Consider the following 57,486-nt stretch of genomic DNA (forward strand, 5'->3'; position numbering starts at 1 on the left):
TACCCAGTTCTTCTACGTGGCGGCACAGGTCGGGGTCGGTGCGTTCTTTATTAACTACGCCACCGAACACTGGAGCGATGTTTCCAACCAAAGCGCGTCCTATTTGCTCTCCATCGCCATGATTTGCTTTATGGTGGGGCGCTTCTTCAGCACCTGGCTGATGGGCAGGGTCAAGCCGGCCACGCTGCTGATGATTTACTCGCTGGTTAACATTGTGCTGTGCGGTGTGGTCATGCTCAGTATGGATGGGATCTCGGTGGTGGCGCTGATCGCCGTATTCTTCTTTATGTCGATCATGTTCCCGACCATTTTCGCCCTCGGGGTGAAAAACATGGGTAAACACACCAAGCGCGCCAGTTCCTTTATGATCATGGCGATCGTTGGCGGTGCCATCATGCCTTACTTTATGGGGGCACTGGCGGATCGCTACAGCACCGCGTTGTCGTATTTCCTGCCGCTACTGTGCTTCGCCGTGGTGTTTGTTTACGGTCTGCAGCAGCGCCGTCGCTAAGCTCACCGCCCGCCGGCTTAGAGAGCGGCGGGCTGAATGGTGGGTGCCAGCTGAATATTATTGCGCCCGTTGTTTTTCGCCTGATATAACGCGGCGTCGGCCGCCCGGATCGCCGAGGCGACATCCAGCTTGTTCAGCGCGGAAATCCCTGCACTGAGCGTCACCGTGGTGGTTTCAAACTGATTAAAGCGATGGGGGATTTTTAATTCCTGCACCCGCTGCCGCACCCTTTCAGCCACCTGGGTGGCGTAATCCTCACTCACATTGGTCAGCAGCACCAGAAACTCTTCCCCGCCGTAGCGCACCACGATATCGCGCGAACGCACCGAATCGCGGATAGCGATGGCCACCTGCACCAGCGCCTGGTCACCCATGGTGTGACCATAGTTATCGTTATAAGCCTTGAAGTGATCGATATCGAGCAACACCACGAAATGGCAGTCCGACGGAGGCGTCGGCAACATATTGATTTTATTCTCCAGACCCCGGCGGTTATAAAGCCCGGTTAAGGGATCGATCATGCTTAAATTGCTGAATCTGTCCCGTTCGTTATACAGATTCGCCACCAGCGTTTGAGTAAAGAGTTCGCTGCGTTTGAGCATCAGGTGATGGATGGAGAATGCGATAATCGGTAATACCGTAGTGAATACGATGCGCATGGTATTGTGCATACCGTCCAGTAATAGAATGACTAATGCTGATGGAACGGCATGCAGGCAAAAGGCGATAAAGTTATCGGTCAGGGCAATGGCACTGATAAAGAACATACTGAACAGACTAATTAATAGAAAACTTTGATTATTCGGCGCACAGTGCTGACTTTTAAGGTAAATATGCGCCGCCCACAGCAGGCCGAGCACGCAGGAAAATAGATTCAGTTTTTTGACGTATAACCGCGGAGACCGCAGGGTAAATAACAGTGCCGCCAGACAAAATAGCGGTATACCTATTAAAGGTAGGGTAAAAGCGGGTTTGTTTTGAAATGGGACTAATAAAGTAAATACGGAAGAGGCAGCGTTCATCAATAAAAATAAAAATAATGATAAGCGGTGTTTGCTGTTCAGCAGTTCCTGATAAGAACGCGCGTTCATACGGGGTTCACTCTTTACAATATCGATCTGTCGAAAAATTAAGGTTGCGAAAAATTCTGTCGGTGTGAATTAAACACCCGCATTGTATGGTTGTAGATTGTGATTATTAACATGCGAATAAGACTAAGAATTTTCTTATGGCAAACTATCATTTTTCAACCGCTGTGTCATCCGGGTTTGGTTGTTGCGGCGAAAATGATGCGCAGTGAAAAAAAGTGGTATATGATATTGGTTCTCATTATCACTTGAAGGGTAGGGTTATCATGATTGCAGCCATGATTACCGCGTGTGGGCTGTGGGGTGTCAGTTGGTGCCTCGGCAACCGTTTGGCCAGCGCCTGGGGCGTTTTACTGCCATGCGCCTTGATGCCGTTACTGGCATTGATCAACCTGGATATGATGCAACTGCGCACGCTGATTGTGATCGCTATGCTGGCCACATTGGTGATGCTGTTCAACAGTCGTTGGCGTCACTACCTGTTGTTGCCTTCCTGCATGGCACTGGCTGGCGGATTGGCGGCGATCGGTCTGAACTTCAATCTGGGCTGAAAACGCAAAACCACGCTTTCGCGTGTTCTTCATCGTTTCGATTGGGGATTTCTTTGGGGGATATTACCGGAGAGAGTTATCGATTGGTGCGAAGAGAGGGACTTGAACCCTCACGTCCGTAAGAACACTAACACCTGAAGCTAGCGCGTCTACCAATTCCGCCACCTTCGCACAGCCGATATCTTTACTTTGCTTTCGATTTATATCACCAGCTTGGTGCGAAGAGAGGGACTTGAACCCTCACGTCCGTAAGAACACTAACACCTGAAGCTAGCGCGTCTACCAATTCCGCCACCTTCGCATTGATGCTGTGCAATATAAATCATGTGGTTATTTGGTGCGAAGAGAGGGACTTGAACCCTCACGTCCGTAAGGACACTAACACCTGAAGCTAGCGCGTCTACCAATTCCGCCACCTTCGCATTCCAAGAAACATTACCGGAGTAACGTTACCACGGAGGCGAATTCTAGAGATTTTGGCGGGGACGTCAATAGTTATTTCCCCTGTTTGCGGGCGTTTGCTGGAAAAACGTCCGTTTTAGGTGATTGGTACTGCTCAAACAGCCAAATCAGCCAGTCAATCAATACCCTGACCCGGGGCGCAAGGAACCGACCGGGGGGATACATGATGTAAATGGGCATTGGCGGCGGCGGGGTGTCTGCCAGCACTTCGACTAATTCCCCTTTCTGCAGCCAGGGCGCCAGCGAGTAGTGCGCCGCCTGTATCAGCCCCATGCTGGCACGACAGCCGCTGGTATAGGCGTCGGCACCGCTGACGCTCAATCTGGCGGGTAAATCGCGCAACTCCACTTTGCCGTTGCGGCAAAACTCCAGCGGGTAATTGCGATTACTGGTGAGGGAAAAATAGCCCACCGCCTGATGCTGCTGCAATTGGTCAATCGACTGGGGGACGCCAAACGTGGCCAGATAGCCGGGAGAAGCGCAGGTCAACTGTGGCAGCATGGCGATGCGCCGCGCCACCAAGCTGTCATCTTCGGTTTCCCAGGCGCGCAGCACGCAATCCACTCCCTCACGCAGCAAATCCACGTGGGTATCGTTGGCGCCCAATGCCAGAGTCAGATCCGGATAGCGCTGGTAAAAGTCATCCAGGGCGGGGATCACGATTTCACGCGCCAGCGAATGGGGCATATCAATGCGCACCTTGCCGGAGGGCTGCAGTTTATGGTGGCTGAACAGCGTGTCCGCCTCTTCCAGCGCACCCAGCAACTGCACGCAGCGCTGATAATACAGCGTACCTTCGCTGGTCACCTGGACCTGGCGGGTGGTGCGGATCAGCAGGCGGACGCCGAGACGCTGCTCGAGCCGCTTGAGCGCATTGCTGACTGTGGCACGTGGCAGTTGCAAGCGTTCGGCTGCCCGGCTGAAGCTGCCCAGTTCGACAATGCGGGTGAAAATGCGCATGGCCTGGATCTGATCCATCTTGCCGCTCCCTATTGTTAGCGATTTATGAACAGTGATGAGCAATCTGCATTATTTATCTTTTCAGGGTAAACAACCAGACTCTGTTGCACCAGCACTCCGCTGAGACCAACCGCATGAGGGCAACACAATGCAACAACGTCAATTAGGTCCCAATGGCCCGATCGTTTCCGCCCTGGGTCTGGGCTGCATGGGGATGAGTGATTTTTATTCGACGGCGCAGGATGAACAAGAGGCCATCGCCACCCTGCATCGGGCGCTGGAACTGGGGGTGACCCTGCTGGACACCGCCGACATGTACGGGCCGCACACCAATGAACAGTTGATTGGCAAAGCGATCAAGGGCAAACGGCAGCAGGTCTTCCTGGCCACCAAATTTGGCATCCTGCGCGATCCGACCGATCCCAGCGCCCGGGGCGTCAGCAGTCGGCCGGAGTATATCCGTCGTTCGGTGGAGGGCAGCCTGCAGCGGCTCGGGGTCGAGGTGATCGATCTTTATTACCAGCATCGGGTGGATCCTGAGGTGCCGATCGAAGAGGTGGTTGGCACCATGGCGGATCTAATCAGCGAAGGTAAAATCCGCTACATCGGGTTGAGTGAGGCTTCGGTCGCTACGCTGGAGCGTGCGCATAAGGTACATCCGATAACCGCTTTGCAGACCGAGTATTCATTGTGGACGCGTGATGCCGAGCAAGGGGTATTGGCGGCCTGTGAGCGGCTGGGCATTGGCTTTGTTCCTTACAGTCCACTGGGCAGAGGTTTCCTGACCGGGGCGATCCAGCGGCCGGAAGATTTGGACGCCGACGACTTCCGCCGCAGCAATCCGCGCTTCCAAGGGGAAAACTTTGCCCGCAATCTGGCGCTGGTGGAGAAAGTGACCGAACTGGCCAAACAGAAAGGTGTGGCGCCGTCACAGCTGGCGTTGGCCTGGGTATTGGCGCAGGGCGAGCATATCGTGCCGATCCCGGGTACCAAGCGCCGTCGTTATCTGGAAGAGAACATTGCGGCGGCCGAATTGACGCTGAACAAGGCGGAGCTGGCGGCGATTGAGGCGGTGTTCCCGTTGCAGGCGGCGGCAGGCGCACGCTACGGCGCAGAGTCGATGACCTATATCAACGGTTAAAAAAAAGGCGCGGCGTGTGAACGCTGCGCCCGGATACCCGATACTCGCGTGTCGGGGGGAACTTATTTCTTCTTTTTGCCATCGCGTGGCGCACGGGCAACGGTTGACTGGTACACCTTGAAGCGGCCGTTTTGTGCCAGCACTTCATGGCTGCCGAAGGTGGCATCCAGAATGTCCGGGTACGGCAGGAAGGCGTTAGCCACGATGCGCAGACGACCGCCGATAGGCAGGTGTTTTAACGCACCGCGGATCAGGGTTTCCGCTGCGGTCAGGCTGGTTTGCAGCCCATCATGGAACGGTGGGTTGGAGATGATCAGATCGAAACGGCCGGTAATGTCGGAATAGACGTTACTGACGATCACTTCACCTTCAATGCCGTTGGCGGCCAGCGTCGCGCGGCTGGATTCAATGGCTGCGGCGTTGACGTCGCTGAGGGTCAGCTTCATTTTTGGTGACATTTTGGACAGCACCGAGGCCATTACGCCGGCACCACAACCCACGTCCAGCACTTTGCCTTTCATGTGTTTATCCAGGGTCGACAGCAGCAGTGAGCTGCCAACATCCAGCCCGTCGCGGCTGAACACGCCCGGCAGGGTTTTCACTTCCAGATCGTGCAACTGATAGCTTTCCCACCAGTCTTCCAGGTTGAATCCAGTCTGGGTATCCAGACGACCGTGATACAGGCCACAGCGGCGGGCGCTGTCGATTTTAACCAGTGTGGCGTAGTCTTCCACCATCTGATCTGCGCTGCGCACACCGCTGCGGTTCTCACCGACCACGAACACGTCAGTGCCTACCGGCAGCAATGCCAGAATGTTGCACAGCTGGAATTGCGCTTCCTGTTTGCTCTTCGGCCAGTAGTAGATCAGCGTATCGCACTCGGCGACGAACGCGGCATCTACGGTCAGGCCGTACTGCACGTTGTCACCCATCGCCCGGTTCAGTAACTGCCAGTGATGGTATTGCTGGGTATGGACACGCACATCCGCGGCCTCAAATTGGGCCGGCAGGGCGTCCTGCAGGTCACCGGCGAACAGAACGCGGCGTTCGATAAACTCATCACTGTGGCGCAGCATGACTTCACTGGCGGGGGTTAATGCAGACATCAGGTTTTGGCTCCTAGAAATTAGACCGGGGATTATAGAGCTTTGTGGCGATATGTTCGACGGGTTTGTTGGCGCAGGCCGCGCGGGTTTGTTAGCATAGCGCGGCGCATGGCAGGCATGGCGCACCACAACGGGTAGATCCTGACAGGAATCGGCATGGCATCAAAACGCGACTGGCTGTTACAACAACTGGGTATTACGCAGTGGACATTGCGCCGCCCGGGCGTGTTGCAGGGCGAAGTGGCGGTCAGTCTGCCACCCGAGGTGCGTTTGCTGATCGTGGCGCAGGCGTTGCCTGAACCTAACGATCCACTGTTTTGCGACGTGCTGCGCAGCCTGGGGCTGACCCCGGCACAAACCTATGCCCTGACGCCGGACCAGGTGGCGATGTTGCCTGAGGATACCGAATGCAACAGTTGGCGGTTGGGCGTTGCGGAGCCGCTTGCGGTGGCCGGCGCGCAGCTACACAGCCCGGCACTGGCCGAGCTTTCTCTCGATGCGAGTGCCAAACGCGCACTCTGGCAGCAGATTTGTCATCATGAACACTATTTCTACCCTGACCGCGGCCGACCTGGCCACAGCCTTCAAGATTGAGCAAGCCAGCCACGCCTTTCCCTGGACGCAAGCCACCCTTACCAGTAATCAGGGCGAGCGCTACCTTAACCTGAAACTGGAAGCCGACGGGCAGATGGCGGGTTTTGCCATCACCCAAATCGTGCTGGATGAAGCCACGCTGTTCAACATCGCCATTCATCCCGACTGGCAACGCCGGGGATTCGGCCGTCAATTGCTGGAAGCGCTGATTGCACAACTGGAACCCCGTGGCGTATTTACGCTGTGGCTAGAAGTACGAGCCTCTAACCGTGCCGCCATCGCGCTGTACGAAGATCTCGGCTTTAATGAAGTGACCATCCGCCGTAACTACTACCCTGCTGCCCATGGGCGTGAAGACGCGATAGTCATGGCGCTGCCGCTGGCTTGAACCCAAGAAAAACAACTCTTTTATTGTTTCTACGTTGATTTACAACAAAAGGGTTGTTTTTATATGTAGATACAACAAATTGATTGTTTTTATGCTGATTAACAACTAATTTATTGTTTATCGATGTGATGACAATCAATAGGTTGTTTTGAGGTGACTGATGCGTAAATCATCAGAAATATCAAAGTTTTTGAAAGAAAAACGCGCCGAACTGGGCTGGAATCAAAAAGACTTTTTGATGAAGATTGGCATGACCCAGCAGCAATATCAGCGTATCGAATCCGGTAGTGATATGAGGATGAGTACGCTGCTACGCATACTGGTGGCGATGGATTTGGAATACCTTATCGTGCCGAAAAAAAATGTGCGTGACGTGGAGTTGTTACTACAAAAGGATGTGGACAAAGTTTCAGAAGCGGTTGGATTGCAGAGTTTCGACAAAAAACTGAAAGACCTCGAGGACTAGCTGATGGATGGACAACGGCAGGTTGAATCGGTACAGGCATTAGCATTGGTATTACACAATGTGCGTATTGGTGTGCTGGCGCATTATAGCGGTGGCAAGAATTTCCTGACGTTTGATCCGCAATATCTTGCTATGCCAGAGTCCACTCGCCCGGTGTTCACCCTAAGGCAGCGGGCGCACCCGGGGTATCTGGATCAGGTTTTGATGTCATCAAAGCGCCTTCCCCCCGTGTTATCCAATTTGCTGCCTGAAGGGGCGTTGCGTAGCTGGTTAGCTCAAGCTTTGAAAGCGCATGCTTCTGAAGAGTTTCCTTTGATGGCATGGACAGGGGCCAACCTGCCGGGTGCACTTGAGGCACGGGCGCTTGCGGCGAGTGAGATCCCTGCTTGGGCGTTAACGTCGCGTGGTAAACTGGAGGCCGTGCAAATCGAGGTGGGGCTGGATGCTCAAAAATTTTCTCTGGCAGGCGTACAGATGAAGTTTTCCTCTTTACGTCAGGACGGCCGTTTCAATATTTCCTCTCAGGTGGGTTCTGATAGTTGGATTATCAAAACGCCTTCAACAGTTCATCGCAGCGTGCCTGAAAATGAGTATACGGCTATGCGATTAGCGCAGGCCATCGGTGTGGAAATCCCTGATATTGAGTTAGTTGCGTTGGATCAGTTAGATAATTTACCTGATATGCGCCTGGCAGATGAGCCTTTTGCTTATGCCATCCGGCGTTTTGATCGTAGCGAACGCGGGCGAGTACACACGGAAGATTTTGCCCAAGTGTTTGAACTCTATGCGCATGATAAATATCGTGGCAAAAACTATGAGCAAATAGCGGCTTATCTTTATGACTGGGGCAGTGAACCCCTGGTTGATGTGCAACAGATGGCTCGCCGCTTATTGGCCAATATTCTGCTGGCCAATGGCGATGCCCATGTCAAAAACTGGTCAATGATTTATCCGAACCAAACCGATGTTCGGCTTTCTCCCGCTTATGACATTGTAACCACCTTGGCTTATATTTCGCATGAATCAGAAGTAGCGCTTAATATGGCGCGGGAAAAGCGTTGGTCGATGATTTCAATGCAAACCTTCGAACATTGGGCAGAGCGCGTCGGCATTCCTTGGCCGGCTATACGGGTGCATTTACTGGATGCCATCGACAAGGCACGCACCTTATGGCCGCAGTTATTGGAAAACTTACCGATGGTGGAAGAGCATAAAACGGTATTGCGTCAGCATTGGGCGGTGTTGTCCCCAGATTTCCGACTGCATTGACGGTTTAATCTTGCTTCGCAAGATCCATTGATTGTCACCGGTGGGTAAATCAGCGAAAATGCCCGGCTATTATCTTTTATTTACCGCTTTGCCTGGCGCCGTGCGCGGCGCGTTCTGATACTTTCGCAGGGCGGACTAACTGTAGAATCTGAAAAACATGTCTCCTAGTGAATTTGCCCGCGAAGTCTCGAAAAGAAGAACTTTCGCCATCATCTCGCACCCCGATGCCGGTAAAACGACCATTACCGAAAAGGTGCTGTTATTCGGACAGGCTATCCAGACCGCCGGTACGGTAAAGGGCCGTGGCTCAAACCAGCATGCCAAATCCGACTGGATGGAGATGGAAAAGCAGCGTGGGATCTCGATCACCACCTCGGTGATGCAGTTCCCGTATCGCGAATGTCTGGTTAACCTGCTGGACACCCCGGGACACGAAGACTTCTCCGAAGATACTTACCGTACCCTGACCGCGGTTGACTGCTGTTTGATGGTGATCGACGCCGCGAAAGGGGTTGAGGATCGTACCCGCAAGCTGATGGAAGTAACCCGTCTGCGCGATACGCCGATCCTGACCTTTATGAACAAACTGGACCGCGATATTCGCGATCCGATGGAAGTGATGGATGAAGTTGAGCGTGAGCTGAAAATCGCCTGCTCACCGATCACCTGGCCTATCGGCTGCGGCAAGCTGTTTAAAGGGGTTTATCATCTGTACAAGGATGAAACCTACCTTTATCAGACCGGTAAAGGCCACACCATTCAGGAAGTGCGTATTGTCAAAGGGTTGGACAACCCGGAGCTGGACGTCGCCGTGGGTGAAGATCTGGCTGCGCAGCTGCGTGAAGAGCTGGAGCTGGTGCAGGGTGCCTCTCATGAGTTCGATCATGAAGCTTTCCTGAGCGGTGATTTGACGCCGGTATTCTTCGGTACCGCTTTGGGTAACTTCGGTGTGGACCATATGCTCGACGGCCTGGTGGCCTGGGCACCGGCACCGATGCCGCGTAAAAGCAGCACCCGTGAAGTGGTGGCGGCGGAAGAGAAATTCACCGGCTTTGTGTTCAAGATCCAGGCCAACATGGATCCTAAACACCGTGACCGCGTGGCCTTTATGCGCGTGGTCTCCGGCCGCTATGAGAAAGGCATGAAGCTGCGCCAGGTGCGCACCGGCAAAGACGTGGTGATCTCCGATGCCCTGACCTTTATGGCGGGTGACCGTTCGCACGTGGAAGAAGCTTACCCGGGCGATATTATTGGTCTGCACAACCACGGCACCATTCAGATCGGCGATACCTTCACCCAGGGTGAAGACATGAAGTTCACCGGTATTCCGAACTTCGCGCCGGAGCTGTTCCGTCGTATTCGCCTGCGCGATCCGCTGAAGCAAAAACAGCTGCTGAAAGGCCTGGTGCAACTGTCCGAAGAAGGCGCGGTGCAGGTATTCCGTCCGATCGCCAGCAACGATTTGATCGTCGGCGCGGTCGGTGTGCTGCAGTTCGAAGTGGTGGTTGCGCGTCTGAAAAGCGAATACAACGTGGAAGCCTTGTACGAGTCGGTCAACGTTTCGACTGCCCGTTGGGTTGAATGCAGCGACGTGAAGAAGTTTGAAGAGTTCAAGCGCAAGTGTGAGCTTAACCTGGCGTTGGACGGCGGTGACAACCTGTCTTACATCGCGCCAACCATGGTTAACCTGAACATCACCCAGGAACGCTACCCTGAAGTGGTGTTCCGCAAAACACGCGAGCACTAACAGAACAGCAGGGCGCCTTAGGGTGCCCTGCGGTCATATTGTTTCCCCCATTCTGCTAATTAATAAGTCTCCTTCATCTTTTCAGCCCCTCTGCATCCGCCAGGATTTGCTCAGCTATACCTGCGTTTTCTGCCACATGGTCTATATTTAACAGGGCATAACCGATCCGGTAAGCGTAATTCACTGCATTTTGTCATAACGGTAGCGAGTTATTCGGCACTGTTGCCAATCAGAGACAGTGTGATGCCATGTAAATCAATAACATAGCAATAACATTGATTTTACTGATTGGTATTGTCGTCAATAGGCGACAGTTTTTAGCCTGAAAAGTAAGCTGTTTTTGTTTTGTTGTTGATTTTAAAGGGTGTTTTAAAATTGGCACAGCCGTTGCAATACTCCTGCTGTGACAACAATCGTTTAACGTGACTGTTTGAACGTATAGAAATCGTGAAGTATTACTGAGTGGGTCGCGTTATGGCGGCTGAAGGATCCGCAGTCATTTTGGATCCACAACCAAAGGAAGAGATCGATGAAAAATACTAAATTTGCACAATCACTGATGGCTGTTGTTTTGGGTTCCGTTCTGGTTAGTGGCAGCGCGCTGGCTGAAGAGACTATGCTCAATAAAGCGTCAAGTGCCGCTGATAGCGCGGGTGCCAAAATCGATAGCTCCATGAAAAAAGTTGACGGCTACATGGATGACAGCGCAACAACGGCTAAAGTTAAAAGTGCGCTGGTCGATGACAAAACCATCTCCAGCACCGATATCTCGGTGAAAACCGAAAAAGGCACCGTTACCCTGAGTGGTTTTGTCGGTAGCCAGGCGCAGGCCGAGCACGCGGTTGAAGTGGCCGGCAAAGTAGAAGGCGTCAAATCCGTCAGCGACAAGCTGCATGTGAAAGACGAAAGCAAACAGTCAGTGAAGGCTTATGCCGGTGATACCGCAACCACCAGCGAGCTGAAAGCCAAACTGCTGGCCGATGACATCGTGCCTTCACGCAACGTGAAAGTAGAAACCACCGACGGTGTGGTACAGCTTTCCGGTGAAGTGAAAACTCAGGCACAGGCAGAGCGTGCAGAGAGCATCGCCAAGGCTATCGATGGCGTGAAAAGCGTCAAGAACGACCTGGTCGTTAAGCCATAAATTTTTTAGTACGCGTGACAACAAGCACCAAATCCCGGGTTAGCAGAAAGGTTAACCCGGGATGCACCATCAAAAAAAGAAACTGACCTGCAATCTTGCAGCGCCCGAGAAGGGCACGGATTGCGATGCGTTTTTTCACTATGGTAAGGAGAAGCTTATGTTTCGTTGGGGCATTATCTTTTTAGTCATCGCATTGATTGCTGCGGCGTTAGGTTTTGGGACGCTGGCGGGTACCGCCGCCTGGGCAGCAAAAATCGTCTTCGTCGTGGGTATCATTCTGTTCCTGGTCAGCCTGTTTACCGGCCGCCGACGCCCTTAGCTTTTCTCTCAAAGTGTAACAAAGCTTAATTCCTTTTCTCTTAGCAGGGAGGTCAGTCATGAATAGCGACATCATCTTCGGACGCTGGAAACAGCTGAAGGGCCGGGTGTGTCAGGCATTGGCGGAGTGGTCCGACAGCGACTGCATCTGGCTGATGGGAAGTAATGACTGCCTCTCTGGTGTACTGCAAGAGGATTACGGAAGAGAGCAAGACAAGGTATCCTCGGGTAAAACGTCTCACTGAGGATGCAGGGTTGGGATACAGAATACCCATCACGCTCGGCAATATCGAACCGCTGGCGTATAAACCTTATCGGCCCGGTAAAATGGCGCTGGTATGTGAAGGGGGCGGGCAGCGCGGCATTTTTACCGCCGGCGTGCTGGACGAGTTTCAGCGTGCCCGCTTTAACCCTTTTGATCTGATGATCGGCACTTCTGCCGGCGCACAGAACCTCTCGGCTTTTATTTGTGGCCAGATGGGCTACGCGCGGCGGGTGATCACCCGTTACACCACCTCCGCTGAATTCTTTAACCCGTTGCGCTTTGTGCGCGGTGGGCATCTGATTGATCTCGACTGGCTGCTTGATACCACTTCGCAACAGGTTCCGTTGGCGATGGATGTGGCGGAAAAACAGCTGATTGATGGGCGTGAATTCCTGATGTGTGCCTGCCGCAGTGATGACTTCGAACCAACCTACCTGCCGGCGCAACGTGCAAGCTGGTTGCCGGCTCTCAAGGCTTCCAGTGCCATCCCCGGTTTTTACCGTATGGGCGTAGAACTGGACGGTGTCAGTTATCAGGATGGCGGCATCAGCGATGCGATCCCGGTTGAAGAGGCCTATCGCCGTGGCGCGGACACCATAGTGGTGATCCGTACCGTGCCGTCGCAGATGTACTACACGCCGCAGTGGATGAAGCGTATGGAGCACTGGCTGAGTGAAAGCAGCCTGCAGCAGATGGTACGCATCCTGCAACACCATGAGCAAAGCTATCACCGCATTCAGCAGTTTATTGAGAAACCGCCCGGCAAACTGCGCATCTTCGAGATTTTCCCACCGAAGCCGTTAGCCAGTAATGCTTTGGGGAGTCGCGTCACGTCGCTCAATCAGGACTATCACCTGGGCCGTAAGTGTGGGCGTTACTTCCTGGCGACCGTCGGCCACTGGCTGGTAGAGCAGGACAAACTGGACGGCATGAAGGTGAAGAAGGCGCTATCACGGCGTTTGATCCAGCCGGAAAACGTCATCATGCCTTCACCGATCATTACCGATATCAGTCACCCGCGCGATCTTGCCACCCAGACGGAAGCCAAACTGGCTGCGATGGAGATTATCTTGCCGGGTGATATACCTCCGGGTGAGGGTGGCCTGCTGTGATGCACGACTTCACCGACACCCACTGCCATTTTGATTTCCCACCGTTTAGCGGACATGAGAGCGAAAGTCTGGCGTTGGCCGAACAGGCGGGTGTGCGACGGATTATCGTGCCGACGGTGACCGCCGATCGCTTTGTGCGGGTGTTGAAGCTGGCGCGCGAATATCCGCCACTGTTTGCCGCTCTGGGGCTGCACCCGCTGTATATTGCCGGGCACCATGAACCTGAGCTGGAGCAGTTGGCGGCGTTTCTTGCCAGCCGACCGCCGAAGCTGGTAGCGGTCGGGGAGATCGGCCTCGATCTGTATATGGAAAACCCGCAGTTTGAGCGGCAGCAGCGGGTGTTAAACGCCCAGTTGAAGCTGGCCAAGCAATACGACCTGCCGGTGATTTTGCATTCCCGCCGCAGCCACGATCAGTTGGCGGCGATGCTGCGCCGTGCCGAGGTGCCGCGCCGTGGCGTGGTGCACGGCTTTGCCGGTAGCCTTTCCCAGGCGCAGGCGTTTATTCGCCTGGGGTATTACATCGGCGTCGGTGGCACCATCAGCTATGAGCGGGCGCAGAAAACCCGTAATGTGATGGCCCAGTTACCACTGACTTCGTTGCTGCTGGAAACCGATGCGCCTGACATGCCGCTGGCAGGTTATCAGGGGCAAGCCAACCGCCCCGAGCGTGCCGTTGAAGTGTTCCATACGCTGTGCCAACTGCGTTCAGAATCCCCGGATGATATTGCCGCCCATCTGCAACACAACACTCACGCCTTGTTTACCCTCGAAGGTTAAATGTCGCAATAAGTGTGACTTGCGTCACGTTATAAGATTTTCATTTGCTTCCTGTTGTATATATTTGTGACATAAATCGGTGCGGGTGCTGCCCCGCTCCGTATAATCGCACTCCGAAATCACTCATAAGCAACCCTCGCGGCACAACCGGATAGGGCTGCATTTCTTTTTCGCAACAGGGATACTTTGCATGCAACTCATCATGAGCCTGGTCGGCATGGCGGCGCTGATCGCCATTGCCGTGCTGCTTTCCAGCAACCGCCGTGCGATCAGGTTTCGCACCGTTGGCTGGGCATTCGTTCTTCAGGTAGCCATCGGCGCGCTGGTGCTGTATGTCCCGGTTGGCCGCAGCATTCTCGGTGGCATGTCGGCCGGTGTGGCGAACGTGATCGCCTACGGTAATCAGGGGATTTCATTTATCTTCGGCGGTCTGGTATCCGACAAGATGTTTGAAGTTTTCGGCGGCGGCGGCTTCGTTTTTGCGCTGCGCGTCCTGCCGGTGATCGTGTTCTTCTCCTCATTGATTGCCGTGCTTTATTACCTCGGCATCATGCAACTGGTGATCCGCGTGCTGGGCGGCGGTGTGCAAAAGCTGTTGGGCACCTCGCGTACTGAATCCCTGTCGGCTACCGCCAATATCTTCGTGGGCCAGACCGAAGCCCCACTGGTGGTGCGTCCGTATATCGCTACCATGACCCAGTCTGAACTGTTCACCGTTATGTGTGGCGGCCTGGCCTCGGTGGCCGGTTCGGTGCTGGCGGGCTATGCCCAGATGGGCGTACCGCTGGAATACCTGATTGCCGCTTCATTCATGGCTGCGCCGGGTGGCTTGCTGTTTGCCAAGCTGATGGTGCCGGAAACTGAAAAAACCCACGATAAAGACGATGCGACGAAGCTGATCGCGGAAGAAGATCGCCCGGCTAACGTGATCGATGCGGCGGCTTCAGGCGCGGCTTCCGGCATGCAGTTGGCGTTGAACGTGGGCGCGATGTTGCTGGCGTTTATCGCATTGATCGCCCTGTTGAACGGTATCCTCGGGGGTATCGGCGGCTGGTTCGACTTCCCGCAACTGTCACTGGAATTGATACTCGGCTGGGTATTCTCACCGATAGCCTTCCTGATCGGGGTGCCTTGGCATGAAGCGATGACCGCCGGTTCGTTTATCGGCCAGAAAATTATCGTGAATGAATTTGTTGCCTACATGAACTTCGGTGCCTATCTGCGTCCGGATGACGTGGTTGCGGCAGACGGGTTGCAGGTGTTGTCGGCGCATACCAAGGCGATCATCTCCTTTGCCCTGTGCGGCTTTGCCAACCTGTCATCGGTGGCGATCCTGCTCGGCGGCCTGGGCAGCATGGCGCCGAACCGTCGTCACGACATCGCACGTTTCGGTCTGAAAGCCGTAGCGGCGGGCACGCTCTCCAACCTGATGAGCGCGACCATCGCCGGGTTCTTCCTGGCGCTGTAAGCCCGGGGCTGTCCTGCAGAGGGCAACAGGCTCTATTGCAGGACACCGCCTATACTTCTAACACGGGCACAGAATGCTGTGCCCGCTGTCTTTGCCCGTTTCTTTAGCGAATTTGTGAACGATATCGCGTTATTTTGTGATGCTCTTCACATATAATTCCGGTCTGTTACAGTGTTATTTCATATAGTGTGACTGCGAGCGCGAATTGCCTCAGGCGATCGTGTTCAAATAGCTATTACTGACCCTGCGCGAGGCGCAGCGTCATGTGCGGTGAGAAGGATCTCAGTTGCCGATGAGGGAACCCGTTCCCCAGCGCTATCTTCAAGGAACCAAGTCCGCTCGCCAACACCCAGGTACTCAGTTGGAGAGTTTTATGACCGAATTAACCGCAGCAGCGCAACGTGCGCTGACCCTAATGGATTTAACCACGCTGAACGATGATGACACCGATGAGAAAGTGATCGCGCTGTGTCGTCAGGCGAACAGCCCGGCCGGACATACCGCGGCCATCTGCATTTATCCGCGCTTTATCCCGGCGGCGCGCAAGGCCCTGCGTGAGCAGGGGACGCCAGACATCCGCATTGCGACCGTCACCAACTTCCCGCATGGCAACGATGATATTGAGATTGCGCTGGCGGAAACGCGTGCAGCTATCGCTTACGGTGCCGATGAAGTGGACGTGGTATTCCCTTACCGCGCGCTGATCGCCGGTAATGAGCAGGTCGGTTTTGAACTGGTAAAACAGTGCAAGCAGGCCTGTCTGGCCGCCAACGTGCTGCTGAAAGTGATCATCGAAAGCGGTGAGCTGAAGCAGGCCAATCTGATCCGCAAGGCGTCGGAAATTGCCATCAAGGCCGGCGCAGACTTTATCAAGACCTCAACCGGTAAAGTGCCGGTCAACGCGACGCTGGAAAGCGCTGAGCTGATGATGTCGGTGATCCGCGATCTGGGCGTCGCCAAAACGGTGGGCTTTAAGCCGGCCGGTGGTGTGCGTACGGCAGAAGATGCACTGCATTACCTGCAACTTGCCGATCGTATTCTGGGTGAGGGCTGGGCCGATGCACGTCATTTCCGCTTCGGGGCTTCCAGTCTGTTAGCCAGCCTGTTGGCGACGCTGGGCCACAGTGCCGAGACGTCCGGCGACGGTTACTGATCTATTCCGTCGGTAAGGCGCGAAATGGCGCCTGCCCGTACTCTACATTAGCTAAAACAGGGGGACGCCTTGTTCCTGGCACAAGAAATTATTCGTAAAAAACGTGACGGTCAGCCGTTGAGCGAAGCGGAAATCCGCTTTTTCATCAATGGGATCCGTGACAATGTGGTTTCCGAAGGTCAGATCGCGGCATTAGCGATGACCATTTATTTCCACGATATGACCATGCCGGAGCGCGTGGCGCTCACCATGGCGATGCGTGATTCCGGTACCGTGCTGGACTGGAAAAGCCTGTCACTGAACGGACCGCTGGTCGACAAACATTCTACCGGCGGCGTGGGCGATGTGACTTCGCTGATGCTCGGCCCGATGGTGGCGGCTTGCGGTGGCTATGTGCCGATGATTTCCGGCCGTGGCCTGGGGCATACCGGCGGTACGCTGGACAAGCTGGAGGCGATCCCGGGCTTTAATATTTTCCCGGACGACAATGCCTTCCGTAAGATTATTCAGGACGTGGGCGTGGCGATTATCGGCCAGACCAGTTCGCTGGCCCCGGCTGACAAGCGTTTCTACGCTACCCGCGATATCACCGCCACCGTGGATTCTATCCCGCTGATCACCGCCTCTATTCTGGCGAAGAAGCTGGCAGAAGGGCTGGATGCCTTGGTGATGGACGTTAAAGTCGGTTCCGGTGCCTTTATGCCAACCTACGCGTTGTCGGCCGATCTGGCGCAGGCGATTGTTGGTGTGGCGAACGGCGCAGGCTGCAAAACCACCGCGCTGCTGACGGACATGAACCAGGTGCTGGCTTCCAGCGCCGGTAACGCGGTCGAAGTTCGCGAAGCGGTACGTTTCCTGACTGGCGAATACCGTAACCCGCGCCTGCTGGAAGTAACTATGGCACTGTGCGTGGAAATGCTGCTTTCCGGCGGCCTGGCGAAAGATGACGCCGATGCGCGTGCCAAACTGCAGGCGGTGCTGGACAATGGTAAAGCGGCGGAAGTGTTTGGTCGCATGGTGGCGGCGCAACAGGGCCCGACCGATTTCGTCGAGCGCTATGACAGCTACCTGCCTGCCGCAACCCTGAGCAAACCGGTTTACGCCGAAAAACAGGGTATCATCAGCGCCATGGATACCCGTGCGCTGGGCATGGCGGTGGTATCGCTGGGCGGTGGTCGTCGTCGCGCGACCGATAATATCGATTACAGCGTCGGCCTGACCGGCATGGCGCGCCTGGGTGACAAAGTGGATACCCAGCAACCGCTGGCGGTGATCCACGCCAACGACGAAGAAAGCTGGCAGCAGGCGGCCGAAGCGGTACGCAGTGCAATGGTGCTGAGTGACAAAGCGCCGGAAGTGACGCCAGTGGTCTATAAGCGCATCACAGAATAGGCTGTGTCCTTACAACATTGATATACCCTATGAATTTCAAGTTGCAGCTAGGCGGCTAGCGTGTAAATCCCAGGAGCTTACTTAAGTAAGTGACTGGGGTTTACACGTGAAGCTAACAACGCTGCGGCTTGAAAGGCGACGGGTATACAGGAGATAAGCATGAAACGTACATTCATTATGGTATTAGACTCATTCGGTATTGGCGCAAGCGAAGATGCCGAAAAATTTGGCGATCAGGGTTCCGATACGCTGGGGCACATTGCCGAGGTTTGCGCGCGCGGTGAAGCCAACGTTGGCCGTCAGGGCCCGTTGACTCTGCCTAACCTGAGCCGTCTGGGCCTGGGCAAAGCGGCGGAAGAGTCCACCGGTACCTTCCCGCAAGGGCTGGATCGCAATGCGGACATCATTGGCGCCTATGCACACGCCAGCGAACTCTCTTCCGGTAAAGATACGCCGTCAGGCCACTGGGAAATTGCCGGTGTGCCGGTCCTGTTCGACTGGGGCTACTTCAGCGACGAACACAACAGCTTCCCGCAGGAGCTGCTGGACAAGCTGGTTGAGCGCGCCAACCTGCCGGGTTACCTCGGCAACTGCCACTCTTCCGGCACGGTGATCCTCGACCAGTTGGGCGAAGAGCACATGAAAACCGGCAAACCGATTTTCTACACCTCTGCTGACTCGGTATTCCAGATCGCCTGTCACGAAGAGACCTTCGGTCTGGACCGTCTGTATGAGCTGTGTGAAATCGCCCGTGAAGAGTTGACCGAGGGCGGTTATAACATTGGCCGCGTGATCGCGCGTCCATTCCTGGGCGACAAGCCGGGCAACTTCCAGCGTACCGGCAACCGTCACGACCTGGCCGTCGAGCCACCCGCGCCAACCGTACTGAAAAAGCTGGTGGACGAGAAGGGCGGTGAAGTGGTGTCGATCGGTAAAATCGCCGACATCTACGCCAACGTGGGTATCACCAAAAAGGTCAAGGCTACTGGTATCGACGCGCTGTTCGACGCCACCCTGATCGAAATGGAAAAAGCCGGCGACAACACTATCGTGTTCACCAACTTCGTTGATTTTGACTCCTCTTACGGCCACCGCCGTGACGTGGCAGGCTATGCTGCCGCACTGGAGCTGTTCGACCGCCGCCTGCCGGAGCTGCTGAAACTGGTTAAAGATGAAGACATCATTATCTTCACCGCTGACCACGGCTGTGACCCAACCTGGCCGGGTACCGACCACACCCGCGAACACATCCCGGTATTGGTTTACGGCCCGAAAGTGAAGCCGGGCTCGCTGGGCCACCGTGAAACTTTCGCCGACATCGGCCAGACGATCGCCAGTTACTTTGGTGTGTCGCCGATGGATTACGGCAAATCGATGTTCTAAGACTTTGTTAGTGCCGGGCGGTTGCCCGGCGTATTTTTTTATTCATGACGACGATTTAAAGGAAGACAATTATGGCTACGCCGCATATTAATGCTGAAATGGGTGATTTCGCTGACGTAGTACTGATGCCGGGCGATCCGCTGCGTGCAAAATACATCGCGGAAACTTTCCTGGAAGGCGCGGTGGAAGTGAACAACGTGCGTGGCATGCTGGGCTTCACCGGGACTTACAAAGGCCGCAAAATCTCCGTAATGGGCCACGGTATGGGTATCCCGTCCTGCTCCATTTATGCGCGTGAACTGATTGCCGAATTCGGCGTGAAGAAAATCATCCGCGTGGGCTCCTGTGGCGCGGTGCGTGACGATGTCAAACTGCGTGACGTGGTGATCGGTATGGGTGCTTGCACCGATTCCAAAGTGAACCGCATGCGTTTCAAGGACCATGACTATGCGGCTATCGCCGACTTTGACATGGTGCGTAACGCGGTAGACGCAGCGGCAGCGCAGGGTATCCCGGCGCGCGTAGGCAACATCTTCTCCGCTGACCTGTTCTACACGCCAGATCCAGACATGTTCCAGGTAATGAAGAAGTACGGCATTCTGGGTGTGGAAATGGAAGCGGCCGGTATCTACGGCGTGGCGGCAGAGCTGTACGAAGAGTTTGGCTGTAAGGCACTGACCATTTGTACCGTTTCTGACCACATTCTGCGTCACGAAGCGACCACCGCAGCAGAGCGTCAAACCACCTTTAACGAAATGATCGTTATCGCGCTGGAATCCGTGCTGTTGGGCGACAAAGAGTAATACCCAGCGGGCGCAGCAGCTTGCTGCGCCCCTGTACCTATCTATTCACTAATCTATTCATTTCAGCAAAATAAAAGCCAGTTTTTATTTTTGATTCAGCCAGTTGAATGATATTCAATCTATTCAATATTCATTCATCAGCATGTGATCATCAGATTTTCTTCTCTTCTTCTTTGTTCTCTTGCGGTCGATCGTCATCATCGTCATTTTCTACCGTGTTACCTTCTTCCAATGGCGTATTGGCGGTCAGCAGATACGGTGATTGTTGCCAGCGGCTGCGGCGGTGTTGCAGTAGCGTGCGCGCCAGAATAATACCTATGGCCAGAGCCAGCAGGATCATCAGGCGCAGCAGGTTGGTGGTGTTGTCCACCTGTTTGGATTCGGTCGCCAGCACGTGGGTGTCCAGCGTGATGCGGATAAAGCCGATTGGACCGTCTTTGCCCTGAATGGACTCGACCAGTTGATGATTGAAGTAGCTGCCTGCGCGTTTACCGTCGAGCGACAAACGATCGCGTATACTTATCTGTTCACCGGCGTGGGAAACTAACGTGCCGTCAAGCTGATAGACGCTGGCATCCAGAATGCGACTGCCCGCGGTGAGCTGTTTGAGGATGGCGTCGATGCGCTGGTTATCGACGTCGCTGTCGTCGTCCATCAGCGGTGCCAGGCTGGAGGCCACCTGTTTGGTCAGCGTTTGCGCCAGTTCTTCCACCTGTTCGGATCGCGCCAGTTGATGACTCAGGCTAAAATAGGACGCGCCCTGCATCAGCAGCACCAGCAAAGCCAGGCAAATCAGGATAATAGCGGTGCGGTGCAGGCGAAATTTCAGTTTAGCGCGAGCCATGCAGGTTCCTTGGGCATCTTCGAGACTTTATGTTGCCAGAAGCAATGGCGATAGGATAGCTTGATGCGTCGTTTTATCATGCAGTGTTTTTTCAGGAGTTAAGGATGTCGAATAGTCTGACCTATTGCGATCTCCCGGCAGAGATCTCTCAATGGCCGGGTCTTCCCCTTTCGCTGAGCGGTGACGAAGTGATGCCGCTGGATTATCGGGCGGGTCATACCGGTTGGCTATTATATGGCAGAGAACTGAACAAAACGCGCATTACCGATTTCCAGCGCAAGCTGGGTGCGGCGATGGTGATTGTTACTGCCTGGTGCGTCGAAGATTATCAGGTGGTGCGTCTGGCAGGCACCCTGACGGCGCGTGCCAAGCTGTTGGCGGCAGAGGGCGGGCTGGATGTAGCACCGCTCGGCAAGATCCCCCATCTGCGCACCCCCGGGTTGCTGGTGATGGATATGGACTCTACCGCGATTGAGATTGAATGCATCGACGAGATCGCCAAACTGGCGGGCGTCGGTGAACAGGTGTCTGAAGTCACTGAACGTGCGATGCGCGGCGAACTGGACTTTACCGCCAGCCTGCGCCAGCGCGTAGGTACGCTGAAAGGTGCCGATGCCAATATCCTCAAGCAGGTGCGCGATGAGTTGCCGCTGATGCCTGGGCTGATTAACCTGGTGCGCAAGCTGCAGGCGATGGACTGGCACGTGGCGATCGCGTCCGGCGGTTTCACCTATTATGCCGAGTACCTGCGTGACAAATTGAAGCTGGTGGCGGTGGCGGCCAACGAGCTGGAAATCCGCGACGGCAAACTGACCGGTGAAGTGCTGGGGTCAATAGTCGACGCACAGTTCAAGGCCGATACGCTGGTTGCTCTGGCGGAAAAGCTGGGTATTTCGCCGCAGCAAACCGTGGCCATCGGCGACGGTGCCAACGATTTGAAAATGATGCAGGTTGCCGGGTTGGGCATTGCCTATCACGCCAAACCGAAAGTCTATGAGAAGGCGCAGGTGTCGATTCGCCATGCTGACCTGATTGGCGTGCTGTGTGTACTGACCGGCAGCCTGAAACACGAAGTTCGCTAAACCCTTCATACTTGAAGCTTGGCTGCATTGCTCACCCCAGTCACTTACCTAAAAGCTCCTGGGGACTCACAAACTTGCCGCCTTGATGCAGCTCCAATTATTTAGGGTATAAACAAAAGATTGAGGTAATACGTGGCAAAAGCAGCAAAACGGGCGTTTGTATGTAATGAGTGCGGGGCCGATTATCCGCGCTGGCAGGGGCAGTGCAGCGCTTGCCACGCCTGGAACAGCATTACAGAAGTGCGCCTGGCTGCGGTGTCTTCCTCCTCTCGCAATGAGCGTCTTAGCGGCTACGCCGGTGATGCCGGTATCAGCAAGGTGCAAAAGCTGTCGGACATCAGTCTGGACGAGCTGCCGCGTTTCTCCACCGGTTTCCTTGAGTTTGACCGGGTGCTGGGCGGTGGGGTGGTGCCGGGCAGTGCGATCCTGATCGGTGGTAACCCTGGTGCCGGCAAGAGTACGCTATTGCTGCAGGTGCTGTGCAAGCTGTCCGAGCAGATGAAAACCCTGTACGTCACCGGCGAGGAGTCACTGCAACAGGTGGCGATGCGCGCCCACCGCCTCGGTTTGCCAACCGGTGGCCTGAATATGCTGTCGGAAACCAGTATCGAGCAGATCTGCCTGATTGCCGAGCAGGAGCAGCCGAAACTGATGGTGATCGACTCCATCCAGGTGATGCACATGGCTGATATTCAGTCTTCGCCGGGCAGCGTGGCGCAGGTGCGTGAAACTGCCGCCTATCTGACACGCTTCGCCAAGACGCGCGGCGTAGCGATTGTGATGGTGGGACACGTCACCAAAGACGGCTCGCTGGCCGGGCCGAAAGTTTTGGAACACTGTATCGACTGCTCGGTGCTGCTGGACGGCGACGCCGATTCGCGTTTTCGTACCCTGCGCAGCCACAAAAACCGCTTTGGTGCGGTGAATGAATTGGGCGTTTTCGCCATGACTGAGCAGGGCCTGCGCGAGGTCAGCAACCCGTCGGCCATCTTCCTCAGCCGTGGCGATGAAGTGACCTCCGGCAGTTCGGTGATGGTGGTCTGGGAAGGCACGCGGCCGTTGCTGGTGGAGATTCAGGCGCTGGTGGATCATTCGATGATGTCCAACCCGCGCCGGGTGGCCGTTGGCCTGGAACAAAACCGGTTGGCGATCCTGCTGGCGGTGCTGCACCGTCACGGCGGGCTGCAGATGTCCGATCAGGACGTGTTCGTCAACGTGGTTGGCGGGGTGAAAGTCAGTGAAACCAGCGCCGATCTGGCACTATTGATGTCACTGGTGTCCAGCCTGCGCGATCGCCCGCTGCCAAACGATTTGGTGGTGTTTGGCGAAGTGGGGCTGGCGGGGGAGATCCGCCCGGTGCCCAGCGGTCAGGAGCGAATTTCCGAAGCGGCGAAACACGGTTTCAAGCGAGCCATCGTGCCGCATGCCAACGTACCGAAAAAACCACCGGCCAATATGCAGGTGTTCGGTGTGAAGAAATTGGCAGACGCGCTGGATGTCCTGGAGCAGTTTTATTAATTGCCACGCGGTGTGCAGATTATGCTATTTTGTTTAGCATATTAAACGGAGGGGCTATGCGGCAATTCGATTACCTGAAGGCGTCAATTAAGCAGAAGAGCTGCACTCTGCAGCAGGTGGCGGATGCCAGTGGCATGACCAAAGGCTACCTCAGCCAGCTGCTAAACGACAAAATCAAAAGTCCGAGCGCCCAGAAACTGGAGGCGCTGCACCGCTATCTTGGCCTGGAATTTCCACGGCGTGAGAAAAAGGTCGGCGTGGTGTTTGGTAAATTTTACCCCCTGCACACCGGCCACATCTATCTGATCCAGCGCGCCTGTAGCCAGGTGGATGAGCTGCACGTGATCCTGTGTTACGACGAACCGCGTGACAGAGAGCTGTTCGAGAACAGTTCGATGTCGCAACAGCCGACGGTCAGCGATCGCCTGCGCTGGCTGCTGCAAACCTTCAAATACCAGAAAAACATCCATATTCATTCGTTCGACGAGCAGGGTATTGAACCCTATCCGCACGGTTGGAACGTCTGGAGCGATGGGGTGAAGGCCTTCCTGGAACAGAAAGCCATAGTGCCGAGTTTCATCTATTCCAGCGAAGCGCAGGACGCCCCGCGTTACCGTGAACATCTGGCGATTGAAACTGTCCTGATCGATCCCGAACGTTCATTTATGAATATCAGTGGCCGCCAGATCCGTCAGGATCCGTTCCGCTATTGGGATTATATTCCGACCGAAGTGAAGCCGTTCTTTGTGCGTACCGTGGCGATCCTCGGCGGGGAGTCGAGCGGTAAATCGACCCTGGTGAACAAGCTGGCAAACATCTTTAACACTACCAGTGCCTGGGAGTATGGCCGCGACTATGTGTTCTCGCACCTTGGCGGGGATGAGATGGCGCTCCAGTATTCCGACTACGACAAGATCGCCCTCGGGCAGGCGCAGTACGTCGACTTTGCGGTGAAGTACGCCAACAAAGTGGCATTTATCGACACCGACTTTGTCACCACTCAGGCGTTTTGCAAAAAGTACGAAGGGCGAGAACACCCCTTTGTGCAGGCGCTGATCGACGAATATCGGTTTGATCTGGTGATCCTGCTGGAAAATAACACCCCCTGGGTGGCGGATGGCCTGCGCAGTCTGGGGAATCCCAAGGATCGCAAGGTGTTCCAGCATTTGTTGGAAGAGATGCTGCGGGCCAATAACATCGAGTACGTACACGTGGAGTCCAGCGACTACGACGAACGCTTCCTGCGCTGCGTCGAGCTGGTCAAGCAGTTGCTGGCAGCTGATGCCAGTCGGCTGGTCGGTGTTGCGGCGGTATAAGCCATTGGGGCGCAGTTCAGTGCTGCGCCCCAACTGTCATCAGTAAACAATCACCAGTTTGCCCTGCATATGCCCGTCGTGCAGCTTTTTATGCGCGGCGGTCAGGGTCTCTACCGTCAGCCCTTGCAAGGTTTCGCTCAGGGTGGTGCTCAGTTTTCCTTCATCCAGCAGTTGCGCCACTTGCTTGAGGATCTCACCCTGTTGGGCGATGTCCGGCGTGGTGAACATGCTGCGAGTAAACATCAATTCCCAGTGCAGCGCGGCACTTTTCAACTTCAATGCATTTTGGTCCAACGGCTGGGCGTTTTCTACGATGGTGCAGATATGGCCCATTGGCGCGATCAGATCGGAAATGGCTTGCCAGTGACCGTCGGTATCGTTCAGGCAAAGAATATAATCCACGCTCTCAATACCCTGCTGCGCCAGATTAGCTTTCAAATCGTGGTAGTCGACCACCAGATCGGCACCGCGCTCCCGACACCAGGCCGCTGATTCGGGGCGCGATGCAGTCGCAATCACCTTTACCTGGCTGCGCTGGGCAGCAAATGGGATGGCCAACGAACCTACGCCACCGGCACCGCCGATAATCAACAGGGTTTTGCCAGGCGCGGCGTCCTGAATTTTCAGGTGTTCGAACAGCGCTTCCCAGGCGGTCAGGGCGGTCAATGGCATCGCTGCGGACTCGGCCCAGTTCAGGCTACGTGGCTTATGGGCGGTAATGCGCGAATCAATCAACTGATGGGTGGTGTTGCTGCCTGGGCGGGTGATGTCACCGGCATACCAGACTTCATCGCCGGGCTTGAAACCACTGACGCTGCTGCCCACTTCTACCACTACGCCGCTGGCATCCCAACCGAGAATACGTGGCTGCTGCAGGCCGCTTTTTTGCAGACCGGCGTGAACCTTGGTGTCCACCGGGTTGACCGACACCGCTTTGACTTCCACCAGTAAATCGTACTGGCCTGGGGTGGTTTTTTCCGGGCTGATTTCAATGAAACCGGCGGGGTTTTTCGGGTTTACGGCAATGGCTTTAATCGGCATGACTTTGCTCCTTTCGAATGTATAGCCCCAGTGTAGACCTGTTGGAGGGGAGTGATAAGATGGACAATAACTAACTAAGTGTTCGTTTGAGGTGAACAATGAGGTTTAAGCAGCTACAGGATATGGCGTTGTTTGCGCTGGTGGCCGAGTGTGGCAGTTTTACCGCCGCCGCCAAACGTGCCGCTTTGCCGAAGTCCAGCGTTAGCCAGCGCATCAGCCAGTTGGAACAGACGCTGGGCCTGCGGCTGCTGAACCGTACCACCCGTCAGCTCAATCTGACCTTTGCCGGCGAGCGTTATCTGGAGCACTGCCAGGAGATGCTGTCCGCCGCCGAACGGGCCGATCTGGCGCTGCAACGGCTGCGTGATAACCCCAGCGGGCGGTTGCGCATCTCGACGCCTGCCGGACTGGGGGCGACGTTGCTGGCGCGGCTGGCGGCGGATTTCCAGCGCCAATATCCGGACGTCTCGCTGGAGGTGTCGGTGTCTGATGCGATGGTGGACATGGTGCAGGAAGGGTTCGATGCGGCGTTGCGCACCGGCAAGCCACAGGATTCTTCACTGATTGGCCGTCGCTTGGGGCATGCGCCGCGTTATTTACTGGCTTCACCGGCTTATTTGGCAGAGTCCCCACCGATTGTCGATCCGCAGCAGTTGCAGCAGCACCGTTGTATTGCACACCGCTCCTGGCCGGTCTGGAGCCTGCGCAGGGGTGACGACTATTTTCGTTGGCAACTGCCGATGCGGCATATCACCGATAATCTGTTGTACGCGCGTGAATGTGCGATTGCCGGTGCGGGCATTACCTTGCTGCCGGCTTTTCTCAGCCGTGAGGTGGTGGCACAGAGGCAATTGGTTGAGGTGTTGCCGGACTGGCAGGCGGAAGGCAATGAACTGTATTTGGTCTATCCGAGCCGCAAGTTGAATTCACCGGCGCTGGCCTGTTTTATCGATGTGGTATTGCAGCACTCGGTATTTGACGACTATGCCCGCGAGCTGGCGCGGGAATAAAAAAGGCGCCGCATGCGGCGCCTTTCGGATTACTTGGTGATTCTTTTGTACTTGATACGGTGTGGCTCAAGCGCTTCGGCGCCCAGCGTCCGTTTCTTGTACTCTTCGTATTCGGTGAAGTTACCTTCGAAGAACTCCACTTTGCCTTCATCCTGGTAATCCAGAATGTGGGTGGCGATGCGGTCAAGGAACCAACGGTCGTGCGAGATAACCATCGCGCAGCCAGGGAACTCCAACAGGGCGTTTTCTAACGCGCGCAGGGTTTCAATATCCAGGTCGTTGGTCGGTTCATCGAGCAGCAGTACGTTGCCGCCAACCTGCAGCAGCTTGGCCAGATGCAGACGACCACGTTCACCCCCGGACAACTCGCCGACGCGTTTGCCCTGATCGACACCCTTGAAGTTAAAGCGGCCGACGTAGGCGCGGCTTGGCATTTCGGTGTTGCCGACACGCATGATGTCCTGACCGCCAGATACTTCTTCCCACACGGTTTTGGAGTTATCCATGCTGTCGCGGAACTGATCGACCGAGGCCAGCTTGACGGTGTCACCCAGCACGATGCTGCCGGAATCAGGCTGTTCCTGACCGGACATCATGCGGAACAGCGTGGATTTACCCGCGCCGTTCGGGCCGATAATGCCGACAATCGCGCCTTTCGGTACCGCAAAGGTGAGATCGTCAATCAGTAAACGGTCGCCGTAGGACTTGCGCAGATTACTGATTTCTAGAACCTTATCACCCAGGCGTGCGCCAGGTGGGATAAAGAGTTCGTTGGTCTCGTTACGCTTCTGGTAATCAGTGCTGTTCAGCTCTTCAAAGCGGGCCAAACGGGCCTTGCCTTTAGACTGACGGCCTTTAGCGCCCTGGCGAACCCACTCCAGCTCTTTCTCGATGGATTTGCGACGTGCGGCTTCGGAAGAGGCTTCCTGCGCCAGACGAGCGTCTTTCTGCTCCAGCCAGGAAGAGTAGTTACCTTCCCATGGAATGCCTTCGCCACGGTCCAGCTCGAGGATCCAGCCGGCCACGTTGTCGAGGAAGTAACGGTCGTGGGTAATGGCCACCACGGTGCCTTCGAAGTCGTGCAGGAAGCGTTCCAGCCAGGCCACGGATTCAGCATCCAGGTGGTTGGTCGGTTCGTCGAGCAGCAGCATGTCCGGTTTTTCCAGCAGCAGGCGGCACAGCGCTACGCGGCGACGCTCACCACCGGAGAGGTTGGCGATTTTCGCGTCCCATTCCGGCAGGCGCAACGCATCGGCGGCACGCTCAAGCTGGGTGTTCAGGTTGTGGCCATCGTGGGCCTGAATGATCTCTTCCAGGCGGCCCTGTTCAGCGGCCAGCTTGTCGAAGTCGGCGCCTTCTTCAGCGTACAGCGCGTACACCTCATCAAGACGTTTCAGTGCGCCGACCACTTCCGCCAGCGCTTCTTCGACTGACTCACGAACGCTGTGTTCCAGGTTTAACTGCGGTTCCTGTGGCAGGTAACCGATTTTAATCCCTTGCTGCGGGCGGGCTTCACCTTCGATATCGGTATCGATGCCGGCCATGATGCGCAACAGAGTGGATTTACCTGAGCCGTTCAGACCCAGCACGCCAATTTTGGCGCCCGGGAAGAAGCTCAGCGAGATGTTTTTCAGGATGTGACGCTTCGGCGGAACCACTTTGCCGACGCGATGCATGGTATAGACGTATTGAGCCACGGTGCCTCTGCCTCTCTATATCAGTTTTTATAGGATGTCTGGCTGCGGAGTGTAGCCCGTTTCGAAAGCGGATCCCAGACATCACACAGCGATCGCTAAGTATAACCCTATAGCTTTCAAGTTGCAGCTAGGCGCCCAGCTCGCTCATCCCCAGGCGCTTACTTGAGTAAGTAACTGGGGTGAGCTAGTGCAGGTAACAACGCTGCGGCTTGAAAGATGACGGGTATAACCCTTTATGCGCCCGTGATGGCGCATATTGGTCGCTTAAGGGGTGACAACAATAGCGACGCGGCGGTTTTCCGCACGGCCGCTGGAGGTGCGGTTATCGGCCACCGGATCGCGTTTACCCATGCCGCGGGTTTCGATGTTGGAACGAGGAATGCCGACGCTGGCCAGCAGATCGGCCACCGCGTTGGCGCGGCGCAGCGAAAGCTGATCGTTATAGTTGTCTTCACCGTAATTATCCGTATGACCGTCCAGACGGAATTGGGTGATGCCGACGCTCATCAGCGCGCGACCCATTTTTTGTACCGTATCGGTGCTTTCCGGGTTCAGTTTGCCGACGTTATTGCCAAACAGCACCTTGTCGGACAGGCCAAATTCCCAGCCGTTGTCCGTCAGTTTGAACCCTTGTGACTGCAACAGGGCAATCTGCTCAGGCGTCAGGCCCTGCGGTTTGCTCTGGCAGCCGGCGAGCGCCAGCAGGGCGATAAACATCATCGCCAGCAGTGAGAAACGGTTTTTTAGTGTTTGCTGTATCATAATCAAATCCCTAGTTTTATTTTTTAGCCGGGGCTTTATTTCTGTATTGCCAGCCGCCAGCCTCCGTTATAACGATGCTTTGCCTGGTACATTGCATCGTCAGCTTCGTGCAAGAGCCCTTGAGGCGTTACCGCATGCTCAGGGTAAAGGGCAATACCGATACTCAGAGAGGAAATCACCGCCTCGTCGTTCGGCAAAATGACCGGTTGGGTCATGCAGTCAATAATGTTATCGGCAATCTGCAGGACATCTTCCGTAGTGTGGACCGGTGCCAATAATACGGCGAACTCATCACCTCCTAAACGTGCCACCAGGTCGCTTTCACGCAGCTGTGCGCGAATGCGCCCGGCAATGGTGGTCAGCACCATGTCGCCTGCGGCGTGACCGTAGCTGTCATTGACCTCCTTGAAGCGGTCACCGTCGATAAACAGCACCGCCAGCTTTTCGGTCGGTTTAATGTCCCCCAACGCACGGCTCAGTCGCCCTTCAAAGAAGGCGCGGTTCGGCAAGCCGGTCAGGCTGTCGTGCGTTGCCCGGTGAGTCAGTGAATCATTTTCCTGTTTCAGGTGTGCCTGCCAGGCTTCCAGCTCATCGAGCAGGCCATTAAAGTCGACGCTCAGCTCATGCAGTTCGGCAATTGGCGCTGATGGCACCCGCAGGCCAAAGGCGCGATCGCGGCGTACCGCATGTGCGACATTGGCGATGTCATCCAGCGAACGGACAATCCCCAACAGCATGCGACGGGAAAGCACCAGCGCACACAGGGTACTGAGCACCAGACAGGCGATCATGCCGACCATACCGCGCAACAGAAAACGCAGCAGGCTGCCGCCGTGGCCGAGCAGCCATACTTTGCCGACCTCTTTGCCTTCGTGAGTAATCGGCAGGATCACCGGCTCGGGCAGCGCCCAGTGGGCCACGATTTCTTCCATACCGTGCAGCGGGCCATCTTTGGGATGACGCCAACTGGCGAGCACTTTGCCGCTGTTGTTCAGAATTCTTGCCTCTGATACTTCTTCTTTGGAGGCGATTAATACCAGTGCCTCACGTGCGGCAGTGCGGTCTTCAAATACCACGGCAGCTTCGACGGTGTAGCTGATGGAGCGCGCAATCAGATGCAGGTTATGGTCGGCATAGGCGCGCAGCGCAAACAACGCGACCAGCGTCAGGAAAATTCCGGCGGTGCCGACGGCAATCAGCGCCAGTCCAAGGTGCACCCGTTGCAGCACCCGCCCCAGCGTAGGTCGCGACTGACCCGATCGGTTCTTGCGCAACCACTTCATAGTGGGGGGGCCTGTTTACGTGCCAGTTGCAGCACGTTGGGGTGAACGCGCACGCCGCTGCGTGCCAGTGCGTCAAGGTTCACTTTAAAGCTGGCCGTGTCACCTTCGAACTGCAGGCAAAATGCGTTGCCGGCGGAGCATTCATCATCATTCTCGCTGATGCTGAGAATGGAGTGGCCGTTAATGCGTTGCATAAAATTCTGTTTCTGACCGGCATTGATATTGCCCAAATAAATCACGTCACAGCCGGTGCTCAGCAACGGGCTGTCGAAAGCGATACGCTCGGCTTTTATTGGCCTGGGGGCGCTCAGCAAGATGGGATCGAACAGGCCTTCGGCATATTGTGTCGGCGCCGTCACGCAAAGTCGGATGGGGTTGGGTTCACTGGGCCAGCGGGCATAGCTGATAATGCCGACTACCACGGTAGTGACGGCGTGGGTGCGACTTTTATGTGGGTCGCCAGTCTCGGGACGTGCCAAACCGGGAAATGCCAACAGGACGAGCAGAACCAGCGACAACAGACGGCTGCAGTCCAGACGTGCGCAAATGAAGCTCCTGAGGGAGCTTTTTGCGCAGGTCGCTAACAACGCGGCATACTTTGCCATCTTCATCTGCCATTCCTGCCCACGTCCGCAGTGCTGTTGCGGCAACATAACAATGAGAAGCCTGACCCGGTTGAAGGGATAATTGTCTTGCTGAAAACTGTCAATCGCACTGCCTGGTGAACACTATCTAACCCATAATTGGCGCGGATTGTATTATAAGATATCCCTGTTGCGCGCTTTATGTGCCGTTTTCTCGGAATTATCCTAGCTTTTTTTAATAGTATAAAAACGTCCCTCAGGGTTTGCCAGGCGTTTTCTGCAAAGTTAGTGCGGCAGACCTGGATTCTGGCGGTTTGCGCAACGTTTCTGCTTATCGTTTTGATGGCGAAATCCTGCGACGGCTAATAATTTCAAATGGCTTCATTTTATATTGGCAGCGGGGATTAATAATTGAGGATCCGGCCGGTTAGTGTTAACGCCGGAGTGAAATGATTAATACGGCAAAATTGTCGCCAGCTTTAATTAATTTGTCAGCGAGGGTAAACCTTTTTTACCTGAGGCCCATCGTGACGATAAACTTCTTCTACAGTAGTGAATGGATAAGCGATCCCGCTGTCTATGGTAGATGGCTGAGCGGGTTGCTCAGCGCCCCCTCTTTTGTTCTGGCGTGCCGGATAGTCGTTATCCCACGACAGGGCGTGAAATACTCGGAGAGTCGGGTTTACCGATCCGTTGGCTGCTGGCGTAGCGCGGCAACGGGGTGAACCGGCTCTGGCAACACCATCAGCATTAGCGAGGAAAGAGTCAGTATGGTCAAGGTAGACAAGTGGCGGTTTTTAGCTGTGGGCCTGTGCCTGACGGCATTTTCAAGCGCCGCATTGGCGGACTCGCTGGACGCTCAGCGTCAGCGTTACCTGCAGATTAAGCAGGCGTGGGACAGTAAACAGATGGACGTGGTGGCGCAACTGATGCCGACGCTGCGTGATTACCCACTTTACCCTTATCTGGAATACCGTGAGCTGACGCAAGATCTCAGCCAGGCCGGATTCTCTGAGGTAAATGACTTTATCAAGCAGCATCCGACGCTGCCGCCGGCCAAGTCACTGGCTCCGCGTTTTGTGAATGAACTGGCGCGACGTGAAGACTGGCGTACCCTGTTGACCTTCAGCCCGCAGCCGCCGAAACCTATCGCGGCACGCTGTAATTATTACTATGCCAAATGGGCCACCGGCGATAAGCCTGCGGCCTGGAGCGGCGTCGACGACATCTGGATGAGCGGTAAATCGTTGCCGGGGGCCTGTGACAAGTTGTTCAACGTGTGGCAGGGGGCCGGTAAACAAACGCCATCGGCTATTTTGGAACGCATGAAACTGGCGTTGAAAGAGGGCAACAGTGGCCTGGTGAACAGCCTCTACCGTCAGTTGCCGTCAGATTATCAGACCATGGGCGATGCCCTGGTGCGCCTGCAAAACGATCCTGCGACGGTCGAGTCCTTTGCCCGCAGCGTGGGCCCGACTGACTTTACCCGTGCGGCAACCGGCATCGCTTTCGAGCGTCTGGCGCGTCAGGATGCGGAAAATGCCCGCGCGATGATCCCAACCCTTGCCCGCCTGCAGAAAATGAGCGATAGCGAGCGACTGGGACTGGAAGAGGCAGTGGCATGGCGTCTGATGGGCAGCGACGCGACCTTTGAACAGACCCAGTGGCGCGACAAGGTGATCTTGCGTAGTCAGTCACCGGCACTGCTGGAGCGTCGCGTGCGTATGGCGCTGGGCGCCGGCGATCGTCAGGGGGTGGCAACCTGGCTGGCGCGTCTGCCGACGGAATCACGTAATAAAGATGAATGGCGCTACTGGCGTGCGAGCATTTTACTGGACGAAGGCAAACGTAGCGAAGGGGAAGAGATCCTGCGTCGGCTGATGAGCGAACGTGGCTTCTACCCGATGGTAGCGGCGCAGAAACTGAATACGCCTTATCCGGTGATGGTGGCAGTGGCGGCGAAGCCCCGCGCTTCGCTGGTGGACGGACCGGAAATCGCCAGGGTGCGCGAACTGATGTACTGGAACATGGATAATCTGGCGCGCAGTGAATGGACTTCGTTCGTGGCCAGCCGCAGCCGTCCGGAACAGGAAGCGCTGGCGCGTTACGCTTTTGAGCAAAAATGGGCCGATCTCAGCGTGCAGGCGACCATCGTCGGCAAAATGTGGGATCACCTTGAAGAACGCTTCCCGGTGGCCTGGCCGCAAGAATTCCGTGCCGCGACCGATGATAAGGGGATAACACCAAGCTATGCCATGGCCATTGCCCGTCAGGAGAGCGCCTGGAACCCGAAAGCGCAGTCACCGGTCGGGGCCAGCGGCCTGATGCAGGTGATGCCACGTACCGCGCAGCATACCGTGCAGATGTACAATATTCCCGGTTACTCAAGCCCAAGCCAACTGCTTGATCCGCGTGTCAATATTACCATCGGTACCAGCTATCTGGAGTACGTATACCAGCAGTTCGGTCGCAACCGTATCCTGTCATCGGCGGCTTACAATGCCGGTCCATCGCGGGTGAATACCTGGCTGGGTAACAGTGAAGGGCGGGTTGACGCGGTGGCGTTTGTCGAAAGCATTCCGTTCTCGGAAACCCGTTCCTACGTGAAGAACGTGTTGGCTTACGACGCATTTTATCGCTATCTCATGCACCGGCCGGCCAAAGTGCTGACCGATGCCGAGTGGCAGAGGCGTTATTGATTTTGACGTCGCTATGGTATGCTGCTGTACTAGTTAAATAGTATGGTGGCTTGCCATGACGCAATTATCGCTTAACGACCCGGCTCTTTCAGAACAAGGTAATGAGGATTGGCTGCGCTTTGTTGCGCTGCTGCAGAATTCGTTTGCCCAGGATTTGCACCAACCGCTGATGCAACTGCTGTTGACGCCGGACGAACGCACGGCTTTAGGTACGCGGGTACGGATTATTCAGGAGCTGATGCGCGGTGAAATGAGCCAGCGTGAGCTGAAAAACGAACTGGGGGCGGGAATTGCCACCATCACTCGCGGTTCGAACAGCCTGAAGGCGGCGACGCCGGCGCTGAAACAGTGGCTGGAACAGCAGTTGCTGGGCGATGCACAGTAGCGCCGCGCCCGGCAAAGGCTATTTCTGTGCTGTGTTGTTATGGTTCTGGTAGATCGGGTTGTGGAAAGGCACCAGCGCCAACAGCAGAGCCTGATGGTAAACGCTGGTGCGGCTCAATCGCCCATCGGTAAAGATACCGATAGCGCCACCCTGGCGTTTCACTTCGGCATTGCCGGTGATGATCGCCATCTCACTCCCCAATTCGCGGCCGGCGCGAATTCCCTGTAAAATTGTCTCCGGTAGCATCAGACTGGCTGAGCGCGATTCGCCACGGGTATGCGGGTTTTCCACCGTCATCCAGGCGAAAGTCATATTCTCTTCGATTCCTGCTTCTACGCCGACCCAAAAGTCGGCCTCCGGGCGTACCTGCCGTGCTTCCATTACGCGCTGACGTGCGCCGGTGCGGGTTTCGTGATTACCTATGGGTTGCAGTGAGACACCGCTGGCGACGTCGACCGATTCAATACGGCATTGGCCCGTGCCAAAGGTGTCATCAAAGGCCAATTGAATAGCCTTGATCTTTGCTGGGTTGGTAGTTGCAGCGACAACATGATACATAACGGGTTTGGCATCCTTAAGCTAAGAGCCTATTCACTACGTCAGACGCTTGCGCAAGCGGCATCTGACGACGATAAACTCAGGTTTCACGCAGTATAACGGAAAAGCAAAATGTTACAGGTATACCTCGTTCGCCACGGCGAAACGGAATGGAATGCGGCTCGCCGTATCCAGGGACAGTCCGACAGCCCGTTGACCGCTAACGGTGAACATCAGGCTCGTCTGGTTGCCCAGCGCGTCAGCAAACAAGGCATCACGCACGTGATTACCAGCGATCTGGGGCGTACCCGACGCACCGCGCAAATCATCGCAGAGGCTTGCGGCTGCGAGGTGATAACCGATCCACGTTTGCGTGAGTTGCATATGGGGGTGCTGGAAGAGCGCCTGATCGACAGCCTGACGCCACAGGAAGAACAGTGGCGTAAGCAGATGGTCGATGGTACTGCCGACGGCCGGATCCCTCAAGGTGAATCCATGAGTGAGCTGGGTGACCGGATGCGCGAGGCGCTGGAAAGCTGCCTGATGTTGCCTGAGGGCAGCAAACCGTTGATTGTCAGCCACGGTATCGCTTTGGGCTGTTTAATCAGCACCGTACTCGGATTACCGGCTTACGCAGAACGCCGCCTGCGTTTACGCAACTGTTCATTGTCGCGAGTCGATCATCAGCAGAGCCCATGGTTGGCTTCTGGCTGGATCGTCGAAACGGCGGGCGATGTCACGCATCTGGACACGCCCGCGCTGGACGAACTGCAGCGTTAACGGCGGATCGGGATCAAATAATCGCAGTTGATCTCGGTCGGCGGTTGGGGTGGCCGACGGTCACCCTTGGGATAAAAGCGCTCAATATCGTGCCCTTTACGGCGCGTGAGTTTGAGCGCCGGCAGGCAGGTGCCATACACGGTCAGAATGAAGTCTTGCAGGCCAGAGGTCGGGCCTTCATAGCTGAACATCGCGTACTCGCCACCTTGCAGCACCAGTGGCTGTCCGGCCACGATCTTTGCCGGCACGTGATGTGGCTCCAGCGCTGTGGTGTATAGCACTTCCTGTTCGTCGTCTTTTTCCTGACTCGGGCGTGAATGGTGCAGCCCGTACAGTACCGGCGGTAGCGTTTCAGCTTCGCCCAAATACTGGCGCCAGAATTGTGAACGCAATTCGGTACGACAGTGAGAGATTTGCTCCAGCGTACAGGAATAGCTTTGCGTCAGGCCAATCAACTGCTGTTCCGGCAAGGTAACAAATTCTGGCTGCGGCAGAGTAAAGGCACCCAGGCGGATCGGCGGACAGATGCCGAATGCGCTCCAGTCTTCGGCTCGGCGGTACAGCGCTGGCGTTTGGGCAAACTGTTTCTTAAATGCGCGTGTAAATGTCTGCTGCGAGTCGAAGCGATACTGTAAGGCGATATCCAAAATTGGTCGACTGGTTAAACGCAGCGCCACCGCAGCCTTGGATAATCTCCTTGCCCGGATATAAGCGCCGATGGCGTTACCGGTAATATCTTTAAACATCCGTTGTAAATGCCATTTAGAGTAACCTGCTTTGGCCGCCACGTTGTCCAATGACAGGGGCTGGTCCAAATGGCTTTCCAGCCAGATAAGCAGATCACGAATAATACCGGCTTGATCCATAGATCTTCCTCGTAGAGCTTTAGGGTAGGGACCCGAACTGTTTATTCATTACGCTGGTGCTTGCGCTATCAGACCAATCCATGAGCCATTTTGCGTAGCACTCTTTGCCTCTTGCAGCGGGTTGCGCAAGGGTTGGACAGGGGCACACCTAAACGGGCGCAAAGATATAACGACGCCGCATAATAGCAATTTTTTTCCTCCGAGACTCTCAAAGATTTTTTTCACGCTCTGTGCTAAAAAGATCGGTGCGGACTGGAAAGATCCCTATTCTGTGACCTAAAACATAAACAATATTGATTGCCTGCGTCTATTTTCAGGATTCAGGCTATTGGAGTTAAGTGAATGAAAAAAGGATGGATATTTTTGTTTGGTTTAGTTTGCGCAACGGTAAATAGCGCGCAGGCAGAACAGGTTGGATCGGTCGATACGGTATTCAAACTCTTTGGTCCGGACCATAAAATTGTGGTGGAAGCCTTCGATGATCCTGATGTTAAAAATGTAACTTGTTATATCAGCCGGGCAAAAACCGGTGGCATCAAAGGTGGGCTGGGATTAGCGGAAGATACCGCGGATGCCGCCATTTCTTGCCAGCAGGTCGGGCCGATTGCGCTGAACGATAAAATCAAAAATGGTAAGGCGGAAGGGACCGTGGTGTTCCAGAAACGAACGTCGCTGGTGTTCAAGAAACTGCAGGTGGTGCGTTTCTACGATGCAACTCGCAATGCGTTGATTTATCTGAGCTATTCAGATCGTGTGGTGGATGGTTCACCGAAGAATGCGCTGAGCGCCGTGCCGATCATCCCTTGGGGTGAGGCAAAATAAGATTTGGGGTTCGACGGAACCCCAAATATTTTAACGCGGGAAACTTACTCTTCCAGATCACCGCAGAAACGGTAACCTTCACCGTGAATGGTGGCGATGATTTCTGGCGTGTCCGGTGTCGATTCGAAGTGCTTGCGGATGCGACGGATGGTCACGTCCACGGTGCGGTCATGTGGCTTCAGCTCGCGGCCAGTCATCTTCTTCAGCAGATCGCCACGGGATTGGATCTTGCCCGGATTTTCGCAGAAGTGCAGCATGGCGCGGAATTCACTGCGTGGCAGTTTATATTGCTCACCCGCTGGGCTGATCAGTGAGCGGCTGTTGATGTCCAGCTCCCAACCATTGAATTTGTAGCTTTCAACCAGACGACGTTCTTCGCCGACGCTGCCCAGGTTCATGGTGCGTGACAGCAGATTGCGTGCGCGAATGGTCAGTTCACGCGGATTGAACGGCTTGGTGATGTAATCATCAGCGCCGATTTCCAATCCGAGGATCTTATCAACTTCGTTATCACGGCCGGTCAGGAACATCAGCGCAACGCTGGCCTGTTCGCGCAATTCACGCGCCAACAGCAGGCCATTTTTGCCTGGCAGATTGATGTCCATGATAACCAGATTGATATCATTTTCAGACAGGATGTTGTGCATTTCTGCACCATCATTGGCTTCATGAACAACGTAGCCTTCCGCCTCGAAAATGCTCTTCAGGGTGTTACGAGTGACTAGCTCGTCTTCGACAATCAGAATGTGCGGGGTCTGCATATATGCTACCTAAAATTGCCAACAAAATAGAAAATAGGAAGTACAGAAGTCTTTGTTTTCATAGCGGAGGGCAGAGATTAGCGCTCACGTTCCCTGCTACCCAATGACTAAAGTACGTAAACTCGTTCTTGATGCACTTTCCATCCCATGTCAACAAGATCGCTAGCTTGGTTGGGGCGCTATTCCTTACATCCCCAAAGGTGCCAAAACGGTGCATATCCTAACCGTATTAACAGCAATATAACAGTGCACACCGAATTCATCACCCAACAAAACTAAGGTTTGTTGACATATATCAAATTCAATTGTAGCACGTTAACAGTTTTGTGAAAAACACTTACAGAAATGCCAGCTTAAGTCACAGAACTCTAAATTCTGTGTTCGATTCAGCATTGTGGCACCTAATGAGGTAGAATTATTGGCTTGTTGATAAATGGCTTCTTTTAACGCTTTGATTAATAAGCGTAGTAAAACATAAGTAGCAATAATATGTATTACGCGCAATTTATCAGGTCAATAACCCATTTAACTCCGTCTATCGTGTTCTCCGGGATTATTGTTGCACAGATGTAAATATAATCAGACTCTCTCAAACAGTCAAAAATACGTGATCCCTCATTCAGTGGAGTATTGATGCAGCTTCATATTGTTTTAGTGGCTCCGGCGCGGCCGGAAAACGTCGGCGCTGCGGCGCGGGCAATGAAAACCATGGGTTTCACTTCGTTGCGCATTGTCGACAGCGAAGCGCACCTGCAACCGGCGGCTCGCTGGGTTGCGCATGGGGCGGGGGATATCCTCGACGGCGTGCAAACTTTTGCCACTCTTGAGCAGGCGCTGGCGGACGTGGATTTCACCGTTGCTACCACTGCCCGCAGCCGCGCACGTTTCCATTATTACTGTACGCCGCAGCAACTGCTGGGTCAGTTGAATGAGCGCAGCCAATGGGTAGGTCAGGCGGCGTTGGTGTTTGGCCGTGAAGATTCAGGCCTGACCAATGAAGAGCTGGAACTGGCGGATCTGTTGACCGGCGTGCCGATGCAGGCGGATTACCCTTCGTTGAATCTCGGCCAGGCAGTGATGGTGTATTGCTATCAATTGTCGGAGCTGATGAATGTTAGCGCACCGCAGGAGCCGGCGGCCAATGAAGGCCAGCTCAAGGCGTTGCGTCAGCGAGCCGAGGGATTATTGACGGCACTGGAGGTCAGTGACGATCAAAAATTGCGCGATTGGTTGCATCAGCGGCTTGGCGCGTTACAGCAGCGCGATACCGCGATGTTGCATACTTTGCTGCATGACATCGAAAAAAAACTGACAAAGTGATACCCGCAAACTGGGCTAGTTAGGCAGTGTGATCCACTATAAAACTGTTACCTGTCTGTCTTTTTATTCTGTCATTTGGCTTTTTGACTATCGCATTGCCCAGTTGCGCTGCTGGGTGATAAACAAGCAAAAACAAGAAATAATTTGACTTGGGATAGTGATTGCTTTAACCAATAGAGGGGACAGAGTAATTAATGAGACAGACAGACAAAATGCGAAATATCAGCCTGAACACAACAATTATTACCACCACCGATACCACAGGTAACGGGGCGGGCTGACGCGTACAGGAAACAAAAGAAAAAAGCCCGCACCTAACCAGTGCGGGCTTTTTTTTCGGCTTAAATTCGGGAGAGATAAGAAATGCGAGTGCTGAAATTTGGCGGAACCTCGGTAGCGAATGCAGAACGTTTTCTGCGCGTTGCCGACATCATGGAAAGTAACGCACGTCAGGGACAGGTGGCCACGGTCTTGTCCGCTCCGGCTAAAATCACCAACCATTTGGTGGCGATGATTGAAAAAACGGTAGCGGGGCAGGACATTCTGCCAAATATGAGCGATGCAGAACGCATCTTTGCCGACCTGCTGAGCGGCCTGACGCAGGCGCTGCCAGGCTTTGAGTACGATCGTCTCAAAACCCTGGTCGACCAAGAGTTTTCACAACTCAAGCAGGTATTGCACGGCGTTGCGCTGCTGGGGCAATGCCCGGACAGTGTGAATGCGGCCATCATCTGCCGCGGTGAGAAGCTCTCGATTGCCATCATGGAAGGGGTGTTTCGTGCCAAGGGTTTCCCGGTTACGGTGATCAACCCGGTGGAGAAGCTGCTGGCACAGGGGCACTATCTGGAGTCCACGGTAGATATCGCCGAATCCACACTGCGTATCGCCGCTGCGGCAATCCCGGCGGATAACATCGTGCTGATGGCCGGTTTCACCGCCGGTAATGACAAAGGGGAACTGGTGGTGCTGGGCCGTAACGGCTCTGACTACTCTGCGGCGGTACTGGCAGCCTGCTTGCGCGCCGACTGTTGTGAAATCTGGACCGACGTTGACGGTGTTTATACCTGCGATCCACGCACTGTCCCGGACGCCCGGTTGCTGAAATCGATGTCGTACCAGGAAGCTATGGAGCTTTCCTATTTCGGCGCCAGCGTGCTTCACCCCCGCACTATCGCTCCCATCGCCCAGTTCCAAATCCCTTGCCTGATCAAAAATACCGCCAATCCGCAGGCCCCGGGCACGCTGATCGGCGGCGAAAATTTGGATACCGAAACTCCGGTGAAGGGCATCACCAACCTGAATAACATGGCGATGATCAACGTATCCGGGCCGGGAATGAAGGGCATGGTCGGCATGGCTGCGCGAGTGTTCGCCGTGATGTCGCGTGCCGGTATCTCGGTGGTACTGATCACCCAGTCCTCCTCTGAATACAGCATCAGCTTCTGCGTACCGCAGAGTGAGCTGCAACGTGCGCGTAAAGCGCTGGAGGACGAGTTCTATCTTGAATTGAAAGACGGCCTGCTGGAGCCGCTGGACGTGATGGAACAGTTGGCGATCATCTCGGTCGTTGGCGATGGCATGCGCACCCTGCGCGGCATTTCGGCCAGCTTCTTCTCCGCACTGGCGCGCGCCAATATCAACATTGTCGCTATTGCCCAGGGGTCTTCCGAGCGTTCCATCTCTGTAGTGGTCAGCAATGACTCCGCCACTACCGGCGTTCGCGTCTGTCACCAGATGCTGTTTAACACCGATCAGGTGATTGAAGTGTTTGTCATCGGCGTCGGCGGCGTGGGTGGCGCGTTGATCGAACAGATCTACCGTCAGCAGCCGTGGCTGAAACAAAAACATATCGATCTGCGGGTGTGCGGTATCGCCAATTCACGCGCCATGCTGACCAACGTACACGGCATCGCACTGGAAAGCTGGCGGGATGAGCTGGCCGGTGCGCAGGAGCCGTTCAACCTCGGTCGCCTGATCCGCCTGGTGAAGGAGTACCACCTGCTGAATCCGGTGATTGTCGACTGTACCTCCAGCCAGGCGGTGGCCGATCAATACGCCGATTTCCTGGCCGATGGTTTCCACGTGGTGACACCGAACAAAAAAGCCAATACCTCGTCGATGAACTATTACCAACAGCTGCGCACCGCCGCTGCCGGTTCACGTCGCAAGTTCCTGTACGACACCAACGTCGGTGCGGGCTTGCCGGTGATCGAGAACCTGCAAAACCTGTTGAACGCCGGTGATGAACTGACGCGTTTCTCCGGTATCCTGTCCGGTTCGCTGTCATTTATTTTCGGCAAGCTGGACGAAGGTATGTCGTTGTCGGCCGCGACCCTGGAGGCTAAAGCCAAAGGGTATACCGAGCCGGATCCACGTGACGATCTTTCCGGTATGGACGTTGCCCGCAAGCTGTTGATCCTGGCCCGTGAGGCGGGTTACAAACTGGAGTTGGCGGACATTGAGGTTGAGTCGGTGCTGCCGCCTTCCTTTGATGCCACCGGTGACGTGGAAACCTTTATGGCGCGCCTGCCGGAGCTCGACAAAGAGTATGCCCGCAACGTGGCCAACGCCGCCGAGCAAGGCAAGGTATTGCGCTATGTCGGGGTGATCGAAAATGGCCGCTGCCAGGTACGTATAGATGCGGTAGACGGTAACGATCCGTTGTATAAAGTGAAGAACGGCGAGAACGCTTTGGCTTTCTACAGCCGCTACTATCAGCCATTGCCGCTGGTGCTGCGCGGCTACGGCGCCGGTAACGATGTGACCGCAGCGGGGGTGTTTGCCGACCTGTTGCGCACACTGTCATGGAAGTTGGGAGTTTAATATGGTTAAGGTGTATGCGCCGGCCTCAATTGGTAACGTCAGCGTCGGTTTCGACGTTCTGGGTGCAGCAGTGTCGCCGATCGACGGGACCTTACTGGGCGACTGCGTCAGTGTAGAGGCCGCCGAAACGTTCAGTCTGCAGAATGCCGGGCGCTTCGTCAGCAAACTGCCGGATGACCCGAAAGAGAATATTGTCTACCAGTGCTGGGAGCGTTTCTGCCAGGAAATCGGTCAGCAGATCCCGGTGGCGATGCGGCTCGAGAAAAACATGCCAATCGGTTCAGGGCTGGGTTCCAGCGCCTGTTCGGTGGTCGCCGGGTTGATGGCGATGAATGAGTTCTGCAACCGCCCGCTGGACAAAATGACGCTGTTGGGCCTGATGGGCGAGTTGGAAGGCCGCATTTCCGGCAGCGTGCATTACGATAACGTGGCGCCTTGCTATCTCGGCGGCCTGCAACTGATGCTGGAAGAAGAAGGCTTCATCAGCCAGGAAGTGCCATGCTTTAAAGACTGGCTGTGGGTGATGGCTTACCCGGGCATCAAGGTATCCACCGCCGAAGCGCGTGCGATCCTGCCCGCGCAGTATCGTCGTCAGGACTGTATCAGCCACGGTCGCTATCTGGCGGGCTTTATCCACGCCTGCCATACCCAACAGCCGCAGCTGGCCGCCAAACTGATGCAGGACGTGATTGCCGAGCCCTACCGCACCCGCCTGTTGCCGGGCTTTGCCGACGCGCGCAAGGCTGCCCAGGATATCGGTGCGCTGGCTTGTGGTATTTCCGGTTCCGGCCCGACGCTGTTCGCCGTCTGTGATGACGGCGCGACCGCACAACGTATGGCCGACTGGCTGACTAATCACTATCTGCAAAACGACGAAGGTTTTGTTCATATTTGCCGCCTGGATACCGCAGGCGCACGACTACTGGGATAACGCATGAAACTGTACAACCTTAAGGATCATAACGAGCAGGTCAGCTTTACACAGGCGATCAAACAGGGCCTGGGCAAGCAGCAAGGGCTGTTTTTCCCGCTGGATTTGCCTGAGTTTGAGCTGACTGAAATCGACCATCTGCTGGAACAGGATTTTGTCACTCGCAGTAGCCGCATCCTGTCGGCGTTTATTGGTGATGAAGTCTCTGAGGAGGCATTGCGTAAGCGTGTTGCGGCAGCCTTTGAGTTCCCGGCACCGGTAGCGCAAGTGGAAGATGACATTGCCTGCCTGGAACTGTTCCACGGTCCAACGCTGGCGTTCAAAGACTTCGGTGGCCGCTTTATGGCGCAAATGCTGGCAGAAGTAGCGGGCGATGAGCCGGTGACTATCCTGACCGCGACCTCCGGGGATACCGGTGCGGCAGTGGCCCATGCTTTCTACGGCCTGAAGAATGTGCGTGTGGTGATCCTGTATCCACAGGGCAAAATCAGCCCGCTGCAGGAAAAGCTGTTTTGCACCCTGGGTGGCAACATCCACACCGTGGCGATCGACGGTGACTTCGACGCCTGCCAGGCATTGGTGAAACAGGCATTTGACGATCAGGAGCTGAAAGAAGCGCTGCACCTGAACTCGGCCAACTCGATCAACATCAGTCGCCTGCTGGCGCAAATTTGCTACTACTTTGAAGCGGTGGCGCAACTTCCGCAGGAAGCCCGTAATCAACTGGTGATCTCGGTACCCAGCGGCAACTTCGGCGATCTGACCGCCGGCCTGCTGGCCAAATCATTGGGCCTGCCGGTGAAGCGTTTTATCGCCGCGACCAATGCCAACGACACCGTGCCGCGCTTCCTGACTAACGGTCAGTGGCAGCCGCATGCCACGGTAGCTACGTTGTCCAATGCCATGGATGTTAGTCAGCCGAACAACTGGCCGCGGGTCGAGGAGCTGTTCCGCCGTAAGATCTGGCAGTTGAAAGAGCTGGGTCATGCCACGGTCAGTGACGAAACCACCAAGGACAGCATGCGTGAGCTGGCGAAGCTGGGTTACCTCTCTGAACCGCACGCGGCAATCGCTTATCGCGCGCTGCGTGACCAGTTGCAAGAAGGGGAGTTTGGTTTGTTCCTCGGCACGGCACACCCGGCCAAGTTCAAAGAGAGCGTTGAGGAAATCCTCGGTCAGGAACTGCCGCTGCCGAAGGCATTGGCGCTGCGTGCCGATTTGCCGCTGCTGTCCCACAGCCTGCCGGCCGGTTTTGGCGAACTGCGTAAGTTCCTGATGGCTCTGCCTGCCTGACTTGCGTGGGGCTCTGCCCTGATATAAAAGCGAAAAGCCGTCATTGCGACGGCTTTTTTATGGGCGGGTATTTCACTGCTCGGGGCGTTTGAACACCAATTCGTTGCCTTTGGAATTAGCCGGGTCGAAAGCGTAGCCTTCCAGGTTAAAATCAAGCAGTTGTTCGCGCTGGGTCAGGCGATTTTTGATGATAAAACGGCTCATCAGTCCGCGCGCTTTCTTGGCGTAGAAGCTGATCACTTTGTATTTGCCGTTCTTCTCGTCGAGGAACACCGGTTTAATCAGCGTGCCATGCAGTTTGGCCGGCTTCACCGATTTGAAGTATTCGTCGGAAGCCAGGTTGACCACCATGTCGTCCCCCTGTTGTTCCAGCGCCTCGTTGAGCTTCTTGGTGATCTGCTCGTCCCAGAAACTGTACAAATCCTTGCCCTTGGCATTCTCCAGCTTGATACCCATCTCCAGACGGTAAGGCATCATCAGATCAAGCGGACGCAGCACGCCGTACAGTCCGGACAGCATGCGCAGATGCTGTTGGGCGAAATCAAAGTCATCTTCGCTGAAATCCTGCGCGTGCAGGCCGGTATAAACATCGCCTTTAAACGCCAACAGTGCCTGGCGGGCATTGTCCGGGGTGAATTTCGGTTTCCAGTCGCCAAAGCGCGCGGCGTTCAGGCCAGCCAGTTTATCGCTGATGCCCATCAGGCTGGAGATTTGCACCGGCGTCAGGTCGCGGCAGATTTTGATCAACTGTTTCGATTTGTCCAGTAGCTCCGGCTGGGTGAAGCGTTCGGTTGCCAGCGGGCTTTCGTAATCAAGAGTTTTTGCAGGTGAAATAATAACGAGCATGGCCAGATCCTGTTTATCCAAGAGCGGATACTGTAGCAAAAAGCGCGGGAAAAAGGGTCAATGGGTCTGATAGGCAGGGCGCGTGCCAGCCGCGCCCGCAAAAGTTAATTTTTGTCCCACACGCCCGGTTCAAGCTGGGATTTCAACTCAGGGAAGCGGTTGGCGTCGAAAGTGGGCAGTCTTCCCAGCGTTCTCTGGCGATGATAATCGTTAGCCAACTTCAGCGCCACGCGTGACAACAGCAGGATCGCCGTCAGGTTGGTGATGGCCATCAAAGCCATTGAGGTATCGGCCATTTTCCACACCACCGGCAGTTCGGCCAGTGCACCAAACATCACCATACCCAGTGCGGCGCAACGGAAAATCAGCAGGCCGGCCGGGTGGTTGCGCTCCAGGAACAGCAGATTGCTCTCGGCATAGGCATAGTTGGCGATAATCGAGGTAAAGGCGAAGAAGAAAATGGCGATAGCGACAAACGGCGAGCCCCAACTGCCGACGGCGGTGGACAGTGCACGCTGGGTCATATCGATACCGCTGATGTTGGCCACCGGCTGATCCAATACGCCGGAAGAAAGAATGATCGCAGCGGTTGCGCTGCAAATCACGATGGTATCGATAAACACCCCGAGCATCTGCACATAGCCCTGCGAGGCCGGATGCGGTGGGTAAGGTGAGGCGGAAGCCGCCGCATTAGGTGCCGAGCCCATACCGGCCTCGTTGGAAAACAGGCCACGCTGAACACCCTGGGTCATCGCTTGTGAAATACCGTAACCGACGGCACCGGCTGCCGCTTCCTGCAGCCCGAAGGCGCTTTTGACCACCAGCGAGAGGATCGCCGGCATATGCTCAATGTTATGGCCAATCACCCAGAGGGCCAGCAGTAAATAAACTGCGGCCATCACGGGCACCACCAGTTCTGCCACGCGGGCCACGGAGCGAATGCCGCCGAAGATCACGATACCGCTCAGGACCACCAGACCGAGACCGACATACAGTGGTTTCGCGTGGAAGGCGACGGCGGAGGCCTGGGCGATGGAGTTGGCCTGAACGGCGTTGAACACCAGGCCGAAGGCGATGATCAGGAAGATGGAGAACATCACGCCCATCCAGCGCATGCCCAACCCTTTCTCCATATAGTAAGCCGGGCCGCCACGGTAGTTACCTTGTTGGTCTTTGGTTTTATAGAGCTGCGCCAGGGTACTTTCAACAAAGGAGGTGGCCATGCCGATAAACGCCACTACCCACATCCAGAAGATGGCACCCGGGCCACCGGCGGTAAGGGCAATTGCCACGCCGGTCAGGTTGCCGGTGCCGACCCGTGCGGCCAGCGTGGTACACAAGGCTTGAAAGGAGGAGATCCCCGCGCTGTCGCTCTTGTTACTGTGCTTAAGCACCGAGAACATATGGCTGAAATGGCGGACCTGGATAAAACGGGTGCGCAGGGTGAAATAAATGCCGGTACCGAGCAGCAAATAAATCAGTACTGAACCCCACAAAATATTATTAATAAAATTCATCAGGTCCGTCACGGATCCCTCCTTGTTGAAATTTGTTGCGCACCGCGCCGCATCCACCGCGGGTGAAAATAGATTGATTGAATTTTTACAAGAGCTTAGCTGAAATTCGCCCGGTTCAAAGCAATTGAGATTTTTCTCAGATTCTGAGGCTCATTGCATTAATTTTCGCGAATTTAACATAATTTATTCAATCGATAGCACGTTATTGCCTTTTCATCCGCTCGGGAATGACGAAAGATACCAGCGTAAACGGTTGCTCGCTCAAGGATAAAACCAGCGCCGCCGGGCCGCGATTTTCCAGCCTTGCACCGGGCCTTGCGCATGTTATTATCAGGGCAGGGCATGGTTGAACGATGCCAAAAGTTCATGCACAAACGATGAGATAATGCCAACATGACCGATAAATTAACTTCCCTGCGCCAACTGACCACCGTGGTTGCAGATACGGGCGATATCGCGGCTATGAAGCTGTATCAACCGCAAGATGCTACGACCAACCCTTCGCTGATCCTCAATGCAGCCCAAATTCCTGAATACCGCAAACTGATTGACGAAGCCATTGCCTGGGCGCGCGAGCAGAGCAGCGATCGCGAACAGCAGATCGCCGATGCCGCCGACAAGCTGGCCGTTAACATCGGTCTGGAAATCCTGAAGCTGGTTCCGGGCCGTATCTCCACCGAAGTGGACGCACGCCTGTCCTACGACACCGTGGCCAGCGTTGCCAAGGCCAAGCGCCTGATCAAACTGTACAACGATGCCGGCATCAGCAACGATCGCATTCTGATCAAACTGGCTTCTACCTGGCAGGGTATCCGCGCTGCGGAGCAGCTGGAAAAAGAAGGCATCAACTGTAACCTGACGCTGCTGTTCTCCTTCGCTCAGGCTCGTGCCTGTGCCGAAGCCGGCGTATTCCTGATTTCTCCGTTTGTTGGCCGTATCCTCGACTGGTACAAAGCCAATGGCGACAAGAAAGAGTTCGCGCCAAACGAAGACCCGGGTGTGGTTTCCGTTACCGAAATCTATCAGTATTACAAACAGCACGGTTTCAAAACCGTGGTGATGGGCGCCAGCTTCCGTAACGTCGGCGAAATCATCGAGCTGGCCGGTTGTGACCGTCTGACCATCGCCCCTGCGCTGCTGAAAGAGCTGGCAGAGAGCGAAGGGACCCTGGAGCGCAAACTGGCCTACACCGGCGAAGTGCAAGCGCGTCCTGCAGCCTTGACTGAACCTGAGTTCTACTGGCAGCACAACCAGGATCCAATGGCCGTTGAGAAACTGACCGACGGTATCCGCAAGTTTGCCGTAGACCAGGGCAAGCTGGAAAAAATGATCGCCGATCTGCTGTAATTGCGGCAATCAGTGCAGAAAAAGGTGGCTTAGGCCGCCTTTTTTTATGCCCGCAGATCCCGGCGGCAGGCAGACACTTTATACTCTCAAGATTCAAAATAGGGCGGGAAGCGAACCCGTCCGAACCCCATCAGGCTGTAGAGGTTACGCATGGACATATTACGTATTGGTTTGGTTTCTGTTTCTGACCGCGCTTCCGGCGGCGTTTATCAGGACAAAGGTATCCCGGCGCTGGAAGAGTGGCTGAGCGGCGCGCTGACTACCCCGTTCAAACTGGAAACCCGCCTGATCCCCGATGAGCAGACGTTGATCGAACAAACCCTGTGTGAACTGGTGGATGAAATGGGCTGCCATCTGGTGCTGACCACCGGGGGAACCGGCCCGGCGCGCCGCGACGTGACCCCTGATGCCACGCTGGCGATCGCCGATCGCGTGATGCCTGGCTTCGGCGAGCAAATGCGTCAGATCAGCCTACACTATGTGCCAACGGCAATTCTTTCACGTCAGGTAGGGGCAGTCCGCAAGCAGGCGTTGATCATCAACCTGCCGGGGCAGCCCAAGTCGATCAAGGAGACGCTGGAAGGGGTTAAGGACGAGCAGGGCAAAGTGGTGGTGCATGGCATCTTTGCCAGCGTGCCGTACTGCATTCAGTTGCTTGAGGGGCCCTATGTGGAAACCGAGGCCGCAGTGGTAGCAGCATTTCGCCCGAAGAATGCGCGTCGCGAGATAAACCTCTAAATTTCAGCCTTTTGTGAGATAAGCGCTAGCCGATCTGGTGTGAAAATAATTTGCCGTTATAGTAAGGATTCGTTTACAGAAAGCCGATGGCTCAGACTGCTGACAAAGCCCATTATTAGGGAGAGCGTGCCGAAGGGGTCGTAGCGGCTTGCCCGCCGGAGCGCCCCTCGGTGCGCTAGGCCCGGGTATCTCGGGTTCAAAGACAACTTTGTCATCTAACTTCAGCCGATGGCTTTTATTTTCACAGTTTCCTCCGACGGTACCCTATGCCTCACGATAATAATCGCCGGTTAAACCGGCAAGACTACAAAACTCTGACGTTAGCTGCCCTGGGTGGTGCGCTGGAGTTCTATGATTTCATCATTTTTGTCTTCTTTGCGGCGGTGATGGGCGAGCTGTTCTTCCCGGCGGATATGCCGGAATGGCTACGTCAGGTGCAAACCTTCGGCATTTTTGCCGCCGGTTATCTGGCTCGACCGCTGGGCGGCATCGTGATGGCGCACTTCGGCGATCTGGTCGGTCGCAAGAAAATGTTCAGCCTGAGTATTTTACTGATGGCGCTGCCGACGTTGGCGATGGGTCTGTTACCGACCTATGCCAGCATCGGCATTGCTGCACCGCTGTTGCTGTTGCTGATGCGGGTGCTGCAAGGGGCGGCGATCGGCGGTGAAGTGCCAGGGGCCTGGGTATTTGTTGCTGAACACGTGCCGCGCCGCCGCATCGGTTTTGCCTGCGGCACGCTGACTGCCGGCCTGACCGTCGGCATCCTGTTGGGCTCGCTGGTGGCGACGGTGATCAACACCACGCTCAGCCAACAGACCATTATTGACGGGGGCTGGCGTATTCCGTTCCTGCTTGGCGGCATTTTCGGTCTGGTGGCGATGTACCTGCGTCGCTGGCTACAGGAAACGCCAATCTTCATCGAAATGCAGGCGCGTAAAGCCCTGGCTGAGGAGTTGCCGCTGAAATCGGTGGTGCTCAATCATCGCAAGGAAGTGGTGGTGTCGATGCTGCTCACCTGGCTACTGTCCGCCGGTATCGTGGTGGTGATCCTGATGACCCCGACCTATCTGCAAAAACAGTTTGGTATCGCCCCGGCGCTGTCGCTGCAGGCTAATAGCATTGCTACCATCATGCTGATTGCCGGTTGCATCCTCGCCGGGTTGTCGGCGGATCGTTTTGGTGCCAGCAAAACCTTTATCGTCGGTAGCCTGCTGCTGGCCGGTTGCAGTTGGTTATTTTATCGGACGGTGGGCGAACACCCGGAAATGTTGTTCGCCTGCTATGCGCTGGTGGGCTTCAGCGTAGGCATCGTGGGTGCGGTACCCTACGTGATGGTACGGGCTTTTCCAGCGGAAGTTCGGTTTACCGGGATTTCGTTCTCATATAATGTTGCATACGCTATTTTTGGTGGTTTAACCCCAATATTTGTGACGTTGATCATGAAGTTAACCCCGTTAGCGCCCGCTTACTATGTGTTGGCGCTGTCAGGTATCGGACTGCTGCTGGGAATTTACCTGCATCGCGATCTGAACAGCGAAACCAAGGCGCAGCGAGCCGGTTCCTACAGCTAAAAAAAAGCCCTGCAATCGCAGGGCTTCTTGTTTCAGGCTAACGGCAATTATGCCACGGCCCGAATAGGTTCAACATTGTTGACCTTTGGCTCGCCAATCGGCAGCACCGTGCGGCCAAACTGCTCGTTGAGCACTTCCGCCATGGCCAAATAAATGGCGCTGGCTCCGCAGATAATGCCTTCGTAACCGGCAAAGTTCAGCAGCGCATGGTTGCCGGTGATGTTGCCGATGGCCAGCAGGGCGAACAGCAGCGTCAGGCTGCCGAACACGAACTGCAGCACGCGGTTGGCGCGCAAGGTGCCGAAGAACATAAACAGCGTGAAGACACCCCATAGTGCCAGGTAGATGCCCAGTACGCCGGCATCGGTCGGTTCAGCCAACCCCAGGCGTGGCAGCAGGAGCAGCCCGACCAGGCTCAGCCAGAAGCTGCCGTAAGAGATAAAGGCCGTCATGCCGAAGGTGTTGCCTTTCTTGTATTCCAGCAGGCCAGCCATAATCTGGGCCAGTCCACCGAAGAAAATCCCCATGCTGATGATGGCGGAGTTCAATGGGAAAAAGCCCGCGTTGTGCAGGTTCAGCAAGACGGTGGTCATCCCGAAGCCCATCAGGCCGAGAGGGCCGGGATTTGCCAACTTGTTGGTGTGCATATGTCCTCTGCGATAACAGAATTTTAACGAAAATGGATAGGTAAATTCATAAATGGTCTGAATGGTCGAAAAAACCCTAACTTCCATCAGAGCGCGCGGCATCATAATGATCCCCAGAACAGGAAACAATGATCTGAGTGACGATAAAAACGAATTTTTTTTTGCCCTGCCCCTTGATGCTGGATGGTATGGCCCCATCTTATTTGCAACCGCAGTTGCTGACCGCGGCTAAGACTGAAATGTCGGGCAGTTGAAAAACAAAAAATTGCCCACATATAGGTTAGCAACCTGACCGAATATGAATTTATTAGTGGAGACGTTTAGATGGGCAAAATTATTGGTATCGACCTGGGTACTACCAACTCTTGTGTAGCAATTATGGATGGTGGTAAAGCGCGCGTGCTGGAGAACAGCGAAGGCGACCGTACTACACCTTCGATCATCGCATATACCCAGGATGGTGAAATTCTGGTTGGCCAGCCTGCTAAGCGTCAGGCTGTGACTAACCCACAAAACACCCTGTTTGCGATCAAGCGCCTGATTGGCCGTCGCTTCCAGGATGAAGAAGCACAGCGTGATAAAGACATCATGCCGTACAAAATTGTGGCTGCTGATAACGGCGACGCATGGGTCGAAGTGAAAGGCCAGCGTGTAGCACCTCCGCAGATCTCTGCTGAAGTGTTGAAGAAAATGAAGAAAACGGCTGAAGATTACCTGGGCGAACCGGTAACTGAAGCGGTTATCACCGTACCTGCTTACTTCAACGATGCTCAGCGTCAGGCGACCAAAGACGCCGGCCGTATCGCAGGTCTGGAAGTAAAACGTATCATCAACGAACCGACTGCTGCAGCCCTGGCTTACGGCCTGGACAAAGAAGTCGGTAACCGTACCATCGCGGTTTATGACCTGGGTGGCGGTACTTTCGATATCTCTATTATCGAAATCGACGAAGTTGACGGCGAAAAAACCTTCGAAGTTCTGGCAACCAACGGTGATACCCACCTGGGTGGTGAAGACTTCGACAGCCGCCTGATCAACTACCTGGTGGACGAATTCAAGAAAGAACAAGGTTTCGATCTGCGCAAAGATCCGTTGGCGATGCAGCGTCTGAAAGAAGCCGCTGAGAAAGCGAAGATTGAACTGTCTTCCGCTCAGCAGACCGACGTTAACCTGCCGTACATCACTGCAGATGCGAGCGGTCCAAAACACATGAACATCAAAGTGACCCGTGCAAAACTCGAGTCGCTGGTAGAAGATCTGGTTGCGCGTTCTATCGAGCCGCTGAAAGTGGCCCTGACAGACGCAGGCCTGTCGGTTTCCGACATTCAGGACGTGATCCTGGTGGGCGGCCAGACCCGTATGCCAATGGTTCAGAAGAAAGTTGCTGACTTCTTCGGTAAAGAACCGCGTAAAGACGTTAACCCGGACGAAGCCGTTGCGGTGGGTGCTGCGGTACAGGGCGGCGTGTTGGCCGGTGATGTGAAGGACGTTCTGCTGCTGGACGTTACCCCGCTGTCGCTGGGTATCGAAACCATGGGCAGCGTGATGACTCCGCTGATCACTAAAAACACCACTATCCCGACCAAGCACAGCCAGGTGTTCTCTACCGCTGAAGACAACCAGTCTGCGGTAACCATCCATGTGCTGCAGGGTGAGCGTAAACGCGCTAACGATAACAAGTCACTGGGCCAGTTCAACCTGGACGGCATCCAGGCTGCTGCACGCGGTATGGCGCAAATCGAAGTGACCTTCGACATCGACGCCGACGGTATTTTGCACGTGTCTGCCAAAGACAAGAATACTGGCCGTGAGCAGAAAATCACCATCAAGGCTTCTTCTGGTCTGAACGAAGAAGAAATCCAGAAAATGGTGCGTGATGCTGAACTGAACGCCGAAGCGGACCGTAAGTTCGAAGAGCTGGTGCAGACCCGTAACCAGGCTGACCACCTGATCCACGGCACCCGTAAGCAGTTGGAAGAAGCGGGCGACAAACTGCCGGCAGAAGACAAAACGGCTATCGAAGCGGCGCTGAAAGATCTGGAAGTGGCGGTTAAAGGCGAAGATAAAGCCGAGATCGAAGCGAAGACCCAGGCTCTGGTGCAGGTTTCCGGCAAGCTGCTGGAAATGGCTCAGGCGCAGCAGGCTCAGCAAGGTGCTGATGCCGGTGCTGACAACGCGGCGCAGAAAGACGACGACGTGGTTGACGCTGAGTTCGAAGAAGTTAAAGACAAAAAATAATCGCCCTTAAGCGGGCACGGAATGGCCGAGAGGCCGTTACCGCAAACCAGCACGGGCGTCGAGGCAACTCTACGCCCGTGCACGCATGTTAAGGGTTACAGAAATAATGGCGAAGAAAGACTATTACGAGATTCTCGGCGTCTCCAAGACGGCGGAAGAACGTGAGATCAAAAAGGCGTATAAACGCCTGGCGATGAAATACCATCCTGACCGCAATCAGGAGCAAGACGCCGAAGCCAAGTTTAAAGAGATCAAGGAAGCGTACGAAATCCTGACCGACAGTCAAAAGCGTGCGGCCTACGATCAATACGGCCATGCAGCCTTTGAACAGGGCGGTATGGGCGGCGGCGGCGGGTTTGGTGGCGGCGGTGCTGAGTTCAGCGATATCTTTGGCGACGTATTTGGCGACATCTTCGGTGGTGGCCGCCGTCAGCGCGCCAGCCGCGGTTCCGATCTGCGCTACAACATGGAGCTCTCCCTCGAGGAAGCGGTTCGTGGCGTGACCAAAGAGATCCGCATCCCGACGCTGGAAGAGTGTGACGTTTGCCACGGCAGCGGCGCGAAGCCGGGCAGCTCGCCGGTGACCTGTCCAACCTGTCACGGGCAGGGCCAGGTGCAGATGCGCCAGGGCTTCTTTACCGTGCAGCAGGCTTGTCCGCACTGTCATGGTCGCGGTCAGATTATCAAAGACCCTTGCAATAGCTGCCACGGCCACGGCCGGGTAGAGAAAGCCAAAACGCTGTCGGTGAAAATCCCGGCCGGCGTTGATACCGGTGACCGCATCCGCCTGGCGGGTGAGGGTGAAGCGGGTGAGCACGGCGCGCCGGCAGGCGATCTGTACGTTCAGGTTCAGGTGAAAGCGCACCCGATCTTCGAGCGTGAAGGCAATAACCTGTACTGTGAAGTGCCGATTAACTTCGCGATGGCGGCATTGGGCGGCGAGATTGAAGTTCCGACGCTCGATGGCCGTGTGAAGCTGAAAGTACCGGCAGAGACGCAGACGGGTAAACTGTTCCGCATGCGCGGCAAGGGTGTTAAATCGGTACGTGGTGGCAGCCAGGGTGACCTGCTGTGCCGTGTGGTGGTCGAAACCCCGGTTAACCTGAACGACAAGCAGAAGCAATTGCTGAAGGAACTGGAGGAGAGCCTGGGTGGCCCTTCTGGTGACAAAAACAGCCCGCGTTCGAAGAGCTTCTTCGACGGGGTAAAAAAGTTTTTTGATGACCTGACGCGTTAAGCTGCTGTTTCCGTTAGCGTACTGCATAACCCCGGCGTCAAAACCGGGGTTTTTTATTGGCTCTGACTCGTCTAATAACCCTAATAAAAGCGTGACATATATCTCTTATTGATCGGTTTTTACGATGCTTTAAGCATTTATAAACGTATTTTATCGAAGTGATTCGCCGTCTATACTCATTCCATTACTTTGTCTGCAGGGCCTTCTATGCCTTGCGCTGCTCTGGAGAGACGTATTGTGACCAACATCATTCGTCAATTTTTACGTCAGGAAGCCGCGGGCGGCATTATCCTGATCGTAGCCGCGATTATCGCGTTGATCATGGCCAATACCCCAGCCCAGGGGATTTATCACGCCTTCCTCAATTTACCGGTAATGGTAAAGGTGTCCTCACTGGAGATTGCCAAGCCGTTGCTGTTGTGGATTAACGATGGCCTGATGGCGATCTTTTTCCTGGTGGTCGGGCTGGAGGTCAAGCGTGAGCTGATGCAGGGGTCATTGGCCGGGCGTGACAAGGCGGTGTTTCCGGCGATTGCCGCATTGGGCGGTATGCTGGCACCGGCGTTGATTTATCTGATGTTCAACGGGGCGGACGAGATAACCCGTCAGGGATGGGCGATCCCGGCTGCGACCGATATTGCCTTTGCCCTCGGGGTGATGGCGCTGTTGGGCAACCGCGTGCCAACCAGCCTGAAGGTGTTCCTGTTGGCGCTGGCGATCATCGACGACCTGGGTGTGATCGTGATTATCGCGCTGTTCTATACCCACGAAGTCTCGATGGCGGCGTTGGGCGTGGCGGCGGCATCTATCGCCGTGCTGGCATTTATGAACTGGCGCGGCGTGGGCAAAACCTCATTGTATATGATAGTTGGCCTGGTCCTGTGGGTCGCTATCCTCAAGTCCGGGGTACATGCGACGCTGGCCGGGGTCATCATCGGCTTTATGATCCCGCTGAACGTGAAGAAGGGGCCGTCACCGTCAGAAACACTGGAGCATGAGCTGCATCCGTGGGTAGCGTTCCTGATACTGCCGTTGTTTGCTTTTGCCAACGCCGGGGTTTCATTACAGGGCGTGTCACTGAGCGGGCTGACCTCACTGTTGCCGGTGGGCATCGCAGCGGGCCTGTTTATCGGTAAGCCGTTGGGTATTTTCACTTTCAGCCTGTTGGCGGTGAAACTGGGTATTGCCAAGCTGCCTGAAGGAATTGGTTTCAAACAGGTGTTTGCCGTTTCCGTGCTCTGTGGTATTGGTTTTACCATGTCGATCTTTATCGCTTCGCTGGCGTTTGGCGATGCGGATGTTGTACTAAGCACCTATTCGCGGCTGGGTATCCTGATTGGATCAACCACGGCGGCGGTGGTCGGGTACGGTCTGTTGCGTATGTCGTTACCGCGAGTCAGATAACCCTTTTAGGGGATCCCCTGTTCGTGGGGACACTCTACAATAGCTGGTCGGAGCTGTGCAGGATAAAATATGCACAGCTTCGGCCGTTCTGTTTGGGACGAATGCAGCAACAGGTTGTCTGAAACAGGGAAAGGACATTAGTCGCTCGTCATGGCCGATCGCCGCCATGACGAAATGTTAAGGAGAGCACCTCGTGAGGATGTCGCATATCAACTTTAATCACCTTTACTACTTCTGGCAGGTCTGCAAGGAAGGTTCGGTGGTCGGCGCCGCCGAAGCCTTATTTCTGACACCGCAGACCATCACCGGCCAGATCAAAGCGCTGGAAGAACGTTTGGACGGCAAGCTGTTCAAGCGTCAGGGGCGTGGGCTGGTACCATCCGAATTGGGGCAACTGGTTTTCCGCTATGCCGACAAGATGTTTATGCTCAGCCAGGAAATGCTGGATATCGTTAATTACCGCAAGGAATCTAACCTGTTGTTCGACGTCGGGGTTGCGGATGCGCTGTCCAAACGTTTGGTGAGCCAGGTGCTGGAGACGGCGGTAGTGGTGGATAATGAGCAAATTCACCTGCGTTGTTTCGAGTCGACGCACGAGATGCTGCTGGAACAGCTCAGCCAGCATAAGCTCGACATGATCCTCTCAGACTGCCCGGTGGACTCCAGCCAGCAGGAAGGGTTGTTCTCGCTCAAGCTGGGTGAATGCGGCATCAGCTTCTTTTGCCGCCAGCCGGCGCCGGATCTGCCGTTCCCCGCCTGCCTGGAACAGCGAAAATTGCTGATCCCCGGTCGGCGTTCGATGCTGGGCCGTAAATTACTGAACTGGTTTAACACCCAGGGCATTCAGGTCGAGATCCTGGGCGAGTTTGATGATGCGGCCCTGATGAAGACCTTTGGCATGTACCACAACGCGATCTTCGTTGCACCGACGCTGTATGCGCAGGATACCTATAACGATGATGACGTGGTGGAGATTGGGCGTATTGATAGCGTGCAGGAAGAGTACTACATCATCTTTGCCGAGCGCATGATCCAGCATCCGGCGGTACAGCGGGTGTGTAACAAGGACTTCTCTGCGCTGTTTGCTTACTAGAGCGGGTATTGCAGACGTAAAAAAACCGGCCTAAGCCGGTTTTTTTATCAAGCTGACAACGTAATGCTTATTGCATTGCGTTGATACGCGCAGTCAGATTTGACTTATGGCGTGCAGCTTTATTTTTGTGGATCAGGCCTTTAGCTGCCTTGCGGTCCACGATTGGTTGCATCACGAGGAATGCATTTTTTGCAGCTTCTTTGTCGCCAGTTGCGATAGCAACTTCTACTTTCTTGATGTAGGTACGCATCATTGAGCGGCCGCTAGCGTTGTGCTTACGACGTTTCTCAGACTGTACGGCGCGTTTCTTAGCTGATTTGATATTAGCCAAGGTCCAACTCCCAAATATATTCTATTGAGGACAATTCGAAGGCCGAGGAATATCCCCTTT

At 55.2% G+C, this 57,486-nt stretch carries 54 protein-coding genes, 3 tRNA genes and 1 other annotated feature (1 of these 58 cut by a window edge); of the genes, 38 read left to right on the forward strand and 19 right to left on the reverse strand.

The genetic code is table 11. From position 1 onward, the window contains the following. A protein-coding gene (fucP, locus tag QOT07_RS02860) for an L-fucose:H+ symporter permease (RefSeq protein ID WP_261416083.1) crosses the window boundary here: on the forward strand, positions 1-511 show its 3' end. It extends 719 nt beyond the left edge of the window; only the last 511 of its 1,230 coding nucleotides appear in the window; its start codon lies off the left edge, out of view; its stop codon occupies positions 509-511. Between the two features lie 17 nt (positions 512-528). Here the strand turns inward: fucP and QOT07_RS02865 are convergent, their stop codons facing one another. Beyond that, positions 529-1,602 carry a GGDEF domain-containing protein gene (locus QOT07_RS02865; RefSeq protein ID WP_099063166.1) on the reverse strand — a complete coding sequence of 358 codons (1,074 nt, stop codon included), beginning with the start codon at positions 1,600-1,602 and terminating at the stop codon, positions 529-531. Between the two features lie 263 nt (positions 1,603-1,865). On the opposite strand from QOT07_RS02865, the gene QOT07_RS02870 reads away from it, so the two are divergent. Beyond that, on the forward strand, positions 1,866-2,150 hold the full coding sequence (locus QOT07_RS02870; RefSeq protein WP_037424165.1) for a DUF1435 domain-containing protein: 285 nt from the start codon (positions 1,866-1,868) through the stop codon (positions 2,148-2,150). Between the two features lie 84 nt (positions 2,151-2,234). Here the strand turns inward: QOT07_RS02870 and QOT07_RS02875 are convergent. From QOT07_RS02875 to QOT07_RS02890, 4 genes are all read right to left on the reverse strand, one after another. After that, a tRNA-Leu gene (locus QOT07_RS02875) sits at positions 2,235-2,321 on the reverse strand. Positions 2,322-2,364: 43 nt separating this feature from the next. Further along, positions 2,365-2,451: transfer RNA gene (locus tag QOT07_RS02880), tRNA-Leu, on the reverse strand. A 34-nt stretch (positions 2,452-2,485) separates the two neighbouring features. After that, positions 2,486-2,572: transfer RNA gene (locus tag QOT07_RS02885), tRNA-Leu, on the reverse strand. Between the two features lie 73 nt (positions 2,573-2,645). Next, positions 2,646-3,590, reverse strand: coding sequence for a LysR family transcriptional regulator (locus tag QOT07_RS02890; protein WP_283602549.1), 945 nt, complete (start codon positions 3,588-3,590; stop codon positions 2,646-2,648). A gap of 130 nt (positions 3,591-3,720) precedes the next feature. Here QOT07_RS02890 and QOT07_RS02895 point away from each other — a divergent pair, with 130 nt between their 5' ends. After that, positions 3,721-4,713, forward strand: a complete 993-nt coding sequence (locus tag QOT07_RS02895) for an aldo/keto reductase (protein ID WP_099063164.1) — start codon at positions 3,721-3,723, stop codon at positions 4,711-4,713. Between the two features lie 62 nt (positions 4,714-4,775). On the opposite strand, the gene rsmC is transcribed toward QOT07_RS02895, so the two are convergent. Next, complete coding sequence (gene rsmC, locus QOT07_RS02900; protein ID WP_283602550.1) at positions 4,776-5,819, reverse strand: 16S rRNA (guanine(1207)-N(2))-methyltransferase RsmC; 1,044 nt, start codon at positions 5,817-5,819, stop codon at positions 4,776-4,778. A gap of 156 nt (positions 5,820-5,975) precedes the next feature. On the opposite strand from rsmC, the gene QOT07_RS02905 reads away from it, so the two are divergent. The 15 genes from QOT07_RS02905 (at position 5,976) to deoD (ending at position 20,100) form a co-directional block, all read left to right on the forward strand. After that, on the forward strand, positions 5,976-6,413 hold the full coding sequence (locus tag QOT07_RS02905) for a DNA polymerase III subunit psi (RefSeq protein WP_085119608.1): 438 nt from the start codon (positions 5,976-5,978) through the stop codon (positions 6,411-6,413). Beyond that, positions 6,358-6,801, forward strand: a complete 444-nt coding sequence (gene rimI, locus QOT07_RS02910; protein ID WP_283602551.1) for a ribosomal protein S18-alanine N-acetyltransferase — start codon at positions 6,358-6,360, stop codon at positions 6,799-6,801. The genes QOT07_RS02905 and rimI overlap by 56 nt, the downstream gene beginning before the upstream one ends. Positions 6,802-6,961: 160 nt before the next feature. After that, positions 6,962-7,267 (forward strand): helix-turn-helix domain-containing protein, encoded by a 306-nt coding sequence (locus QOT07_RS02915; protein WP_283602552.1) that lies wholly within the window; start codon positions 6,962-6,964, stop codon positions 7,265-7,267. Positions 7,268-7,270: 3 nt separating this feature from the next. Beyond that, on the forward strand, positions 7,271-8,536 hold the full coding sequence (locus QOT07_RS02920; RefSeq protein WP_283602553.1) for a type II toxin-antitoxin system HipA family toxin: 1,266 nt from the start codon (positions 7,271-7,273) through the stop codon (positions 8,534-8,536). A gap of 157 nt (positions 8,537-8,693) precedes the next feature. Beyond that, positions 8,694-10,283 carry a peptide chain release factor 3 gene (gene prfC, locus QOT07_RS02925; RefSeq protein ID WP_099063159.1) on the forward strand — a complete coding sequence of 530 codons (1,590 nt, stop codon included), beginning with the start codon at positions 8,694-8,696 and terminating at the stop codon, positions 10,281-10,283. 529 nt (positions 10,284-10,812) lie between these two features. Then, positions 10,813-11,427, forward strand: coding sequence for a molecular chaperone OsmY (gene osmY / locus QOT07_RS02930; RefSeq protein ID WP_099063158.1), 615 nt, complete (start codon positions 10,813-10,815; stop codon positions 11,425-11,427). 157 nt (positions 11,428-11,584) lie between these two features. Then, positions 11,585-11,746, forward strand: a complete 162-nt coding sequence (locus tag QOT07_RS02935; protein WP_004955572.1) for a DUF1328 domain-containing protein — start codon at positions 11,585-11,587, stop codon at positions 11,744-11,746. A 58-nt stretch (positions 11,747-11,804) separates the two neighbouring features. Then, a complete protein-coding gene (locus QOT07_RS02940) occupies positions 11,805-11,990 on the forward strand; it encodes a CsbD family protein (protein WP_099063157.1) in 186 nt (61 codons plus the stop codon). A gap of 10 nt (positions 11,991-12,000) precedes the next feature. Continuing rightward, positions 12,001-13,122 carry a patatin-like phospholipase family protein gene (locus QOT07_RS02945; RefSeq protein ID WP_099063156.1) on the forward strand — a complete coding sequence of 374 codons (1,122 nt, stop codon included), beginning with the start codon at positions 12,001-12,003 and terminating at the stop codon, positions 13,120-13,122. Then, a complete protein-coding gene (locus tag QOT07_RS02950; RefSeq protein ID WP_198404425.1) occupies positions 13,119-13,901 on the forward strand; it encodes a TatD family hydrolase in 783 nt (260 codons plus the stop codon). Before QOT07_RS02945 ends, QOT07_RS02950 begins: the two co-directional genes overlap by 4 nt. 190 nt (positions 13,902-14,091) lie before the next feature. Continuing rightward, complete coding sequence (locus tag QOT07_RS02955; RefSeq protein WP_099063154.1) at positions 14,092-15,369, forward strand: NupC/NupG family nucleoside CNT transporter; 1,278 nt, start codon at positions 14,092-14,094, stop codon at positions 15,367-15,369. A gap of 373 nt (positions 15,370-15,742) precedes the next feature. Beyond that, positions 15,743-16,522, forward strand: a complete 780-nt coding sequence (gene deoC, locus QOT07_RS02960; RefSeq protein WP_283602554.1) for a deoxyribose-phosphate aldolase — start codon at positions 15,743-15,745, stop codon at positions 16,520-16,522. Between the two features lie 69 nt (positions 16,523-16,591). Beyond that, a complete protein-coding gene (gene deoA, locus QOT07_RS02965; protein ID WP_099063152.1) occupies positions 16,592-17,914 on the forward strand; it encodes a thymidine phosphorylase in 1,323 nt (440 codons plus the stop codon). Positions 17,915-18,073: 159 nt separating this feature from the next. Beyond that, positions 18,074-19,297, forward strand: coding sequence for a phosphopentomutase (gene deoB / locus QOT07_RS02970; RefSeq protein ID WP_261285558.1), 1,224 nt, complete (start codon positions 18,074-18,076; stop codon positions 19,295-19,297). Between the two features lie 71 nt (positions 19,298-19,368). Then, complete coding sequence (gene deoD / locus QOT07_RS02975; RefSeq protein WP_012005116.1) at positions 19,369-20,100, forward strand: purine-nucleoside phosphorylase; 732 nt, start codon at positions 19,369-19,371, stop codon at positions 20,098-20,100. Between the two features lie 151 nt (positions 20,101-20,251). Here deoD and QOT07_RS02980 read toward each other — a convergent pair whose 3' ends face one another. Next, on the reverse strand, positions 20,252-20,944 hold the full coding sequence (locus tag QOT07_RS02980) for a YtjB family periplasmic protein (protein ID WP_099063150.1): 693 nt from the start codon (positions 20,942-20,944) through the stop codon (positions 20,252-20,254). A gap of 104 nt (positions 20,945-21,048) precedes the next feature. On the opposite strand from QOT07_RS02980, the gene serB reads away from it, so the two are divergent. The 3 genes from serB (at position 21,049) to nadR (ending at position 24,860) form a co-directional block, all read left to right on the forward strand. Continuing rightward, positions 21,049-22,026 carry a phosphoserine phosphatase gene (serB, locus tag QOT07_RS02985; RefSeq protein ID WP_261427628.1) on the forward strand — a complete coding sequence of 326 codons (978 nt, stop codon included), beginning with the start codon at positions 21,049-21,051 and terminating at the stop codon, positions 22,024-22,026. A gap of 132 nt (positions 22,027-22,158) precedes the next feature. Beyond that, the gene (radA, locus tag QOT07_RS02990) at positions 22,159-23,544 is read left to right on the forward strand and encodes a DNA repair protein RadA (protein WP_012005120.1); all 1,386 of its coding nucleotides are present in this window, start codon (positions 22,159-22,161) and stop codon (positions 23,542-23,544) included. A 56-nt stretch (positions 23,545-23,600) separates the two neighbouring features. Beyond that, positions 23,601-24,860: a multifunctional transcriptional regulator/nicotinamide-nucleotide adenylyltransferase/ribosylnicotinamide kinase NadR gene (nadR, locus tag QOT07_RS02995; RefSeq protein ID WP_085120142.1), complete on the forward strand. Its 1,260-nt coding sequence runs from the start codon at positions 23,601-23,603 to the stop codon at positions 24,858-24,860. Positions 24,861-24,899: 39 nt separating this feature from the next. Here the strand turns inward: nadR and QOT07_RS03000 are convergent, their stop codons facing one another. Beyond that, positions 24,900-25,901, reverse strand: a complete 1,002-nt coding sequence (locus QOT07_RS03000) for a zinc-binding alcohol dehydrogenase family protein (RefSeq protein WP_283602555.1) — start codon at positions 25,899-25,901, stop codon at positions 24,900-24,902. A gap of 98 nt (positions 25,902-25,999) precedes the next feature. Here QOT07_RS03000 and QOT07_RS03005 point away from each other — a divergent pair, with 98 nt between their 5' ends. Further along, on the forward strand, positions 26,000-26,911 hold the full coding sequence (locus tag QOT07_RS03005) for a LysR family transcriptional regulator (protein ID WP_261427626.1): 912 nt from the start codon (positions 26,000-26,002) through the stop codon (positions 26,909-26,911). 29 nt (positions 26,912-26,940) lie between these two features. On the opposite strand, the gene ettA is transcribed toward QOT07_RS03005, so the two are convergent. The 4 genes from ettA to yfiR all read right to left on the reverse strand — a co-directional run bounded on the left by ettA (position 26,941) and on the right by yfiR (position 31,264). Next, a complete protein-coding gene (gene ettA / locus QOT07_RS03010; RefSeq protein WP_099063147.1) occupies positions 26,941-28,608 on the reverse strand; it encodes an energy-dependent translational throttle protein EttA in 1,668 nt (555 codons plus the stop codon). Between the two features lie 264 nt (positions 28,609-28,872). Further along, positions 28,873-29,370, reverse strand: coding sequence for an outer membrane lipoprotein YfiB (gene yfiB, locus QOT07_RS03015; RefSeq protein ID WP_283602556.1), 498 nt, complete (start codon positions 29,368-29,370; stop codon positions 28,873-28,875). Between the two features lie 35 nt (positions 29,371-29,405). Beyond that, positions 29,406-30,653: a diguanylate cyclase DgcN/YfiN gene (gene dgcN / locus QOT07_RS03020; RefSeq protein WP_099063145.1), complete on the reverse strand. Its 1,248-nt coding sequence runs from the start codon at positions 30,651-30,653 to the stop codon at positions 29,406-29,408. Continuing rightward, the gene (yfiR, locus tag QOT07_RS03025; protein WP_112348508.1) at positions 30,650-31,264 is read right to left on the reverse strand and encodes a regulatory sequestration protein YfiR; all 615 of its coding nucleotides are present in this window, start codon (positions 31,262-31,264) and stop codon (positions 30,650-30,652) included. Before yfiR ends, dgcN begins: the two co-directional genes overlap by 4 nt. Before the next feature lie 743 nt (positions 31,265-32,007). Here yfiR and sltY point away from each other — a divergent pair. Together sltY and trpR are read left to right on the forward strand one after the other, a co-directional pair. Continuing rightward, the gene (sltY, locus tag QOT07_RS03030; protein WP_261427625.1) at positions 32,008-33,936 is read left to right on the forward strand and encodes a murein transglycosylase; all 1,929 of its coding nucleotides are present in this window, start codon (positions 32,008-32,010) and stop codon (positions 33,934-33,936) included. A 55-nt stretch (positions 33,937-33,991) separates the two neighbouring features. Continuing rightward, positions 33,992-34,321, forward strand: coding sequence for a trp operon repressor (trpR, locus tag QOT07_RS03035; RefSeq protein ID WP_012005129.1), 330 nt, complete (start codon positions 33,992-33,994; stop codon positions 34,319-34,321). 18 nt (positions 34,322-34,339) lie between these two features. Here the strand turns inward: trpR and yjjX are convergent, their stop codons facing one another. Beyond that, the gene (yjjX, locus tag QOT07_RS03040; protein WP_207977904.1) at positions 34,340-34,879 is read right to left on the reverse strand and encodes an inosine/xanthosine triphosphatase; all 540 of its coding nucleotides are present in this window, start codon (positions 34,877-34,879) and stop codon (positions 34,340-34,342) included. A 111-nt stretch (positions 34,880-34,990) separates the two neighbouring features. Between yjjX and gpmB the strand changes: the two genes are divergently transcribed. After that, the gene (gene gpmB / locus QOT07_RS03045; RefSeq protein ID WP_099063141.1) at positions 34,991-35,638 is read left to right on the forward strand and encodes a 2,3-diphosphoglycerate-dependent phosphoglycerate mutase GpmB; all 648 of its coding nucleotides are present in this window, start codon (positions 34,991-34,993) and stop codon (positions 35,636-35,638) included. Here the strand turns inward: gpmB and robA are convergent. Further along, entirely contained in the window at positions 35,635-36,504 is an 870-nt protein-coding gene (robA, locus tag QOT07_RS03050) for an MDR efflux pump AcrAB transcriptional activator RobA (RefSeq protein WP_099063140.1), read from the reverse strand. The genes gpmB and robA overlap by 4 nt on opposite strands. A 342-nt stretch (positions 36,505-36,846) precedes the next feature. On the opposite strand from robA, the gene creA reads away from it, so the two are divergent. Next, positions 36,847-37,326, forward strand: a complete 480-nt coding sequence (gene creA / locus QOT07_RS03055; protein WP_099063139.1) for a protein CreA — start codon at positions 36,847-36,849, stop codon at positions 37,324-37,326. 44 nt (positions 37,327-37,370) lie between these two features. On the opposite strand, the gene arcA is transcribed toward creA, so the two are convergent. After that, on the reverse strand, positions 37,371-38,087 hold the full coding sequence (gene arcA / locus QOT07_RS03060; RefSeq protein ID WP_064798650.1) for a two-component system response regulator ArcA: 717 nt from the start codon (positions 38,085-38,087) through the stop codon (positions 37,371-37,373). Positions 38,088-38,720: 633 nt separating this feature from the next. Between arcA and QOT07_RS03065 the strand changes: the two genes are divergently transcribed. The 5 genes from QOT07_RS03065 to thrC all read left to right on the forward strand — a co-directional run bounded on the left by QOT07_RS03065 (position 38,721) and on the right by thrC (position 44,454). Continuing rightward, on the forward strand, positions 38,721-39,407 hold the full coding sequence (locus tag QOT07_RS03065) for a tRNA/rRNA methyltransferase (protein ID WP_099063138.1): 687 nt from the start codon (positions 38,721-38,723) through the stop codon (positions 39,405-39,407). A gap of 212 nt (positions 39,408-39,619) precedes the next feature. After that, entirely contained in the window at positions 39,620-39,688 is a 69-nt protein-coding gene (thrL, locus tag QOT07_RS03070; RefSeq protein WP_071998276.1) for a thr operon leader peptide, read from the forward strand. Next, positions 39,627-39,745 (forward strand) — a sequence feature (Thr leader region). Its footprint overlaps the gene before it by 62 nt. A gap of 25 nt (positions 39,746-39,770) precedes the next feature. Further along, the gene (thrA, locus tag QOT07_RS03075; RefSeq protein ID WP_099063137.1) at positions 39,771-42,230 is read left to right on the forward strand and encodes a bifunctional aspartate kinase/homoserine dehydrogenase I; all 2,460 of its coding nucleotides are present in this window, start codon (positions 39,771-39,773) and stop codon (positions 42,228-42,230) included. 1 nt (position 42,231) lies between these two features. After that, positions 42,232-43,161, forward strand: coding sequence for a homoserine kinase (gene thrB / locus QOT07_RS03080; RefSeq protein ID WP_099063136.1), 930 nt, complete (start codon positions 42,232-42,234; stop codon positions 43,159-43,161). Positions 43,162-43,164: 3 nt separating this feature from the next. Further along, complete coding sequence (gene thrC / locus QOT07_RS03085) at positions 43,165-44,454, forward strand: threonine synthase (protein WP_099063135.1); 1,290 nt, start codon at positions 43,165-43,167, stop codon at positions 44,452-44,454. Positions 44,455-44,526: 72 nt separating this feature from the next. Here the strand turns inward: thrC and yaaA are convergent, their stop codons facing one another. Next, entirely contained in the window at positions 44,527-45,300 is a 774-nt protein-coding gene (gene yaaA / locus QOT07_RS03090; RefSeq protein WP_283602557.1) for a peroxide stress protein YaaA, read from the reverse strand. A gap of 104 nt (positions 45,301-45,404) precedes the next feature. After that, positions 45,405-46,829 carry an alanine/glycine:cation symporter family protein gene (locus tag QOT07_RS03095; RefSeq protein WP_129934203.1) on the reverse strand — a complete coding sequence of 475 codons (1,425 nt, stop codon included), beginning with the start codon at positions 46,827-46,829 and terminating at the stop codon, positions 45,405-45,407. 381 nt (positions 46,830-47,210) lie between these two features. On the opposite strand from QOT07_RS03095, the gene tal reads away from it, so the two are divergent. The 3 genes from tal to QOT07_RS03110 all read left to right on the forward strand — a co-directional run bounded on the left by tal (position 47,211) and on the right by QOT07_RS03110 (position 50,476). Then, entirely contained in the window at positions 47,211-48,164 is a 954-nt protein-coding gene (gene tal, locus QOT07_RS03100) for a transaldolase (RefSeq protein WP_085120165.1), read from the forward strand. Positions 48,165-48,314: 150 nt separating this feature from the next. Further along, positions 48,315-48,902, forward strand: a complete 588-nt coding sequence (gene mog, locus QOT07_RS03105) for a molybdopterin adenylyltransferase (RefSeq protein ID WP_085120166.1) — start codon at positions 48,315-48,317, stop codon at positions 48,900-48,902. Between the two features lie 266 nt (positions 48,903-49,168). Beyond that, on the forward strand, positions 49,169-50,476 hold the full coding sequence (locus QOT07_RS03110; RefSeq protein ID WP_207977895.1) for an MFS transporter: 1,308 nt from the start codon (positions 49,169-49,171) through the stop codon (positions 50,474-50,476). Positions 50,477-50,523: 47 nt separating this feature from the next. On the opposite strand, the gene satP is transcribed toward QOT07_RS03110, so the two are convergent. Further along, complete coding sequence (gene satP / locus QOT07_RS03115; RefSeq protein WP_112348063.1) at positions 50,524-51,123, reverse strand: acetate uptake transporter; 600 nt, start codon at positions 51,121-51,123, stop codon at positions 50,524-50,526. A gap of 324 nt (positions 51,124-51,447) precedes the next feature. Between satP and dnaK the strand changes: the two genes are divergently transcribed. The 4 genes from dnaK to nhaR all read left to right on the forward strand — a co-directional run bounded on the left by dnaK (position 51,448) and on the right by nhaR (position 57,095). Then, entirely contained in the window at positions 51,448-53,361 is a 1,914-nt protein-coding gene (dnaK, locus tag QOT07_RS03120) for a molecular chaperone DnaK (RefSeq protein WP_085120168.1), read from the forward strand. A 106-nt stretch (positions 53,362-53,467) separates the two neighbouring features. Beyond that, positions 53,468-54,598, forward strand: a complete 1,131-nt coding sequence (dnaJ, locus tag QOT07_RS03125; protein ID WP_099063131.1) for a molecular chaperone DnaJ — start codon at positions 53,468-53,470, stop codon at positions 54,596-54,598. Positions 54,599-54,835: 237 nt separating this feature from the next. After that, a complete protein-coding gene (nhaA, locus tag QOT07_RS03130; protein ID WP_283602558.1) occupies positions 54,836-56,002 on the forward strand; it encodes a Na+/H+ antiporter NhaA in 1,167 nt (388 codons plus the stop codon). 193 nt (positions 56,003-56,195) lie between these two features. Beyond that, on the forward strand, positions 56,196-57,095 hold the full coding sequence (gene nhaR, locus QOT07_RS03135; RefSeq protein WP_004950031.1) for a transcriptional activator NhaR: 900 nt from the start codon (positions 56,196-56,198) through the stop codon (positions 57,093-57,095). 67 nt (positions 57,096-57,162) lie between these two features. On the opposite strand, the gene rpsT is transcribed toward nhaR, so the two are convergent. Continuing rightward, positions 57,163-57,426: a 30S ribosomal protein S20 gene (gene rpsT, locus QOT07_RS03140; protein ID WP_037420676.1), complete on the reverse strand. Its 264-nt coding sequence runs from the start codon at positions 57,424-57,426 to the stop codon at positions 57,163-57,165. Positions 57,427-57,486 lie beyond the last annotated feature (60 nt).

This window comes from Serratia proteamaculans (genome assembly GCF_949794035.1).
Classification (GTDB): domain Bacteria; phylum Pseudomonadota; class Gammaproteobacteria; order Enterobacterales; family Enterobacteriaceae; genus Serratia; species Serratia proteamaculans.

Coding starts and splice junctions, on each gene's coding strand:
- prfC (WP_099063159.1), top strand. CDS start 8,694: ATGTCTCCTAGTGAATTTGCCCGCGAAGTCTCGAAAAGAAGAACTTTC.
- serB (WP_261427628.1), top strand. CDS start 21,049: ATGTCGAATAGTCTGACCTATTGCGATCTCCCGGCAGAGATCTCTCAA.
- QOT07_RS02940 (WP_099063157.1), top strand. CDS start 11,805: ATGAATAGCGACATCATCTTCGGACGCTGGAAACAGCTGAAGGGCCGG.
- thrB (WP_099063136.1), top strand. CDS start 42,232: ATGGTTAAGGTGTATGCGCCGGCCTCAATTGGTAACGTCAGCGTCGGT.
- creA (WP_099063139.1), top strand. CDS start 36,847: ATGAAAAAAGGATGGATATTTTTGTTTGGTTTAGTTTGCGCAACGGTA.
- QOT07_RS02895 (WP_099063164.1), top strand. CDS start 3,721: ATGCAACAACGTCAATTAGGTCCCAATGGCCCGATCGTTTCCGCCCTG.
- yfiB (WP_283602556.1), bottom strand. CDS start 29,370: ATGATACAGCAAACACTAAAAAACCGTTTCTCACTGCTGGCGATGATG.
- yfiR (WP_112348508.1), bottom strand. CDS start 31,264: ATGAAGATGGCAAAGTATGCCGCGTTGTTAGCGACCTGCGCAAAAAGC.
- QOT07_RS02920 (WP_283602553.1), top strand. CDS start 7,271: ATGGATGGACAACGGCAGGTTGAATCGGTACAGGCATTAGCATTGGTA.
- QOT07_RS03005 (WP_261427626.1), top strand. CDS start 26,000: ATGAGGTTTAAGCAGCTACAGGATATGGCGTTGTTTGCGCTGGTGGCC.
- QOT07_RS03065 (WP_099063138.1), top strand. CDS start 38,721: ATGCAGCTTCATATTGTTTTAGTGGCTCCGGCGCGGCCGGAAAACGTC.
- thrA (WP_099063137.1), top strand. CDS start 39,771: ATGCGAGTGCTGAAATTTGGCGGAACCTCGGTAGCGAATGCAGAACGT.
- deoB (WP_261285558.1), top strand. CDS start 18,074: ATGAAACGTACATTCATTATGGTATTAGACTCATTCGGTATTGGCGCA.
- deoD (WP_012005116.1), top strand. CDS start 19,369: ATGGCTACGCCGCATATTAATGCTGAAATGGGTGATTTCGCTGACGTA.
- gpmB (WP_099063141.1), top strand. CDS start 34,991: ATGTTACAGGTATACCTCGTTCGCCACGGCGAAACGGAATGGAATGCG.
- QOT07_RS02890 (WP_283602549.1), bottom strand. CDS start 3,590: ATGGATCAGATCCAGGCCATGCGCATTTTCACCCGCATTGTCGAACTG.
- satP (WP_112348063.1), bottom strand. CDS start 51,123: ATGCACACCAACAAGTTGGCAAATCCCGGCCCTCTCGGCCTGATGGGC.
- trpR (WP_012005129.1), top strand. CDS start 33,992: ATGACGCAATTATCGCTTAACGACCCGGCTCTTTCAGAACAAGGTAAT.
- arcA (WP_064798650.1), bottom strand. CDS start 38,087: ATGCAGACCCCGCACATTCTGATTGTCGAAGACGAGCTAGTCACTCGT.
- robA (WP_099063140.1), bottom strand. CDS start 36,504: ATGGATCAAGCCGGTATTATTCGTGATCTGCTTATCTGGCTGGAAAGC.
- dnaK (WP_085120168.1), top strand. CDS start 51,448: ATGGGCAAAATTATTGGTATCGACCTGGGTACTACCAACTCTTGTGTA.
- QOT07_RS02955 (WP_099063154.1), top strand. CDS start 14,092: ATGCAACTCATCATGAGCCTGGTCGGCATGGCGGCGCTGATCGCCATT.
- yaaA (WP_283602557.1), bottom strand. CDS start 45,300: ATGCTCGTTATTATTTCACCTGCAAAAACTCTTGATTACGAAAGCCCG.
- QOT07_RS02870 (WP_037424165.1), top strand. CDS start 1,866: ATGATTGCAGCCATGATTACCGCGTGTGGGCTGTGGGGTGTCAGTTGG.
- mog (WP_085120166.1), top strand. CDS start 48,315: ATGGACATATTACGTATTGGTTTGGTTTCTGTTTCTGACCGCGCTTCC.
- QOT07_RS03000 (WP_283602555.1), bottom strand. CDS start 25,901: ATGCCGATTAAAGCCATTGCCGTAAACCCGAAAAACCCCGCCGGTTTC.
- sltY (WP_261427625.1), top strand. CDS start 32,008: ATGGTCAAGGTAGACAAGTGGCGGTTTTTAGCTGTGGGCCTGTGCCTG.
- yjjX (WP_207977904.1), bottom strand. CDS start 34,879: ATGTATCATGTTGTCGCTGCAACTACCAACCCAGCAAAGATCAAGGCT.
- rimI (WP_283602551.1), top strand. CDS start 6,358: ATGAACACTATTTCTACCCTGACCGCGGCCGACCTGGCCACAGCCTTC.
- nadR (WP_085120142.1), top strand. CDS start 23,601: ATGCGGCAATTCGATTACCTGAAGGCGTCAATTAAGCAGAAGAGCTGC.
- deoC (WP_283602554.1), top strand. CDS start 15,743: ATGACCGAATTAACCGCAGCAGCGCAACGTGCGCTGACCCTAATGGAT.
- tal (WP_085120165.1), top strand. CDS start 47,211: ATGACCGATAAATTAACTTCCCTGCGCCAACTGACCACCGTGGTTGCA.
- QOT07_RS02980 (WP_099063150.1), bottom strand. CDS start 20,944: ATGGCTCGCGCTAAACTGAAATTTCGCCTGCACCGCACCGCTATTATC.
- QOT07_RS02935 (WP_004955572.1), top strand. CDS start 11,585: ATGTTTCGTTGGGGCATTATCTTTTTAGTCATCGCATTGATTGCTGCG.
- QOT07_RS02915 (WP_283602552.1), top strand. CDS start 6,962: ATGCGTAAATCATCAGAAATATCAAAGTTTTTGAAAGAAAAACGCGCC.
- dnaJ (WP_099063131.1), top strand. CDS start 53,468: ATGGCGAAGAAAGACTATTACGAGATTCTCGGCGTCTCCAAGACGGCG.
- thrC (WP_099063135.1), top strand. CDS start 43,165: ATGAAACTGTACAACCTTAAGGATCATAACGAGCAGGTCAGCTTTACA.
- QOT07_RS02865 (WP_099063166.1), bottom strand. CDS start 1,602: ATGAACGCGCGTTCTTATCAGGAACTGCTGAACAGCAAACACCGCTTA.
- dgcN (WP_099063145.1), bottom strand. CDS start 30,653: ATGAAGTGGTTGCGCAAGAACCGATCGGGTCAGTCGCGACCTACGCTG.
- osmY (WP_099063158.1), top strand. CDS start 10,813: ATGAAAAATACTAAATTTGCACAATCACTGATGGCTGTTGTTTTGGGT.
- QOT07_RS03110 (WP_207977895.1), top strand. CDS start 49,169: ATGCCTCACGATAATAATCGCCGGTTAAACCGGCAAGACTACAAAACT.
- QOT07_RS02905 (WP_085119608.1), top strand. CDS start 5,976: ATGGCATCAAAACGCGACTGGCTGTTACAACAACTGGGTATTACGCAG.
- rsmC (WP_283602550.1), bottom strand. CDS start 5,819: ATGTCTGCATTAACCCCCGCCAGTGAAGTCATGCTGCGCCACAGTGAT.